We start from the raw sequence: 57,113 nt of genomic DNA, 5'->3' as shown, positions 1-57,113 counted from the left end.
TTCCTCACCGGGCTCGGCGGGGTCGACGACCGCGTGCGCGGGCTCGACATGGGCGGCGACGACTTCGTCACCAAGCCGTTCGAGCTGAAGGAGATCGCCGCGCGGGTACGGGCCCTGCTGCGCCGGGCGGGCGGCGGCCAGCCCCCGGCCGACCGCAACCGGCTGCGCGCGGGCGCGGTGCAACTGGACGCCGACGCGCACCAGGTGTGGGCGGCGGGCCAGCCGGTCGACCTCACCACGACGGAGTTCGCGCTGTTGCGCTATCTGATGGAGAACCCCGGCCGGGTGCTCTCCCGCGGCCAGATCCAGGAACGCGTCTGGAACCACCGCGACGAGGGGTCCGGGGTCGTCGACACCTACATCTACTATCTGCGCCGCAAACTGGGCGAATCCGGACAGTCCCTCATACGGACCGTGCGAGGAGTGGGCTACCAACTGTGCGCGGACTGAACGGAATCGGCCCGGTACCCGGGCCCGGCGGCTCGTTCGGGGCCAACAGCCTGGTCTCGGCGGTGAAGACCGCCGGGCTGCGGGCGGCCGGGCGGGGAGGGAAGCGACCGGCCGGGACGGCGGTGCCCGAAGCATGGACGGCTCAGGCGAACAGCAGAGCCGTGCCGACCCCGGACCGGGCGACGCGGCCCGGCCGCGAGGAGACCGTGTGGGCCGACAAGAGTGCCCAACGCACCCTTGCCTTCTGGCTGTTCGCCACGCTGACGACCTTCGGCACGCTCGCCGCGATCTCCGCGGGCGCCCTCGTCCACCACCTCGTCGCCCGCACCGACCGGGACATCACCCGGCTCAGCCAGACCGGTCTCGGCCCGCCCGTCTCCCGCCGCCCGCTCGTGCTGAACGACGAGTCACTCGTCCTCGTCCTCGACACCCGCGGCCGCGTGATCGAGCGGTACTCGGGTTCGGACCGCCTGCCGTCCTTCCCCGCGCTCTCCCTCGCCCGGCTGAAGAGCTACGCGGCCCACCCTCGCCCCGTGGAGCTCGGCGGCGGCTACCGCGCCCAGGTCGTCCGCACCCCCCGGGCCGGGCTGAGCCAGGACGGCAGCTACGTCGTCACCGCCCAGTCCACGGCGAGTATCCGCCCAACCGCGATCCACCTCCTCCAGGTGGAGGCCCTCGCCGCGCTGCCCCTGCTGATCGCGGTGCTGTCGGGCGCCCGATGGCTCGCCCGCCGCGAGGCCAGGGAACGCCATGAGACCGAGTGCCGGCTGCGCGAGTTCCTGGCCACCGCCGGACACGAACTGCGCAACCCGCTCACCACCATCTCCGGGTACGCCGAACTCGCCCGGGTCGGCGACCCGACGTACGAGTCCATGCGGCAGGAGGCGCTCGGCCGGGTGGCGATCGAGGTCGAGCGCATGAGCACGCTCATAGACGAGCTGTTCCTCCTCACCCGCCTGGACCTGGGCCAGCCCCTCCAGCTCCGCTGTGTCGACCTGGCCCGGCTGTGCCGCGACGCCGCCTCCGCCGCCCGCGACTGCCACCCCGACCACCCCGTACGGCTGCTGCTCGCCCCCGGCGACCACACCGTCACCGGCGACCCGCTGCGGCTCCACCAGCTCGTCGCCAACCTCCTGACCAACGCCCGGGTGCACACCCCCGACGGCACGACGACGACACTCGGGCTCGGCACGGAGGACGGCTACCGGGTCATCGAGGTCATGGACGACGGCCCCGGCATCCCGCGCGAGCTGCGCGCCCGTATCTTCGACCGCTTCGTGCGCGGCGAGGAGACGACCGCCGCGGGCAGCGGCCTCGGCCTGAGCATCGTCGCCGCAATAGCACAGGCCCACGGCGGCACGGTCGTCCTCGAACCGTCGCACGAGGGCACGTGGTTCAGGGTCAGGCTGCCGGCGCCGACGTGATCCCATCCGGGGTGTGACCTGCGGTAATAGCCTGATTGTGGCCGACTGTGTGACGACTTCGGGGAGGTATTGCACGAAGGGTCGAACGGCGTAGTGCTCTTTACCGAATACTGGTGAATCTCTGATCGGATTCTGATCTTGTTCCGATCAACCCCGGACCCTGGCCCGGTTCACTGTGCGGTGTGCGAAGTGCGGCGTACGAAGCGTGATCCCGCCTAGACCGCGTCCGCTTCGCACAACTCCCCCTCAAAAAATGAGGTCGGCCCCGCGCGCCCTCGATCGACGGCTCATCGATCGACGACGAGACGGACGACGGCTCATCGACCCCTCCTCGCCTAACCGGGGACGTGTTGGGCCGACCTCAACTCCGCGAGATGCTGCCGCACATGCTCCAGGGCCCCGGCCCGCCGCCCCGGCACGCGCTCCCTCAACTCGGCCAGTGGCAGCCCGAGTTCACCGGCCCGGCCACCGTCCGTGACCTGCCCCCACTGGTGATGCGCCCGGTCCACGGCGGCCTCGACGGCCGGATCGTCCGCCGCACACCCCGCCGCGAGCCGCGCCCGCGCGACAGCCAGCCAGATCTCGCAGCTCAACGCCGAGTCTCCCGCGAACATCGCCAGATCGGCCCGCACCTCCCGCCAGTGCCACACCTCCTCCGACCCCGCCCCGAACTCCCACAACGCCACATACTCCTGCCGAGCGGCAATCGAGTCGGCCTCGGCGTGCCGCCCGGCTTGCACGGCGGCGGTGATGAGGGCGTGGGGGTCGGCGCCCGTGCTTTCCGGGCCGGTCAGGCCTTCCAGCCCGTCCGGCGTTTGAGGACGAGGCCGTTCAGGGCGATGGCGGGGGTCCGGGGGCGCGGCCTCCGGGGGACGGGACCGGGTAGGGGCGGCGGGGGCGAACCCTCCTGCGGAACCACCCGCACCGGGCGCCATGGCATCCCACGCCAGCACCACATCCCCGTCCACGGACACCCGTGTCAGCACCTGTTCATGCAGCGCCGGAGGCGCCGGCCGCTGCCCGCTCCGCAGTATCGTCCCCAACGCCTTCATGTACGTCGGCACGGCCACCCCCCGCCGCACCCCCGCCGACCCCGCCGCGATCCGCCCGAACACACTCACCCCGGGCCCGGCCCCCAGCCCTCGCCCCGCCATCTGCCGCCAGACCTCCGCGTCCGCGTGCAGGTCGACGAAGAGCGTCGTGGACCCCGGCGCCCGCAGCCGCAGCTCCTCCACCAGCCAGTGCCAGGGAAACCCGGTGTACCGCACGGTCGCCGGCGTCGTACGCGCCAGCGCGAGATGCGGCAGCCGCTGCTTGCGGTCGAGCTGCAGCTGCCCGGTGAGATACACGGTGAGCGGCCCGGTCGCTGTCGCCGCCGCCCGCAGCCGCGTGAGCACGGCCTGCGGCTCCAACGGATCGGCCAGCTCGACCACGTTCGCCGTACCCGTGCCGGACAGCACCTCGGGCGAGACGGCGGCCAGTACGGGAAGCACGGACGCCGCGTCCACCAGACATCCCTTGCCCACGGGCGCGGCCGCGAGCAACAGCACGGTTCCGGGCATCGTTCCCCTCCCCATCGGTCCCCCATCGATCACGTACCCCAGCCAGCACCGTAACCGCTGCGCGTGCAAAGGGGGGAACGCAGGCTCAGCGGGCGGGCCGCGCGCGGCGTACGGCGAAGATCGTCGTGTCGTCGTCGAGATGGCCCCCGCTGTGCGCGAGCGTGCCGTCGCGGACGAGGCGTACAAGGGCCTCGGGCTCGGTCACACGCGGCGCGCCGGCGAGGCTCTCGCGGAGCGGGAAGAACGTCCCGTCCCCGTCCCTGGCCTCCGTCACCCCGTCCGTGACCAGCAGCAACGTCTCGTCGTCGGCGACCCTGACCAGGGCCGCGCGCGGCGCCCGGGGCACCAACTCGGCGAGTCCCAGCGGCAGCCCGCCGAGCGTCGGCAGCTCGTGCACACCCTCGGCGCCGACCAGCAGCGGCGGCTCGTGCCCGAAGTCGATGACCTCGACGAACCCCGAATCCGTCTCCGGCGGCGGGAACCCGACCAGCACGGCCGTCGCGAACCGCTCCCCGCCGTCCCGCCCGAGCGCCGCGTCGTAGGCGACGAGCCGCCGCATCCGCACCTCCAACCGCGTCGCCACGACGGCCAGTTCGGCCTCGTGGTACGCCGCCTCACGGAACGTGCCGATCAGCCCGGCCGCCGCCTCCACCGCGCCGAGCCCCTTGCCCTGGACGTCGCCGAGGAGGACGCGGGTGCCGTGCGGGCCGGGCTGGATGTCGTAGAAGTCGCCGCCGACGCGGGCCTCGCTGTCGGCGGCGAGGTAGATCTCCGCGTGGTCGAGGCCGCCCCAGCCCGGCGGCATCGGGCGCAGCAGCGTACGGCGGGTGGTCTCGACGACGTCCCGCATGTGCAGCATCCGCTCCTGCCCGCGCATCCGTACCGCGCAGGCCAGCACGGAGAGCACCGCGCCCACGGCGACGAGGATGAAGTCGGGCAGCCCGGCGCGGTACTGGTGCGGCCAGGCGCCGTCGCCCAGGACGTAGACGATCATCGCGAGCCCGCCGTAGACCGCGGTGGTGCCGATGGGGCAGACCGCGGCGGCGACACCCGGCACGAGCACCAGCCACGAGATGATCCGGAAGTCGCCGCCGGTCCAGTAGTCGATCACCGGTACGGCGACGAGCACGACCATCGGCGGCACCCAGGCGATGCTGCGGCCCCGCACGCGCAGCGGCTGCTGCCATTGGACGGGGTCCGGCTCCCGGCGCAGGCGCGGCATCCGCATGAGGCACAGCGAAACACGGCGGTACGGCCCGCGCATCCCGTACGGTCCGGCATCCGACTTGCCAGCCGGGCCCCCCAGGTGTGCCCTGGAAGGCGGGGCGGAGAGAAAGGAGCCCTCCCATGGCTCATGTGGTACCCGCGTCCGGCGCTCCGGCGCCCCGGCCCAAGGCGGCGGGGCCCGACACCTCGCCCGGCGTCTCACCCGGTTACTCACCCGGTCCACTGCCCGATGTCTTCGGCGCGCGCACCCACCTCGTCGCGCACCGGGCCGTGCCGGTGGTCCTCGGTCTGGTCTACGGCTACTGGGCGGCGGCCATGAACCGCTCCGCAGGCCCGATCACCGGCTGGAACATCCTCTTCGGCTTCGTGACCGCGTTCGTGTTCGCGGCGCTCTACGTCGGCGTACGGGCCCTCGCGCCCCGGCTGCCCCGCGAGCTGCACGCCACGCTGTGGGCCTCCTTCGCGGGCTGCGCCTTCGGCTTCCTCTACAGCCAGGACTCGTCGCACTCCGTGCTCCGCTCCGTCTTCATGTCCCTCGTCATCGCGGCGAGCGTGTTCGCGGTGGCGTTCTACCGGTACTACACGCGGGAGGACGCGGCGGGGCACCGGGTGAGGTAACCGGGGTTCGATGGGTCAGAACTCCCGGGTCCCTGGTCACCCGCGAGCCGAAAAATCCTCGTTCGGCTTGTCCTGTGCGCCCATTCGCAGTCACCGGGGGCCCCACCGCTCGCGCGCACGACCGCCGGGGCCTTGCCTGAAGAGGTGTTCCCACGTCTCCGCGGCCCCTTGTCGGCCGCGCTGATCGCGCTCGCCTGCCTGCTCGCGCCGGCGGGCGCGCTGGCCGCGTGGGCGACGTACGAGATCGCGGACCCGGTCCGGTACGAGGAGGTCACGGCGCCGCTCGCCGCCGACCCGGACGTACGGGACGCGCTCGCGGACGCGATGACCGTCGAGATCATGCGCGAGATCCAGGTACGGCCGTCGCTGCGGGACCCGGTGGAGGCCTTCACGCACGACGCGGCCCGGTCCTTCACACAGACGGAGGCGTTCCGCGCGGCCTGGCACACGGCGAACCGGGAGGCGCACGACGCGGTGCTGCGGGCGCTCCGCGCGCCCGGGAGCGACGTCGCGGACCGGCCGGTGCTGCTCGATCTCGCGCCGGTCGGGGAGCGGGTCAAACGGCGGCTGGCCCAGGACCGGGTGCCGTTCGCGCATCGCATCCCGGTCGCGCACAACAAGGTCACGGTCCTGTCGGCGGCGGACCTCGACCGGTTCCGGAAGGGGTACCGCGTGCTCGACGTAGCCGGTCTCTGGCTCCCGCTCGGCGCGCTCGCGCTGGCCGTGACGGGCGTCCTCGTGGCGGCCCGTCGCCGCCGGGCGCTCTGCGCGACGGGGCTCGGTACGGCACTGGGCGGCCTGCTGCTGGGCCTCGCCGTGGCGCTGGGCCGCCGACTGACGCTGTCCGACCTGCCGCCCGACGTCTCCCCGGCCGCCGCGGGCGCGGTCTACGACGCCCTGACGGGCACACTGCGCCGGGTGACGTGGGGGCTGGTGGGGCTGGGGGCGGTCGTGGCGGGGAGCGCGTGGCTCACGGGCCGCTACGCGCGACGTCGGCGAGCACCCGCAACGCCCACGCCAGCTCCTCCGGAGGAGCGGAGCCGAGTCCGAGCCTGACGCAGCGGGACGCGGGGCGGCATGTCGCTCGGCGCTGCTGCTGGGCGGGGGTCGGCGGTGCTTCCCGGTGCTGACCGGGTGCCGTTCTCTGTGGGACGGGTGCCGCCCCGGCGACGGCCGCCGGGACGCTGAACGCGGTCCCCGGCGTCACGGCAACCCCCCTCCGAGCCGCCTCCGCGACAAACGTGTCCGCCCGCCAAGGCTCCGGCAACTCCCACCACGCGTAGTACGCCCGCGCGTCCCCCCGCACCACGAACCCGCCCAACTCCTCCGCCACCACCCCCTGCCGCGCCGCCGCGTCCGCCCGCTTCGCCGCGACGAGCCGCCCCACCACCCCGTCCCCTATCCACCGCACCCCCGCCTCCAGAGCGAACCGCCCTGCGGTCCACCCCCCGGACCGCAGGGCCGCCTCCAGCCCATGGGAATCACGGCCCCGCCCCTCCGGCACCACGAGAAACCCGACCGTCAGTCCCGGCGCCACCCGCTTCGACAGCCCGTCCACGACGTACACCCGCTCCGGCGCGTACGCGGCGAGCGGCGCCACACCCCCGTCCTCCAGAAAGGACCAGATCCGGTCCTCGACGACGGGCAGGTCCAACTCCCGCAGCACCCGCGCCAGTTCGGCCCGCCGTCCGCTCCCCATCGTCACCGTCGTCGGATTGTGCAGCGTCGGCTGGACGTACACGGCCGACAGCGGCGCCGCCCGGTGCGCCACCGTCACCGCCTCCGGCAGCAGCCCCTCCCCGTCCATGGCGAGCGGCACCAGCGTCAGCCCCAGCCGCCCGGCGATCTCCTTGACCAGCGGATACGTCAACGCCTCGACCCCGACCCGGCCCCCCGGCCGGACGAGGGAGGCGAGGGCGCCCGCGATGGCCTGGCGGGCGTTCCCCGCGAACAGGAAGCGGTCCGGGGCCGGGCGCCACCCGGGCACGGCGAGCACCCCGGCCCCTGCCTCACGCGCGGCGGCCGTACCGTTCGCCGGCGCCGTACGCGTCGCCTCCGTCAGTACGTCCGGCCGCAGCAGCGGCGCGAGTCCGGCGGCCAGCAGCTCGGACTGGCCGGGCGCGCAGGGGTAGTTGAGCTCCAGGTTCACCGGCGCCGAGCCGGACGGTTCGGTGAGCGCCCGCCCCGAGGGCCCCTCGGGCGCCGCCCGTACGAACGTGCCCCGCCCGACCTCGCCCACCACCAGGCCGCGCCGCACCAGCTCCGCGTACACCCGCCCTGCGGTCGACCCCGCGATCCCGCGCCGGCGCGCGAACGCCCGCTGCGGCGGCAGCCGTTCGCCGGGCTTCAGCCGCCCGGCGGCGATGTCGTCCGCGATGCGATCGGCGATGCGCCGGTAGTCCGGATAGTCCGCCACCAGGGCCCCTCCCCTCTCACCCTCCCGGCATTGCACCGAGAGCAAAGATCTTATTGCACCGAGGAGTTGGGGCATCCTAAGGTCGCCCACATGTCACCCTTCCTCTCATACGAGGACAAAGGGAGCGCGTCCCCGACGACGCCCCCGCTGGTCCTCATCCACGGCCACCCCTTCGACCGCACGATGTGGCACCCCCAGATCGACGCGTTCGCCACCACCCACCGTGTGATCGCCCCCGACCTGCGCGGCTACGGCACCTCCCCGGTGGTCCCCGGCATCACTCCTCTGTCGACCTTCGCCGAGGACATCGCGACACTCCTGGACGACCTCGGCGTCACCGACTTCGTCCTCGCCGGACTCTCCATGGGCGGCCAGATCGCGATGGAGTGCTACCGCCTCTTCCCGCACCGCGTCCGAGGCCTGGTCCTGGCCGACACCTTCCCCGCCGCCGAGACGGAGGAGGGCAAGCGCACCCGGAACGCGATGGCCGACCGCCTCCTGCGCGAGGGCATGGGGACGTACGCGGACGAGGTGCTGTACAAGATGGTCGCGCCGTACGCGGACGCCGAGGTCGCGGCCCATGTGCGCCGCATGATGACGGCCACCGACCCCCGGGGCGCGGCGGCGGCCCTGCGCGGCCGCGCGGAACGCCCCGACTACCGCGAGCTGCTCACCCGCGTCACCGTCCCGGCCCTGGTCGTCGTGGGCGCCGACGACGAGTACACCCCGGTCACGGACGCCGAGGCCATGCACGCGGCCCTCTCCGACTCCACCCTCCACGTCATCGCGGACGCGGCCCACCTACCGAACCTGGAACGCCCGGCCGACTTCAACAAGGCGCTGGAGGACTTCCTGACGAAGGTCGGCTGACAGGGGAGGAGGTTCACCCGTTCGGCCCACCCCGAGTGCGCCCCTCCCCGCCCGGGACGAGCATGCGGATGAGCTGTTGTCTGTCTTATCCCCTCCCCCGAGGAGGCCCCCATGGCCCAGCACAGCACCTCTCCGCGCTCCGACCCCACGCAGCACCAGACCACCGTGGCACCGACACCCCACCGCGACACCGGCTCGTCCTGGGCCCTCGGCGGTCTGGTCTTCGCCGGTGTCCTGATGCTGGTCGGCGGCGTCGTGAGCATCATCAACGGCATCGCGGGCATCGCCTCGGACGACGTGTACGCCGGCGTCGGCGACTACACGTTCGAGTTCAGCCTCACCACCTGGGGCTGGATCCACCTCGCCATGGGCGTCGTCCTCGCCGCGACGGGCTGGGGCCTCCTCCAGGGCAAGGACTGGGCCCGGGGCGTGGGCATCGCGATCACATCGCTGTACGTCATCGAGTACTTCATGTTCCTCCCCTACGCCCCCGTCTGGTCGGTCATCTGCATCGCACTCGGCGTCTTCGTGATGTGGTCCCTGGCGACGTCCTCACCCGACCACGGCGCGACGCGGTAACAGCGACCTCGTGGCTGCGGGGCCGGTGTCTTCAGGGACGCGGGGAACCGCGCCCGCAACCACCCCGCAACCATCACCCCCACCCACCCCGTCCTCCCCCAGGGACACCGATCCCCGCGCACGAGCGGAGGCGGAACCTTGGAGAGTACGACCATCGAGCGGACGGACCCGGCCCCGGACCCGGACCCGGCTCGGCGGCGGCGGACCGCGCGCGGCCCGAAAGCCTGGCTCGCCGGGCTGCTGCTGCTCGGCGTCAGCGTCGTCGTCGGCTGCCGTGCCGCCGACACCGACGCCACCACCCCCGTCACCCAGCTCCTCGCCTTCCTGCCCTGGCTCCTCGCCCCCACCGGCCTCGCCCTCCTCCTCGCCGGCCTCGCCCGCTGGTGGACCGGCGTGACCTGGGGCGTCATCGTGCTCGGCGCGCTCGCGTGGTTCATCGAGCCGTACGGCAAGGCGAACGCCCCCGCCGGCGAGGCGGTGGCCCGGGTGCGTGTCATGACGTCCAACGTGCAGTTCGGCTGGGGAACCGCCGCGCTCATCGACGCCGTACGCCGCGACCGCCCCGACATCGTCTTCGTCGAGGAGTGCGAAAACACCTGCTCCGCCGCCCTCCTCGAAGCCTTCGGAGCCGAGTCGACGACACCCTCCTACCCCTACCGGCAGGCCGTCGAAGGGCAAGGCTCCGACGGGTCCCTCATCCTCAGCCGCCACCCCCTCAAGGGCACCGCCCCGATCCCCGGCTCCATGGGCATGCCCGGCGCCGTCGCCGACATCGACGGCCATCCCGTACGCCTCCAGCTCGCGCACCCCATGCCGCCCCTGCCCGGCCAAGTGGCCGTCTGGCGGCGGGAGCTGGGCGCCCTGCGCGCGTACGCCGCCGCCGACACCCGGACCCCGACCATCCTGGCCGGGGACTTCAACGCCTCCCAGGACCACGCCGCCTTCCGCCGCGTCCTCGACACCGGTCTGCGCGACGCCGCCCGCCTCGCCGGCGAGGACCGCGCCCCGACCTGGCCCGCCCGCACCACCCCCGCCTTCGGCACCCAGATCGACCACGTCCTCGTCTCGGCCGAGGACTTCTCCGCCCGCCGCGTCCGCTTCCACGAACTGACCGGCACCGACCACCGGGCAGTCACCGTCGACCTCACCCTCCACAAGAGGAAATAGCCCAGCACAAGGCCTGAAATCGCCGCACACCCGGCGTTCATAATGGCCTCATGCCCCGTCCGTCCCCCAGCCGTCTCGGTCTCGACCTCACCCCTCCCGACTGGCTGGTCCGGAACCTCAGACCCCTGCAGGCGCCCGTCAACCGGCCCGCCATGGCCCGGGCCGCGATCGCGCTGAGCCTGCCGCTCGCGCTCGGCCTCGCCACCGGGCGGCCCTCGTACGGGGCCCTCGCCTCCATGGGCGCCCTCTCCGGAGTCATCAGCGACACGGCGGACGCGTACCGCATGCGCGTGCTCAACATCGCGATCCCCCAGCTCTTCAGCGCGGTCGGCATCACACTCGGCTCACTCGTGTACGGGCAGGGCTGGCTCGCCGTCGGCACGGTCACCGCGATCGCACTGGTCTCCGGGATGATCTCGACGATCGGCGCCGTGGCATCCGTGTCGGGGCTGCTGCTGCTCCTCAACGGGGTGGTGGGCGCGGGGCTGCCCATGCCCGAGCCGTGGTGGATGCCCCCGCTGCTGATGAGCGGCGGCGGGCTCCTCGTCCTCGCCCTCGCCCTGCTCGCCTGGCCACTGCGGGCCGGCGTACCCGAACGGGCCGCCGTCGCCGCGACGTACCGCACCGTCGCCGAGCTGCTCGCGGCCACGACGGACGCGGCGGAGACGTACGACGACGCCCGGCGCGCCGTCACCCAGTCCCTCAACCAGTCCTACGACCTCGTCCTCGCCCGGCGCGCCCGCCATCACGGGCGCAGTCCCGAACTCGTCCGTCTCCTCGCCCAGCTGAACGCGCTCACCCCCCTGTTCGAGGCCGCCCCGGCCGTACGGCTGACCGGGCGGCCGCTGCCCGCCGAGATCCCGGCCGCCGTGCTGCGGCTCGCCGAGGCCGTCGAGAGCGGGTACTCGGGGGCGCTGGAGCTGCGGCTGCCCGAGCCGGGCAACGGGATCGCGCGGGCCGTCGACCAGGCGCTGCGGCACGCCGCCGATGTCGTCACCGACCGGTCCCCCGAGTTCACCAAGGCCGACGACCGGCTCGGGCGTCCGGCGCCGCTGCCCGCCCGAGCGGCCCGCGCCGGCCGCCACTTCGCCTTCTCCGCCGACTCCTGGCGCTACGGCCTGCGCCTCGCCCTGTGCATCGGCGTCGCGCAGGCACTGGTGTCGCTCATCGCCGTGCCCCGCTCGTACTGGGTCGCGCTGACCATCACCTTCGTGCTGAAACCCGACTTCGGCTCGGTCTTCTCCCGCGCGCTGCTGCGGGCCCTCGGCACGGTGGTGGGGCTGGTGGTGGCGGCCGCGGTGCTCGCGGAGGTGCCGCGCGGCTGGTGGGACGTACCCGTGATGCTGCTGCTCGCCCCGCTGATCCCGGCGCTCACACCGCGCGGCTACGGCTACCAGACGGCCGCGATCACCCCCGTGATCCTCCTCCTGTCCGACATCCTCAACCACGAGGGCACGGCCCTGCTCGTGCCCCGGCTCGTCGACTCCCTCATGGGCTGTGTGATCGCGCTCGTCGCGGGCTATCTGCTCTGGCCGGAGAGCTGGCACGCCCGCGTCGGCGACCGGCTCGCGGACGCCGTCGACGACACCGCCACGTATGTGGAACACGCCTTCGGCGACACCGCCGACCCCGCCCGCCGGGCCCGGATGCGCCGCCGGCTGTACCGGGACCTCTCCGGTATCCGTACGGAGTTCCAGCGCGCCCTGACCGAGCCGCCGCCCGTGGGCAGCCGGGCCGCCGCCTGGTGGCCGCTGGTGGTGGCGGTCGAGCGGATCGTGGACGCGACGACGGGCGCGCGGGTGCGGATCAAGCAGGGGGCAGCGACCCCGTCGGCCGCCGAGGTCGGCCAAGTCGCCCTACAACTAAGGGAGTTGGCGGCGGGGCTGCGGGAGACCGAGGTGCTCTACGCCGTCCGGTCGGACCTCGGCGGGCCGCAGGACAGCGTGCTGGAACCGTTGCGGCAGGAGGTGGCGGCGGCGCGGGCGATCACGTCACCGCGCTGACGTCACGACGGACCCGGTCAACCCGGCACCCGGCGCCGAATCGTTACGTCACGCCCGCACGGGTGACGGAGGGAGAGTTCACAGACGGAGAGCGGCAATGATCATTCCTGTTCAACCGCCCTACCTATAAGGGGATTTTTCATGCGTCGCACCGCGACCGTCCTGCTCGGAACCCTCGCCCTCGCCGGCACCATGGCCCCGGCCGCCAGTGCCATCCCGGACCCGGTCGGGACCGTCACCTGCGTCACCGAGGCCCCCGCCGACGTCACGGCGCTCGTCGACCCGGCCGCGGTGGTCGACCCGGCCGGTCTGCTGGACCCGACGGCGGCGCCGGGCGTGAGCTGCCTGGCCCCCTGAGCCCCCGCACGCGGACGGCCGAGGGCCGTCCTCCCCCGTCTCCGGGGGAGGACGGCCCTCAGTCATGTCCGACGGTCACGCGCCGATGTCGCAGCCGTCCGCGCGCCACACGGCGACGACCGCCGGGCGGACGATCTTGCCGGGGCCGTCGGGCCAGGTGCTCTTCGGGTTCTCCACGGAAGCGCCGTCGAGCTCGCCCGGGTGCTGGACCGCGACCAGGACACGCCGGTCCTGGATGATCGGGCCACAGGTCTCGGCGCCGCTCGGGACGGTCAGGAACTGCTTCAGCTCACCGCGCCGCTCACCGCGCGTGGCGACACCGAAGAGGCCGTCGTGCGAGCCGAGCTGGTTGCCGTCGGTGGAGATCCACAGGTTGCCGTGCGGGTCGAAGGCCACGTTGTCCGGGCAGGAGATCGGGCTGACGTCGTCCTTCGGGAAACCCGCGAAGTACGTCGCCGGGTCGTCCGGGTCGCCCGCGACGAGGAAGAGCAGCCAGGCGAACTCGGTGCTGTCGGGCCGGTTGTGGCGCTCGGTGAGCTCCAGGACCTGGCCGTGCTTGTTGGCGTTGCGCGGGTTGGCCTCGTCCGCCTTGGCGTTGGAGCCGACACCGCGGTTGGAGTTGTTGGTGAGGGCGACGTAGACCTTGCCGGTGACCGGGCTGGGCTCGATGTCCTCGGGGCGGTCCATCTTGGTGGCGCCCACCTTGTCGCCGGCCAGACGCGTGAAGACGAAGACCTCCTCGGCGGTCATCCCGTCCACGTGCGACACGGCGCCGTCGGCCTTGGCGGTGGCCAGCGGGATCCACGTACCGCTGCCGTCGAACTCTCCGTCGCCCGGGAGCTTGCCGGTGCCGTCGATCTCGATGGCGGGGGAGTCGCCGGTGAGCTTGGCGACGTAGAGGGTGCCCTCGTCGAGCAGGGAGAGGTTGTGCTCGCGCACGGCGCGGGAGGTGCCGTGCTTGACACGCTTGCTGCTGACGAACTTGTAGAAGTAGTCGAAACGCTCGTCGTCACCGGTGTAGACGACGGGACGCCCGTCGGCGGTCATCCGGATGTTGGCGGCCTCGTGCTTGAAGCGGCCGAGAGCGGTGTGCTTGCGGGGCTTGGAGGCCGGGTCGTACGGGTCGAACTCCACCACGTACCCGAAGCGGTGCACCTCGTTCGGCTCCTGGGCGACGTCGAACCGCTTGTCGAACCGCTCCCACTTGCGCTCGGTGGCGCCGGTGCCGATGCCGTACCGCTTGTCGGTGGCCCGGCTGCTGTTGGCGAAGTACTGGTTGAAGTTCTCCTCGCCGTGGAGCGTGGTGCCCCAGGGGGTGGTGCCGCCGGAGCAGTTGTTGAGGGTGCCGAGGACCTTGGTGCCGGTCGGGTCGGCGGAGGTCTTGAGAAGGTCGGACCCGGCGGCCGGACCGGTCACCTTGAACTCGGTGGTGGCGGTGACCCGCCGGTTGAGGTGATGCCGGGGAACGGCGGTGAGCTTGCCGGTACGCCGGTCCTCCGCCACGACCACGGCGGTCAGCCCGTGCGCGGCCCAGGCGACCTCGACCTGGTTGCGCGTCGGGTTGGCGGCGTCGTACCCCCGGAACATGAGCACTTCGTCCGTGTACTCGTGATTGGCCACGAGGAGTTTGCGGCCGCGCTCGCCCGGGAGCGGGAGGAGGGCGAGGAAGTCGTTGTTGTAGCCGAACTGGCCGGCCTGGGCGGCGGCCGTCTGGTTCTCCGGGTCGAAGGCCGGGGCACCGCGCAGGATGGGCTCGCCCCAGCGGATGACCACGTTCTGCTGGTAACCGGTTGGAACGGTTACCACGTCGTTCGTGTTCGGGGCGACGGGGGTGAAGCGGAGACCGCGGGCGCCCTTGGGCTTGGCCGGGGTCTTCGCGGTGGCGGCGGCCGCGTCCGGGGCGACGCCGAGAGTGGTGGCGGTACCGGCGGCCGTGGCCACGGTCACGACGGCGGCGGCTCTCATCACCGAGCGTCGGCTGAGCGCGCTCGCGATGACATCACCGACGTACTCGTTCGTCGTGGTGTTCGGCACCTCGTGGAAGCAGGCGTCACCACAGCGGAACCGACAGGTCATGGCGGAACGACCGCCGGGGTGCGAGCCGATCATGGGCAGCAGCTTGCGCACGGTGCGCTCCTCGTCCTCTTCTGTCCCTTGTTGCCTTGGGGTGTGACCGTGACGCTAGGGGCGCGTGCGTGCGAGAACGCGGCCGCGAGATGAACTGCGGGTGAACCTGCGGGAGTTGGGGCGGTGTTGACAGCGGCGGGTGGTGGAGTTAAGCGAACGTTGCCGCCCGCACCCAAGATCGCCGAGAGTGGCCGCTAACCTTACGTGTCCGTCCTGGCCACGGATTGACGGGCAACGGGCATACGGGCTTCAAATCATGCGAAGGGTTGCGCAATGGGCATTCTTTCTCTCCTGCGGAACGCGTTCGGCCGCTCACGCAAGGGGCGCGACGCGGTTCCTTCGCAAGAGGCGGAGGCGCAGGCAACGGTCACGGAGGCCGCGATTCCGGCTCCGTCGACCGAGCCGACGACCACCACCACCGAGCCGAAGCGGGAGCCCGCCACCGAGCCGGCCCCGTCCGTCGCCGACGAGCTGGTCTCGGCGGCGTTCGACAACGTGACGGTGCCGAAGCCTCGCGAGGAGGGGGCGGCGGAGCCGACGCCGTCCGTTGAGGCGGAGCCGGCCGTTGAGCCTGTGGCTGAGGTCGCGGCGGAGCCGGTCGTTGAGCCTGTGGCTGAGGTCGCGGCGGAGCCGGTCGTTGAGCCTGTGGCTGAGCCTGTGGCTGAGCCTGTGGCTGAGGTCGCGGCTGAGGCTGAGGTCGCGCCTGCTGCCGAGGCCGAGAAGGAGACCGAGCCGGTTGCCGAGGCCGAGCCCGTAGTGGAGCCGGTTGCCGAGGCCGAGCCCGTAGTGGAGCCGGTTGCCGAGGCCGAGCCCGTAGTGGAGCCGGTTGCCGAGGCCGAGCCCGTCGCCGAGGCCGAGGCTGTCGTCGAGGGTGCGCCCGAGTCCGTGGTCGAGGAGGCCCCCGAGCCGGCGGCTGCCGCCGAGCCGGAGCAGGAGGCTACGGCACCTGTGGCGGAGGCCGAGCCCGTAGCGGAGCCGGAGCCGGAAGCCGTGGCCGTGGAGGCGTCGGCACCCGTCGAGGAAGCCGTGACGGCGGAGCCGGAAGCCCCCCAGGAGCCGGAAGCGAAGGAAGAGGCCGAGGCCGAGGCGGCTCCGGTGGCCGAAGAGGCCCCGGAGCCCGCAGCCGAGGCCACCCCCGAACCCGCAGCCGCCGACGACGGTGAAGCCCCACTGGCAACACCCGCACCCGACGACGAAAGCAGCACGGGTGGTGCGGGTGGGAGAACGGAGACGGCCGAGGGCGAAGCCGAGGCCGAAAGCGGGGCCACCCCGGCGGAGCCAATCGCGGAGCCAAAGCTCACCGCCGCACGCCTCCGCTCCCGCGCCCCCGGCCTCTCCGCCGCCTACAAGGCCGCCGGTGCCGCCCTCAAGAAGCGGGACCTCACCGACGCCCGCGCCAAGGTGTACCTCGTCCTCGACCGGTCCGCCTCCATGCGCCCGTACTACAAGGACGGCTCCGCCCAGGCCCTCGGCGAGCAGACCCTCGCCCTCGCCGCGCACCTCGACCCCGAGGCCACCGTCCAGGTCGTCTTCTTCTCCACCGAGCTGGACGGCACCGGCGAGCTGACCCTCAGCGCGTACGAGGACAAGGTCGACGAGCTGCACGCCGGCCTCGGCCGCATGGGCCGTACCAGCTACCACGTGGCCGTCGAGGAGGTCCTCGCCCGGCACCAGAAGGCGGACCCCACCGCCCCCGCCCTCGTCGTCTTCCAGACCGACGGCGCCCCGGACGCCAAGACCCCGGCCACCCAGGCCCTCACGGACGCCGCGAAGAACCACCCGGCCGTCCACTTCTCCTTCGTCGCCTTCGGTGACCCGGAGAACAAGGCCTTCGACTACCTCCGCAAGCTCAAGACGGACAACGCCTCCCACTTCCTGGCCGGCGAGACCCCGCGCGAGCTGACGGACACCGAGGTCTACGAGGGCGTACTGGCGGACTGGCGCCCGTAGCCGCACGAACGGAGAACACCCCGGGCCGCCCCTTCCCACGCCGTAAAACGGGAAGCGGGCGGCCCACCCATGTCGGCTACGATTTCAAGTTCAAGGCTCATGCGCACAAAAACGACCGACTGGGAGCAGCCTCCTATGGCTCGACACCTCATCACCAGCGCCCTTCCGTACATCAACGGGATCAAGCACCTGGGCAACATGGTGGGGTCCATGCTCCCGGCGGACGTGTACTCCCGGTACCTCCGCCAGCGCGGCCACGACGTCCTCTACATCTGTGCGACGGACGAGCACGGCACCCCCGCCGAGCTGGCCGCCAAGGAGCAGGGCATCCCCGTGGCGGACTTCTGCGCGCAGGCCCACGACGCCCAGAAGGCCGTCTACGACGGCTTCGCGCTCGCCTTCGACTACTTCGGCCGCAGCTCCAGCCCGCAGAACGTCGAGATCACCCAGCACTTCGCCCGCAAGCTGAACGAGAACGGGTTCATCGAGGAGCGGGCGATCCGCCAGGTGTACTCGCCGGCCGACGGCCGGTTCCTCCCGGACCGGTACGTCGAGGGCACCTGCCCCCACTGCGGCTACGACAAGGCCCGCGGCGACCAGTGCGAGAACTGCACCCGTGTCCTCGACCCGACCGACCTGATCGACCCCCGCTCGGCGATCTCCGGCTCCACCGAGCTGGAGGTCCGCGAGACCAAGCACCTCTTCCTGCTCCAGTCGAAGCTGCAGCACGAGGTCGAGGCCTGGGTCGCGGCCCACGAGCACCAGTGGCCGCAGCTCGCCTCCTCCATCGCCCGCAAGTGGCTGACCGAGGGCCTGCACGACCGTGCGATCACCCGTGACCTGGACTGGGGCGTCCCGGTCCCGGCCGACACCTGGCCGGAGCTGGCCGCCGAGGGCAAGGTCTTCTACGTCTGGTTCGACGCCCCGATCGAGTACATCGGCGCGACGAAGGAGTGGTCCGACCAGGACCCGGAGAACCGCGACTGGAAGTCCTGGTGGTACGACGTCGACACCGACGTCCGCTACACGGAGTTCATGGCGAAGGACAACGTCCCCTTCCACACCGTGATGTTCCCGGCCACCGAGCTGGGCATCCGCGAGCCGTGGAAGAAGGTCGACGTCGTCAAGGCCTTCAACTGGCTGACGTACTACGGCGGGAAGTTCTCGACCTCGCAGAAGCGCGGCGTCTTCACCGACCAGGCGCTGGACATCCTCCCCGCCGACTACTGGCGGTACTTCCTCATCGCCAACGCGCCGGAGTCGGACGACTCGTCCTTCACCTGGGAGCACTTCACCGCCACGGTGAACAAGGACCTCGCCGACACTCTCGGCAACTTCGTCAACCGTGTCCTGTCCTTCTCCAAGAAGCGCTTCGGCGACGAGGTGCCCGCGGGCGCGGAGGCCGGCGAGCCGGAGGCGCGGCTCGGCGAGGAGATCGCCCGGCTGCTCGCCGAGTACGAGGAGCACATGGAGGCCCTCCAGTTCCGCAAGGCGTCGGCCGCGCTGCGCGCCCTGTGGTCGGCGGGCAACTCCTACCTGGAGGAGAAGGCCCCCTGGCTGGAGATCAAGACCGACCAGGACGGCGCCGCCCTCACCCTCCGTACGGCCATGAACCTGATCCACCTCTACTCGGTGGTCTCCGAGCCGTTCATCCCGACGTCCGCCGCCGCCATGCGCGCCGCCTTCGACCTCAAGGACGACACGGCCGCCTGGGTCACGGCGGAGGAGGCCAAGGCCCTCACCTCGGTCCCGGCCGGCACCCCCTTCACCGTCCCGCCGGTCCTCTTCGCCAAGCTCACGGACGAGGACCTGGAGACGTACAAGGAGCGCTTCGGCGGCGAACCGGCCGCGTGACGGAGCACCTGACGCAATCCCTGTGCGTGTAGGAACCGGCCGGCCTGCCCCCGTGGCAGGCCGGCCGATTCCGTCCCCCCGTTCCCCCGGCCAGGGCTACTCGGGCGCCACGAACGCCTCGTACGACCGCTGCCGTCGCTGTTCGAACCACTTGCGGCCCTCGGTGGCCATGGCGGTCAGGATGCGGAAGCCGGCCGTGATGCCGGACGTCTCCAGGGCGAGGCTGCGCAGCTGGCCGCGGTCCTCCTGGGTGGCGTCGTACAGCTGCTCGTAGTTCTCCAGCAGCGCGGTCATGCGCTGCCCGTTGTGCAGGACCAGCCGCAGCGCCTCGTGCAGCACCAGGTCGTCCTCGTCCGCGGCGTCGCGCAGTGCTCCGCTCTCCGAGACGGAGACGATCTCCCGCAGGGAGTCGCCGAAGCGGACCCCGACCGATTCCACCGTCACCGAGCTGATGGCGTCGTAGCGGAACACGGTGTCCTGCCTGCCGTCATGTGTGCCGGTGGTGGAGTCCACGTTCCACGAACTCACCCACACACCGCTCGACGTCAGGACGTAGAACGTCTGGCGGTACTGCGAGTAGCGCGGCGGACCGTCCTTGATCTTGGCCCGTACACACCCCGGTGCGCCCTCCACCAGGAAGAAGCTGAAGAGGATGTCGCGGTGCTCCATCCGGTGCTCGGCGAGGACCTCCCGACGCAGGTGGCGCTGGTCGAGGTCGTACCAGAGGGCCATCTGCCGGTCCTTCGGGCGGTTCCTCTTGAGCTCGTCCTGCCAAGCCCTGCGCTCCGCGTCGTCGGCCTGGTACTGCTCCAGGTCCCGGCGGTGCGCCCGCACCTTGGCGTGGTGGACGGCGGGTTTCAGCATGACCAGAAGGCTGATGATCAGCACGAGGCAGGACCAGAAGCCCTGTTCGGAGTCCTGGCTCGGGATGAGCCACAGCACTCCGAAGAACAGCAGGGTGACCCCCAAGGACAGGCATTTGATCTGGAAGCGGCGCGTCCGCTCCACGAAGGCCAGCTCCTTGTGATCCCGGGAGCGTTCTCCGATCTCGTTGACCCGCAGCTGGATCAGCCAGTCGAGCGCGCTGGGCGTGCCCGTGCGCCAGTGACGGTGGGTGAGTTCGTCGATGAGGTCCTGGCGCGGGCGCTCGGTGTGCCGCCGCCACTGCCTGGCCGGCTCGGAGCCCTTCGGTTCGTACTCCAGGAACCGGTCCTGCACGATCGCCTCGACCGTGCGGCGGAACGCGGCCTTCTTGGTCTTCTGCAGCTCCTTGGCCCGGCGCTCGCGGTCCTCACGCCACTGGTTGCGGTTCAGCAGCACCGCGCCGAGCCGTGCCCCTTGCCGCCGGAACGGGTTCCGCTGCTGCGCGGGCAGCTCCCGGCCGTCGGGGTCGCTCTTCCACTCGCGGCGCCGGGCGCGCTCGGTGGCGGTGCGCACCAGCTCCGGGACACCGATCGCCAGGGCGACGCAGCCCAGCGTGATCAGCACCGCGGCCAGTGTCAGCTCGCCGTCCGGGATGTCGTCCGATATCTGGGTGATCAGCCCCACGACCGCCACGATCACGCCCATGACACACCCGACGAGGACGATGCCCGGATCGAGCTTCGGCTCCGCGGGCGGGTGCGGTCTGTGCAGCACGGGGTCCGGGGTGAAGAAGAGCGGCGCTGTCTCCACCCGCTCGTCGTTCACCCGTTCGTCCAGCTTGCCCTCCTCCTCGGAGTCCAGGGCGTCCCGTTCGATGGCGCGGACGACGTAGCGCAGATGGTCCTTGAACTCGTTACCGATCTCTCCGACCGGCAGGCCGTCCAGCAGCGGCGCGACGTCCGGGCGGGCTCCCGGCGCCCCCGGGCGGGAGGGGCGGAGCGACATCCGCATCACGTCGTACAGGACCCGGCCCAGTGAGCCGTACTGGCCCGAGTCGTCGGTGAGCCGGTCGAGGGCGTGGCGCAGCTTGTGCCAGTCCTCGTCCGTGAGGTCCTCCGGGGAGCGGCGGCTCACCAGGGACAGGGCCCGGTAGTACAGCGCCTCCGGCGAGGCGGTGCCGCCGTTCGCGATCAGGCCGTCGATCGCGGCGTCGATCAGTTGCTCGGCCCTCTCCCGCATCCCCGCCCGCAGGTTCTCCCGGGCCGCCTCGATCTTCTGCTCGGGGGTGGCGTTCTCGCCGACCATGTACTGGGTGATGTTCCCGTGGTTGACCCCGACGCCGTGAATGCTCACATCGAGTGCCTGGATGCCTTGGTTCCCAGGTGTCATGCCTGGCCTCTCACTTGCTGGATGAGCTGGGTGACGGTCGCCACGAGTCCGGCGAGCGCCGCGGTGTCGGCCATGAGGGCCTTGAGTTTCGTCAGCGCGCGCAGCAGGCGGCCGCGGCCCTCTTCGTCCTCGGCCCGGGCGTGCCGCTCGGCCGTGTCGAGTTCCTCCTCGGAGGCCTCGAAGGTGACGTCGTCGATCTCCTCGCGCCGCAGCGCCTCCTTCAACTCGCCGCGCAACCGGGCGAGTTCGTGGTGGAGGTCGGCGGCCGTCGCGTCGGAGCCGGTGGCGACGGGGCCGGTCCAGGACTGGGTGACCGTGCCGTGGTTGACGCCTACGCCGGTGACGGTGACGTGTGTGGCGCTGATGCCGTAGTTGGCGGGGGCGGGCTCGGGGGCGGGCGGCTTCTGCGGCGGTGTGGGCCCGGCGGAGGAGGACGAGGTGGCCGGCGCCGGGTGGCCGGGGACCCGGATCCACACGGTCTCGTCCTTGATCTCCTTGCCCGACAGTACGACGGGGGCGAACTCGTGGGCCTCCAGGCCCGGGTGGTGGTGCCGGAGCACTCCCTGGTGGAGGACGTGGGACACCGCGAGGGACAGGACCGCGTCGGGCGCCCCGGCCAGGGCCCGCCGCAGGGGTTCCATGTCGGCCATGCGGAACGCGGTGTTGAGGTCGGTGCCGACCCAGCCCTCGCCGTGGCGGGCGACCTCGCCCGCGTGGACGGCGACGCGCAGCCGCATCGCGCGGTCGCCGGTGTGGTCCCGCGCGTGGTCGCGCAGTCCGGCGACGAGGGCGCGTACGAAACCGCCCAGCAGGTCGGTCTTCGGTACCGTGCCGGGAATGAGCAGGACGACCGCGTCGCCCCGGTCCTCGGAGGACAGCTCGTCGATGTGCGCGGCGTCGAGCGCCCGGGCCACGACCACCCGCAGCCGCTCGCGGAGCCAGGCCTGGTCCGGGTCGGTGCGTCGGCCGAAGCCCTCGATGTCGAGGACGGCGATCAGGGAATACTGAGCCGGGGAACACGGCTCCGTGGAACTCACCATGGCGGAAGAGATATCGCACAACTGTCGTACGTACAGTGTCAGTTGACACTCTGGGAGCCCGGTGGCCCCGCCGGTGGCGACTTGGCCCAGGTGTTACAGGACCTTCACTCCCCGCCCCACCGCAGCAGTGCCGCCGCGTCCGGTACGACGGCGCGGCCCCGGGTGACCGTGACGAGTCCGTCGCGTCGCAGCTCCCGTACGGTCCGGGCCACGGACTCGCGCGAGGTGCCGGCGGCCCCCGCCAGCTCCTCCTGGGTGATGCGGACGACGACGGCGCCGGGCGGGTCGGCCACCGGCACTCCGTGGCACAGCGCGAGGTCCGCGAGGACGCGGGCGACGCGCGCCCCGGCCGGATAGGCGCCGTGCTCGGCCCGCAGCCGGTCGGAGTGGCGCAGCCGCGCGGTGACACTGCGCAGCACGGCGAGGGCGAGCGGCCCCGGCTGGGTCAGCAGTTGCCGGAAGCGGTCGGCGGTGACGACCACGCCCCGGCCGGCGCGGATCGCGGTGACGGTCGCCGACCGCGGGCCGCCGTCGACGCAGGACAGCTCGCCCAGCAGCTCACCGGGGCCGCGGAGGGCCAGCACGCTGGTGTAGCCGTTCGCGGTCTCGGCGCTGATCTTCACGAGGCCGTCCTCGACGAGGACGATGTCGTCGGACGGGGAGCCCTCGCGCATCAGCGTCTCGCCGTGCTCCCAGTCCCGTCGGCGTCCCGCGTCGCGGACGATCCGTAACTCGTCCGCCGTGAACGGCGTAAACGCCGTGGAAGCCGTGGAAGCCGTGAACGCCGTGAAGAAGCTGTGATCCGTCACGTGCACCTCCGTACCCGTCGGTGGCTCCGGACCATAGCCACCCGGGCGCCCGCCGACCAGAAGGGCCCGGGACTTCGCGTCCCGGGCCCACGAAGCGTGCCGGTTACTTCAGGACGCCCGCGCCCGTCGTTGTCGCCAGGGACTTCGGCAGGTTCTTCGCCGACGACTCCAGGCCCGCGGTGAGGGCCGGCGTCCAGTTGACGGTCGTCTTCAGGTCCTTCGAGGACGCGGCGTTGAACAGGGCCACGATGTCGCATGCCGTGCCGTTGACGACGTTGCCGCTGTTCTTGATGGCGCCGGTGCCGTCGCCGCTGAGCAGCTTGGCGAGCTTCGCGCCGACCGGGACCTTCCAGTAGTTGTTCTCCGCGACGACCTGGGCCTTGGCGCGGGAGTTGATGCTGTACTGCGTCGCGTAGCCGTTGAGCGTCGTGACGTCGTAGTAGTTGTTGTAGATGTGGACCTGGCCGACTCGTGCCAGCGGGGCGCGCTGGACGATGCCCTTCCAGATGTTGTGGTGGATCGAGACGCGCAGCTTGCCGGCGGGCTCGCTGTCGCTGCTGCCGATCAGCATCGTCTTGTCGTGGTTGGTGAACTGGTTACGGGAGACGGTCACCAGGTCCGAGCTCTTGGTGATGTCGAGGGCGCCGTCGTGGATCTGGTACTCGCGGCCGAAGTACTTCGGGTTGGCGCTGTCCAGGTGGGGCGCGTCGGTGAACGTGTTGTGGTCGGCCCAGACGTGGGTGGCGCCGCGCAGGGTCATGGAGTCGTAGTTGGAGTTCCAGTTGCCGTCGTCGCCGTCGGTCGGGTCCCACTGCGGGAAGCAGTCCTCGGCGGCGGCGAAGTTCAGGTTGCGGACGATGACGTTGTCCACGTTCTGGATCTGGAGCATGCCGCCGGAGATACCGGCCTTGGTGCCGGGCACGCCCACGACGGTGGTGTTGGCGGGCACCTTGAAGACGATGTTCTTCGCCTGCTTGGTCTGAGCGGCGGCGCGGACCTTCTCCTGGGTGCCGGAGGGCAGCTTGGAGGTGCCGTACGAGGACGGGGCGTACGCCTTGAGGTAGGCGGCGAGCGAGTAGCCGGTGCCGGAGGCGTAGTCCGCGCAGGTCAGCTTCTTGCCGGAGTCGTCGGTGTTGGCGTCGATCGTGCCCTTGATCTTGATGATCCGGGGGGTGGTGTCGGTCGCCTTGCCCAGCGCCTTCACGAGCCCGGCGCGGGTGGAGACGGTGAAGGTGTGCGCGGCGTCGGCCTTGGTGCCGCCGGTCGTGCCCGTGCCGGAGGAGGCCCAGCCGTCCTTGGCGGCGAGCGTCTCGTGGTACACGTCGGCGGTCGGGGACGCGCCCGCGTTCATCACGAAGACACCGGCGCCGACTCCGGCGGCCACGGCGGCGGCGCCCGCGACGAGGGCGCGGCGCTTGCGGAGCGAACGGCGGTGCGTGGGGCGGGCGGCGGAGCCGGTCGTGGTGCCGGTGCTGGTGCCGGTGCTGGTGCCGGTGCCGGTGCTGTCGGTGCGGCGCGAGGAGCGGGATGCCACTGATGAGTCCTTACGTAACGTACGAGGTTCGGGGAAACCCGTGGTTCGTGTGGAGCTCCGGTGAAGGGAGCTTTCAACTCATCTGTGGTCGCCGGTTTTTGAAAGGTTGCCGGGTGATTTTGGAATCTGTGCGGCGGCCGCCCCGGGAGACGGCCGCCGCGCGGGTGCTACCCGTGCCACCCGTGCTACGCGGGTACTACGGCTGCGGTGTCGGTGTCGCCAACTGAACCCACTGCTCGTCCCAGACGAAGGTGCCGCCCATGGTGTCGCCGTGTGTCTCCCAGACGGTGCCGGTCGTGGTCAGCACCTTGACCCAGGCGTCGTTGCCCTGGGCCGAGATGGAGGCGGCGCAAGCGGTCGTGGGGAAGTTGCTGGGCCTGCCGTCGGGCAGGGTGTTCGTGAGGTCCGTCCACGCGTAGGCGCCCTGCGGCGGCATCGGGTTGATGTTGCGCCGCCCCGCGTACGCCCGCCCGCCGGTGAGCGCGGCGCTGAACTCCTCGGAGTTCGAGGGGGCGTAGGAGTCGATGTCGGAGCACGGCCCGGTGTCACCCTTGGGGCCAGGCGGACCGGTGTCGCCCTGGGGGCCCGTGTCACCCTTCGGCCCCGTGTCACCCTGCGGACCCGTGTCACCCTGCGGACCCGTGTCGCCCTTGGGCCCGGGCGGACCCGTGGGCCCGGCAGGGCCGACCTTGCACGGGTACTGCTGGCCGAAGACCTCCCCGCCGACTCTGTGATGCGGATTCGGCTTGGGCTTGGGCTTCGGCTTCGGCTTCGGTTTCCGGCAGGGATCCCCGACCGACGGCGTGCCCGCGAGCGGGACGAGGCCGGTCTTCGTGACGTCGGCGCGCGGGGCGGCGGCCGCCGGGTTCGCGGCGCCGGTGAGGAAGAAGGCGAGGGTGGTCAGGGCGAGGGTGCCGCCGGCCAGCCGGGCGCCGTGTGCCGGGAGCGGGCCCAGCACGGCCCGTTTCCTGGGTTCGGACGTCATGCACTGCTCCTTGATCGAATCGGATCGAATCGGACGGTGTCCGGAAGCAGTCGAGCTTCCCTCGACGAAATCGGATCGCGAAGGCAACGCCTTGAGGTCCCTGCGGCACGATTAACTGATCAGACGAACAGCGATGCGCCTATGGGTGCGTACGCAAGAGCGAATCACGGGCGGGGCTGCGGCGAGCCGTCGCCGTACGGGACGGGCGTGGCGCTTAGTGTCCCCCGGGCCCCGCCGCCCCGAGGGCCGGGTCGAGCCGGCCGGAAGTGGTGTTGCCGTGAAGCCGTCCATCTGCCTCTGCATGATCGTCAAGAACGAGTCGAAGGTCATCGAGCGCTGTCTGGCCTCCGTACGCGACCTGATCGACACCTGGGTGATCTCCGACACCGGCTCGACCGACGGCACCCAGGACCTGATCCGCGCCGCCCTCGACGGCCTCCCCGGCGAGCTGTACGAGGAGCCCTGGGTCGACTTCGGCCACAACCGCACCCTGAACGTCCGGCACGCGCGCGGCCGGGCCGACTACCTCCTGCTCCTCGACGCCGACCTCGTGCTCCGCCAGGACACCCCGCTGCCGCCGCTGACGGCCGACTCGTACATGCTGCGGCACGAGGGGAACCTGGAGTACCGGATCAAGCGGCTCGTACGCGGCGACCTGCCGTGGCGGTACGAGGGGGCCACGCACGAGTACCTGACGCTGGACGCCCCCGCCGCCGACGTACAGGAGAACCAGCAGAACCTCGACGCGCTCGTCGTCGAGGACTTCGCCGACGGGGGCTCGCGCCACGACAAGTTCGAGCGCGACGCCCGGCTGCTGCGGGCCGCGCTCGACCGCGACCCCGGCAACACCCGTACGGTCTTCTATCTCGCCCAGACCCTGCGCGACCTGGGCGAGACCGACGAGGCGATCACCCTCTACCAGCGCCGGGCCGCGATGGGCGGCTGGGCCGAGGAGGTGTACTACTCGCTCCTCCAGGTCGGAATGCTCCAGGCGGAGACGGGCGGCCCCGACGCCTGGCCTACCGCGATGGACACGTTGATCCGCGCCTGGGAACACCGGCCGGAGCGGCTGGAGGCCTGCTACGAGCTCGTCTCACGGCTACGGCTCCAGAAGCGGCACCACACGGCGTACGCACTCGCCCGCGCCGGGGTCGACGGCCCCCGCCCGGACGACCTGCTGTTCGTCCAGCCCTGGGTGTACCGCTGGGGGCTGCTCTTCGAGTTCTCGATCACCGCCTACTGGGCAGGCGACGCGGCCGCCTCGCTCACCGCCTGCGACCGCCTCCTGTCCCTGCCGGACCTGCCGGCCTCGTACCGTCGCCAGACCCTCGCGAACAGGGAGTTCGCCGAGCGCCGAGTGACGGCGACGACAGGCCTGGTCAGCTCATCTGCGCCTTCACGTGGTCGATGACCTCGCCGAACTTGTCCGTCGGCGAGAAGTCGATGAACTCGCTGTCCTCCAGCGCCTCCGGTGCGTGACCCGGCGCCCAGTAGAAGGCCTCGCCCGCCTTGTAGTCGTGGGACCCGTCCTTCCTGCGCATCCGCACGCGTCCCTTGAAGACATAGCCCCAGTGGGGGCTCTGGCACAGGTCGTCCTGCAGTCCCTTGAGGGCCGGGGCCATGTCGGTCCCCGCGGGGAACTTGATGAAGGCGACGCTCAGATCGCCGCCGATCTCCTGCATCCGCACCTCCACGCCGTCGCCTTCGAAGACGACGGGGGTGTCCGTCCGCTTGATGGCCGTCATGATTCCTCCATGACCGGATCGTTGCGGGGTATACGAATTCTCCGCTTCTGTCTCTCCCACCAGTCTGCTCCCAGCCGCCACGGAACGTCGACTGCGCCACAGGACACGTCAGTTCAAGCATCAACCGTGGTGGCTGCGTCCGGGTTGGCCGCATACGATTCAGGGACATGTCACAGAGCACGCACACCGTGTCCGGAGACTTCGACCTGACGATGGACGAGCTGCGCGTCGTGGCGCGTTACGTTGTTCGGCACGCGGAGGACGTCCTGCCGGTCTTCGAGCAGGCCGTTCCCGATGATCCGCGCCCCCGTGCGGCGATCGACGCGGCCTGGGCGTTCATCAACGGTGCCAACAGGACGAAGTTGCAGCGCGGCACCTCCCTCGACGCTCATCGAGCCGCCCGGTCCGCACCCTCCGAAGCCGCGCGGCTGGCCGCGCGATCCGCCGGTGACGCCGCGTCGGCCGCATACCTGCACCCCATCGCCCAGGCCGTCCAGGTCGGCCACATCCTGCGGGCCTCCGCGAGCGCCGCGCGCATCGGGGAGATGGAAGCGGGCGGTGACCCCGCGATCGGGGACGCCCTGCTGGAACGGTCGAGGCAGCGTGCGACACCGGTGCTCATCGACGTGCTCTGCCGCTACCCGCCCGCGACAGGCGGCAGCAATCGTGTCGCCCGGCTGATGAGCGCCCTGGATCATTCCCTGCGCCGGGCGGCTGACCGGCCACCAGGGCACGCCGCAGGCAGTGGTGCCGATGTGCGCGGGTGGGAGGGCACGCCATGATCCTTCCGAAGGTCCGGGACCCTCGCTTTGTGACGATCCGCCGCGGTGGGACTCTCACCGACGCGGATCACCGTCTCCTCGCTCTATGGGCTGCCTCGTGCGCGGAGCACGTCCTCGGCCTCTTCGAGTCGGCCCGGCCCGGGGACCCGCGACCGCGCCAGGCGATCGAGCATGCGCGGGCCTGGGTGCGTGGCGAGGTCAAGATGATGCGGGCTCGCGCGGCGGGCGGCCATGCGATGGGGGCGGCCAGAGACCTGCGTGGGGCAGCACGGCATGCCGCGTACGCCGCCGGCCAGGCCGGGGCCGTCGCCCACGTCGCCGCGCACGAGCTCGGCGCGGCCGCCTACGCGATCAAGGCCGCACGTGCGGCGGCGCCGGAGGGCGAGAGCGAGACCGCGGGACGACTCGAGTGCCAGTGGCAGCGCGATCAGCTCCCGGAGGCGATCCGCGAGCTCGTACTCGATGACCAGCGGCTGCGCAACGACATCTGCTGGTCGGTGTTCGACTGCTGAAGCCGAACCTCGCACAGCCGTTCTCACGGTCGTCCGAGGCTCACCGACAGGCCGGCACGCTCGCCTCGCGAGGTGGTGCGGCGAGATTCGACTCCGCCCACGTCGCCGAAGTCCACCGCGCCAGGGGGAAGTTCGCCCGGTGCGGGATGATCTCGGCGACGTGAAGCGGGCGCGCTCGCCCAGGGCGTGTTTCGAAAGTGGCGTCGTCCGCCCGGAGGGCGGGGCCCGCGGCGTCCGGTGCGGTGCGTCGCAAGGCGGAGGGTCGTCCGCGTACTGGGCGTACGCGGACGATCCCGACAACGTGGCGAGGTGCCGTGCCAGGCGTCGCGGGGCAGACGGGACTTTCGAAACACGCCCTAGCCTCGGCCCCCGCCCCCACCCGGGCCTCCGCCCCCGAAGCCCCCGCCCTCGGGGGCCTCGCCCGCCGTGACCGTGGCGATCTTCTTCGCCGAGCCGAGCTTTCCGGACTCGGCGAGGCCGCCCGTGCTCGAACCCGAGGCGCTGCCGCCGGAGTAGACCGTGTACTTCTCGCCGCTCTTGATCGACTCGCCCGAGTACACGACGTTCTGGATGGTCTTCGAGGTGGTGTACGACGCCACGACCTTGCCGTCCGCGTCGACGATGTGCAGGGTCGTGCCCGCGTCCACCGACGAATCCAGCGTCGCCGACAGCCAGCCCTGTTCCGATTCCTCGTCCGGGGCGACGACCATGCCCGCGCTGCCTGCGGCGAGGAGCGTGCCGCCGCTGACGGTGAAGCTGCCGTTGACGTCGAGCGCGCCGTTGCCGCCCATCTCGGGGCCGTTGACGACGATCAGGCCGCCGGTGATCTCGGCGGTGCCGTTGGAGTCGAAGCCGTCGCCCTGGGAGTTGAGGATCAGGGTGCCGCCGGTGACCTTCGCGGAGTAGTCGCCGACGTTCTCGCCGCCACCGCCGGGGCCGCCACCGCCGGGGCCTCCCCCGCCTCCGCCCTGATCCTCCGAGGTCGCCTCGCTGCCGGAGGCGTTCACGCCGTCGTCGTTGGAAGTGACGTTCGTCGTACCACCCCTGACCAGGATGTCCTTGCCCTCCAGGCCCTCGTTCGAGCCGGTGATCGTCAGCTTGCCCTTGCTGATGACGAGGTCGCCCTCGGCGTGCACACCGTCGTCGCCGGCCACGAGGGTGACCTCGGCGCCGTTGACGTGGACGGCCGCGTCGCCGTGGAGCGCGTCGGCGGATGCGTCGGCCTGGACCGTCCCGCCCTCCAGGACGGTGATCACGCCCGACTTCAGGCTGTGCGCGGAGGAGTCGGCCGTGTTGTCTGCGGTCTTCGCCTTGACGTTCAGCCTGCCGCCGGTGACGACGAGGTCGGTGGCCGCGTCCACGCCGTCGCCCTCGGAGGTGACGGTGACCGTGCCGCCGTCGACGGCGATGTAACCGGCGTCCTCGTCCTCGTCGTTGTCGGACTTCAGCCCGTCGCCCTTCGCCGTGACGGTGACCGTGCCGCCGTTCACGATCAGGTAGTCCTTGCCGCGGATGCCGTCGTCGGCGGCCTCGACGGTGATGTTGCCGCCCTCGATCACCAGCCCGTCCTTGCCGGCGATCGCGTCGTTGCCGTTGCCCTTCACGGTCAGCGCGCCGCTGCCGCCGATCGTCAGGTCGCCCGCGCTGTAGAGAGCGGCGTTCGCGTCGGCGTCCTCGGCGTACGAGTCGGTGTCGCTGAGGGTGTTCTCGCTGCCGTCCGCGAGCACGACCACGAGCCGCTCGGCCTCGGTGGCCGCGATCGCGGAGCCGGAGGAGCTGGCGATGTCGACCCCGTCGAGGATCAGCTTCACGGTCGCCTCGGGGGCGTCGACCACGATCTGCCCGTCGTCGAGGGACCCGCTGAGCCGGTAGGTGCCGCTGGCGGTGATGGTGACGGTCGTCCCGTCGACGTCCACGCCGCTGACGTCCGCCTCCGCGGAGTCGCCCTTCAGCTCGATGTCCTTGACCTCGGACTCGTCGTACTCGGTGTCGCCGTCCTCGGCGTGCGCGTCCTCGTTGTCGGCGAGTACGGCGGACGCGGTCTGGGTGCCGTCGACGGCCGAGGCAGCGCTCGAACTCTCCGATGCCGAGCTGGAGCCCGCCTCCGAGTCGCCGGAGGAGCATCCGGCGAGCGCGGCGGCGGCGAGGACGACGGAGGCCAGGGCGCCCGCCACCTTCGTACGAAGTCGTCGTGCGCTTCTCTTCCACGAGGTCGTACGAATGTTCATGCGGGACTCCCGTTCAGTGCGGGTGCGGTGGGAAAGTGGCGCCGCAGGACGGGCAGCCAGCGGTTGGCGGGCAGTTCGGGTCTGAGGGCCGCGAGGCCGGTGCCGTACTTGGAGACCGGGCACGGCCGGTGTTTCAGCGACCACAGCAGCCGGTCGGCGCTCGAACCGGCCCGCCCCGCCTTGGTCTCGACGATGCTCCGCTCGGGGGTGCGCAGCTCGGTCCCGTCGGGCAGGACCCAGGTCAGGTCGGTGTCGACGGTGACCCGGCTGCCGCTGTTCGGCAGGAACAGGGTGGTGCGCCGGTAGCGGGTGGTGAGCGTGGGCACGAAGCGGAAGCGGCGCGCGTCGATGCCGGCGGCGCCGAGCATCTCGTCGGCGTACGCCCGCGCCTCGTGCCCGAGCCGGCCCAGCTCGCCCTCGTACGGGATGCGCTGTTTGACGGTGGTGCCGCGCGGGCCCCGGGTCTTGACCTCGAAGAAGTGCTGACCGGAGTCCATGTACGTGCGGATGCGCAGCTTGAAGCGGCGGCGACGGCGGCGGGCGGCGCCGAGGTAGCCGTCCATGCCGGGGGTGTCGAAGTAGACGGACCGGTAGCCGAACTGCCGCTGTCCGGCCGTCTCCAGCACCTGGACGTCCTCGTCGAGCCCGCCGACCACGAAGGGCAGGTCGGTGACCGGGAGCATGTACTTGCGGTCGAGGCGGGTCAGCAGCTCGGCGCGTTCGACGAGTTCGTCGAGCGAGATCGGGCGCAGCGTCCCGACCACCGGGCCGACGACGTCCACGGCGGTCATGCGCGGACCTCGTGATCCGGCTTGGCGACGAGTGAGCCCGCCTCCCTGGGCGCCCGCGGCCCGTCGCCGACGACGTACCTGACGTCGACCAGCGTGAAGTCGTTCACGAGGTCGACGCTCTGCACGGACAGGTTCACGACCCGCCCGCCCAGCAGCACTTCGAGGTGGGCGCGCAGGGCGTCCTCGTCGGTGTACGCGGTGTCGAGGCGGAGGCTGCGCTGCCGGTAGCGGCCGAAGAGCCTCGGGTGGTCGCCGACGTACATCGTGGCGACCATCAGCGCGATCAGCGTGCCGGTGAGCGGGCTGACGTGCTCGGGGAGGCCGGCGAGAAGGCCGATGGCGAGCGCCGAGAAGTAGTACGCGATCTCGTGCTGGGCGATCTCGGAGGACCGCAGCCGAATGATCGACAGGACTCCGAAGAGGCCCATGCCCAGCCCGATCCCGACGGAGGCGGAGCTGAGCGTCATCGCCACCGCGACCACGCCGACGTTGACGCCGAGGAAGGCGGCGACGAGGTCGCGGCGGTGGTGACGCGGGAAGTAGACCGCGAAGGTCAGCACGGAGATGGCGGCCAGGTCGGCGCCCACAAGAAGGAACTGGTCCATGTCACGGGACTCTCGCGGGTCTCCCTTTGAACGCGCTTTGCCTTCCCTTAACGCAACTTGAGAAGTCCCGCGGGCCAACGGCCGGTGAACCGTCGGCGCTTCGACTGGTGTCCGCGCGGCGCGTTGTTGTGAAACGACTGTGCAGATCCGCTGACATTTGAGAATTCAAGATTTACTACTGGCGAGTCACCGGTGAGATGGGGCCAGGGGGATCGACACCACACCGTTTCGATCAACATGGACCACAGTTGACCCACCATCACATACGCCCGAGAGCGGGCTTCGCCCCTCTCGTGCCACTCCTCGCCGGAGTCCTGACGCTGACCGCCGTCATCGCTCCCGCCCTCGCCGCTGCCACCAACTCAACTGACGGGAAGGCGAGTTACGGCCGGTACACCTACGTGGTCGAACTCGCCGACCCGCCCGGCGACTACGACGTCTACACGGTCCTGACAGTCACGCCGTAGCCGCCCGCACACCCCCCACAGCACCGACCAGTGAACATGGACCACAGTTGACATCCATACCCACCCGCACCCGCATACGGCCGAGAGCGGCCGTCACCGCGCTCGTGCCGCTCCTCGCCGGAGCACTCACCCTGACCGCCGTCATCGCCCCCGCCCAGGCCGACCCCACCGACAGTGGCCAGAGTTACGGCGCCGACACCTACATCGTGAAGCTCTCCGAAGCGCCCGTCGCCGCGTACGAGGGCGGGCTGCCCCGGCTGAAGCGGACGGCGCCCGTGCAGGGCGGTCGGCTCGACGCCGACTCCAAGGCGGTCGACGCGTATCTGCGCCATCTGGACACGCGCCGGGACAAGGTCCTCGACGCCGTGCCGGGCGTGCGGCCGCTCTACGACTACGCGTACACGTTCAACGGTTTCGCGGCCGAACTGACCGCCAAGCAGGCGGCGAAGCTCGCGGTGACGCCCGGGGTGGTGTCACTGACGCGGAACACGGTCGCCCAGCTGACCTCGGACGCGGCGCCCGGGGAGGACCGGGCGGCGTCGAGGACGGGGGTGTCCTTTACCTCGACCTCGACCTCGACCTCGACCTCGTCGTCCTCGTCCTCGACCTCGACCTCGGTGGAGCCGGAGCCTGCGCCTGCGCCTGCGCCTGCGCCGGAGCCGAACCCGGCGCCGGGTCCCGAGCCGGTGCCCGACCACGGGCCCGGGGCGGCCCCGTCGGCGCGCACGGACCGGGCCCCGCAGGCCACGGAGATCCCGTCGGCCACGTCTTCCGACAAGAAGCTTGGCGAGAAGGCGGCCGACGAGAGCGCAGCCGGAGAGAAGGCCGGCAAGGCAGGCGGCTCCGCCGCGTTCCCCGACATCGCGGGCGTGCTCGGTCTCTCCGGCGACAAGGGCCTGTGGGCGAAGGCCGGCGGGCCCAAGCACGCCGGTGAGGGGATGATCGTCGGCATCGTCGACACCGGGGTATCCCCGTCCAACCCGATGCTCAAGGCGCTGCCCGAGCCCCTCCCGGACGCCGAGGTCATCGCCAAGAAGTGGCACGGCAAGTGCGACCCCGGCACCGACGCCAAGCACAAGATCACCTGCAACAACAAGGTGATCGGCGCCCAGTGGTTCGGCAAGGGCATGCCCCAGGGCAACCCCGAGGACGTCACCTCACCGATGGACACCGACAGCCACGGCACCCACACGGGCACCACGGCCGCCGGCAACCACGGCGTCAAGGCGTCCGTCCCGGGCAGCAACGCAAGCGGAAAGCTCAGCGGTCTCGCCCCGGCCGCCCGGCTGGCGTACTACAAGGCGTGCTGGAGCGAGGGCTGCCCGATGGTGGACACCACGGCCGCCATCGACCAGGCCGTGGCGGACGGCGTGGACGTCATCAACTACTCCATCGGCGGCGCGATCCCCGACCAGCCCGACATGGAGGCCATGTTCAACGCGGCCAAGGCGGGCGTCTTCATCGCCACCTCGGCCAACAACGACGGCCCGGACACGGTGGAGCACACCGAGCCGTGGGTCACGACGGTCGCCGCGGCCTCGCACGACACCAAGTACACCGCGTCGCTCGTCCTCGGCGACGGCCGTGGCCACACCAACCTCAGCCTGAACCCGGGCGTCGCCTCGGCGCCGCTGGTGCTTGCGGCCGACGTCCGCAAGGCGAAGGCCAAGGCCAAGCAGGCCACGCTGTGCGCGCCGGGCACGCTCGACCCCAAGAAGGCCAAGGGGAAGATCGTCGTCTGCGACCGGGGCGGTGACGGGATCTGGGTCGAGACCAAGACCGACGAGGTCAAGGCGGTCGGCGGCAAGGCCATGGTCCTCACCCACACTGCCACCAGCGCCCAGGACTTCTTCGCGGACGTCTTGGCCGTACCGATGATCCAGATCGGCCCCAAGGACGCCAAGGCGGTACGTAAGTACGCGGCGGGCGCCGGTGCGACGGCGAAGCTCACGCCCACCAAGAGCAGCCACCGCACGGACCGCGAGATCACCGACTTCTCCTCCAGCGGCCCCGACCACTACAGCGACGGCGACCTGCTCAAGCCCGACATCGCCTCCTTCGGCGAGAACATCCCGGCGGGCGTCGTGCCGGGCGGCACCGGCGGCTACACCGGCTCGTTCGGCTTCGCGGACGGTACGTCGATGTCGTCCCCGCACATCGCGGGCCTCGCCACCCTGCTGAAGCAGCTGCACCCCGACTGGTCGCCGATGGAGATCAAGTCGGCGCTGATGACGACGGCGACGACCACGGACGAGAAGGGCAGGCCCATCGGCCGCAAGCTCGCCGACTCCGCGTCCCCGCTCGACTACGGCGCGGGCCTGGCCCGGATGACCCACGCCGCCGACCCCGGTCTGGTCTACGACTCGACGTCCGCCGACTGGACGGCGTACGTCTGCTCCCTCGGCCTGACGCCACCGGCTTCGGCGGGCACCGACGCCTGCGCCTCGGCCGCGAAGCTCGACCCCAGCGACCTCAACTACCCGTCGATCTCGGTCGGCGACCTGCTCGGCCACCAGACGGTGAAGCGCACGGTCACCAACGTCTCCGCCAAGACGGCCACGTACGACGCGAAGCTCCAGACCCCGCCCGGCTTCCGGGCCAAGGTCACCCCGAAGCGCTTCACGGTCGCGGCGGGCGAGTCCGCCACGTACAAGGTCCGCTTCGAACGGACGAACGCGGCCTACGACAAGTGGTCCTTCGGCTCGCTGAAGTGGACCGACACGAACAGCCGCCACCAGGTCACCAGCCCGATCGCGCTGCGCCCGACGGTGTTCGCCGAGCCGAAGGAGGTCACGGTCACGGGCACCGACTCGGCGACCCTGACGCCGGGCGCGGGCTACGACGGCGAACTGACGGCCAGGGCCGAGCTGTACACCGGTGTGAAGGCGACCGGCACGCTCACCGGCACCGACCAGTCCGACTTCTGGGAGAGCCAGCACGAGAACGAGGCCGTGGTGAAGTCCCGCGTCCACGTCCCCAAGGGCTCCGGCTTCACCCGTCTGGCCGTCAGGGAGGCCGACCACCTCCCCGGCAGCGACATCGACCTGTACGTCTTCGACACCGCCGGCAACCACATCGGCGCCTGGCCGGGAGTCGGCTCCGACGAACACGTGGACCTGCCGCCGGGCGACTACGACGTCTACGTCCTCCAGTACGAGCTGCCGGCCGGCACCGCCGGCCAGCAGTACACCCTGTGGACCTGGAAGGTCGGCCAGGGAGACCCGACGGTGACCGCCACGGTCACCCCGGCCACGCAGAAGGTCACCGCAGGCGACCGTCCGAAGGTCACGGTGTCCTGGCCGACCGCGACGAAGGGCGAACGGTACGTGGGCTTCACGGAGTTCGGCGACGGGTCCCGGACCCTGGGCCGTACGACGCTGACGGTGACCCCGTAGCGAAGCCGTTCCCGAACACGGGGCTGCCCGTCAACTCCCTTGATTTGGTGGGCAGTTCGTCTTCTCGTAACCTTGATCGACATTCCCCCCACACGACCCGTACGGAGTCATCTGTGTCATCCATGCCATCCGCGTCATCTGTGAAGCACAGCCGCATGGCCCGCCGTCTGGCCACCGTGGCCGGCACGGCCCTCGTCGCCGGGGCCACCGTCCTGGCCACTTCGTCCGCCTCGTTCGCGGCGACCAACACCTGGCAGATCACGGGCGTCTCGCCGGGCAAGGCGAAGTCGGCGTACATCGTCTCCCCGACCGCCAAGGGTGTCTGCGTCCAGGCCAACAACCGCTGGACCGACGAGGTCGGCGCCAACATCACCACGATCATCTTCGAGAGCGACTACAACTGCACCGGCGGCGCGGGCACGAAGTGCACGACGACCGTCGCCTCATACACGGGCGCGCTCTTCGACGTGCGCAACTGCCGCTGGACGTAATACCGGCCGAGGACGTGCGCGCCCCCGGGCGTACGGGCCATGCCCCGAGATAATCAGGGCATGGCCCCACCCCCCGCCTCCGAGACCACCTCGGAGACCGCCCCCGACCCCCACGTCCCCCTCCTGACCGACGTCCTCGCCCTGGGCACCCCCTACGCCCTCGCCCTCACCGGCGACTACGCGGTGGTGGCCCACGGCCTGGCCGACTGGCAGGGCAGCCGGGACCGAACGCTGGAGACGGCGACGGAGCACCCGGCCCCCATGGAGGAGATCGCGACCGCGCTGGAGTCGGGCCTGCTGGAAAGAGGCTGGCAGGTGAGCCGGGTGGAGACGGACCCCCTCTCCACCCGCCTCCTGGTGGTCGACCCCGCCACGGCCGAGGAACACACGCTGGACATCGCCAAGCAGACGTTCTGGCACCCTCCGGTACGGACGCCACTCGGCCCCACGGCCTCCCTGGAGGACGTCATCGGCACGAAGGTCCGCGTCCTGGCGGACCGAGGCCTGCCCCGCGACCTGATCGACGTCCACGCGGCGGCCGACCGTTGGACCCACACCGAACTGGAGGAACTGGGCCGCCGCCACGCCCTCGACACCTTCGACCTCACCGACCTCCAGTCCCGCCTGGAGGGCACGGAGTGGCTCGACGACCGGGAGTTCACCCACCAGGGCCTCGACGAGGAAGCCATTCTGACGGTCCGCCAATGGGCCCAGACCTGGGCCGACGACATCGCCGAACGCCTCCTGGAGGAGGAGGCGATGAGCCCCCCGCCTGAGGCGGAGTGAGCGGAGGCACGCTCGTCAGGGCCGGTCGCCGACCCGGCATGTGGGCAGTTCCCCGACGCGAGAGGCGACCGTCGCCGTTCGAGGGCACACCCAAACGGCCGCCCCCTTCTCCACGGCCGCCGTCAGCGGGTGCGACCCCGGGTGCTCAGGACAGCGCGGCCACACCGTCGGTTCTCCCGCGGCCCAGAGCGCCTCGACGGCCCACGTCTGCACCTGCTCCGCCACATCCACAAGCAGCACCGCCGACCGCCCGTCCGGCTCGGCGTACACACCCTGCCCGGAGCCGTCGGGGGCCCAGAGCACGACACCGGGTCCGTCCTCGTCCGCGACGACATCGGGTTGCACGGCGCACTGCGCACGCAGGTCGCGGAGGACGGCGGCGAGGGCTTCGGCGAACTCGGGGAGCGGGACACTCATACGCTGCGGACGTGCCGTATGAGAGCGACCAAGGCGTCGGTGGTGACCGGGAGTATCCGGACGGGGTCGTCGCTTTCGCGGAGAAGCAACTCGTTCTTGTGATGGGCGAGTTCGACGCACTCGTTGCCGTCGGCACCGCCGGAGAAGGAGGACTTTTGCCACTGGATCACGGTTACAGCTCCTTCGACAAACGGTGGACGAAGTCCCGGGACTTCACGGGGTCGAGAGATACCGACTCCACCTTACGAAGGAGTGTTCGCATGGCCCGCAGCTGAGCGGAGTCGTCGAGGAACGCGGTGCCGTACGGGGTGTCCCGCTGCACCGTGTCCAACGCGGTCACCGGCCCGCCCACCTCTTCGAGGAGAGGTATTTGGAGGGTAAGGCGAAGGGCGAGGCCGAGGGCGAGGCCAAGGGCGTTCTGCGCGTGCTGGAGGTGCGTGGCGTCCCCGTCTCCGAGAGCGTCCGCGAACGCATCAGCACATGCACGACCTCGACCGCCTCAATGACTGGCTCGACCGGTCCGGCACGGTCACGCACGCGGAGGAACTGTTCACCGAGGGCTCCGAGCCTTCGGAGGCCGGGCCGGACCCCGCCTGACTCACTGGCTCACGTGATCGCCGTAACCACCACGGTCGCAGCCACCGTCGCGGCCATCAGCGCAGCCACCGTCGCGGCCGCCGTTTCGGACATGGAGCGGAGTGCGGGGTCCGCCCAGTGGTGTTCCGCGATCTCCTGCATGCGCTGGTCGGTCGTCCGGCGGGCGGTCTTGTCCGACTCTGCGTCCGGGAAGGCCAGGCTCTGAAGGCCATTGTGGTGCAGGAGGGTGATCAGGGCCGCCGTGCGGTGGTCCGGGGTCGCGCCGTTCAGGACCACGTCCGTCAGACGGCTGCGCACGCTCGACTCCTCCGTGCCGTCCGCCTCCGGATAGCGCGTGGTGCGGAAGAAGAGCAGAACCCGGTGTTCCTCCTTGCGGATCAGCCCCTTGGCGAGGAGGCCTTGGAGGGCGGTCTCGTACTCCTCCGTGCGGTGCCGGTGGATCCACTGCCCGGCGTCATCCGGCAGGGCCGTGTCCTCGGCGAGCGCCCGTTCCAGCAGCGCCGCCGCCCCGATCGCGAAGCTCGTCTGGAGGGGGAGCCGGGACTGGCCCGTCGTGTCGTCCAGGGAGAGGAGCAGGAGCTGTTCACCCAGCGTCGTACCGGTCATGGTCATGATCAGTAGGACGCGTGCGGGGGGCAGTGGGGTTCCAGTACCGGAATCCGGTTGCGGACGCCGCCGTCCCGCTTCCAGAATCCCCCACATGGACGACACTCCCGGCACCGGCCAACTGCCCGCATCTCTCCCGGAGTTGAGGGCCGCCGCGCTCGATGCCGGGTTCACCATGTCCTGCGACTCCCGTACCGGCGGTCTGCTCGCCACCCTCGCCGCCATGCGGCCCGGCGGGCGGATCCTGGAGCTGGGGACCGGCGTGGGTGAGGGCACCGCCTGGCTGCTGAGTGGCATGAACCCCACCGCCACGCTGGTCACCGTCGAGCTCGACGACATCGTGCAGGGTGTCGCGCGCGATCACTTCCGCGACGACGGCCGGGTCACCTTCGTCGGCGGCGACGGCGGGCGCTGGCTGGAGGAGTACGACGGCGCCGCCTTCGATCTCGTGTTCGCCGACACCTGGCCCGGGAAGTTCACCCACCTCGAGCGCGCTCTGGAGCTGGTCGCACCCGGCGGGACGTATCTCGTCGACGACTTGACTCCGCAGCCCGGCTGGCCCGCGGGTCACGAGACGGCCGTCGCCGATCTGCTGGCCGTGCTGGAGGCGCGCCCCGACTTCCGCACCACCCGGCTGACCTGGTCGAGCGGCCTGCTCGTCGCCGTACGGTCCGCCGACTGAACCGCCGACCCGGCCGCCGACCCGGCCGCCGGCTCCAGGCCCAGCGCCGTCCGGGCCGTGCCCACATGGCGCAGGCCCTCCGTCGCCGTACTCGTCACCAGCGCGTACTGCTCGGGCGTGCGCGCGGCGGCCAGCTGGGCGCGGGCGGTGTGCAGGCGCTCGGTCGCGTGCGTCAGCGCCTCGGACGCCTCGCCGTGGGCGGCGGCCTGGGCCCGTACGTCGATCGCGGACAGGCCCACGCCCAGCCCTACGACCCAGCGGTTGGCGTCGGCCTCCGCGTCCAGGTCGGACAGGTCGGACGTGGGGCCGGAGCCGCAGCCCCCTCCCGACGAGCGGCGCTGTGCGACGACCGCCCCCACCGCTCCGACGATCAGCGACAGTGCCACCAGCACGGCGATGTTCATGGCCTCCTCCAGCGATTCAGGCGTGTGTCCCGTTTCCGGTACCCATCACACGCCCCGCCACTGTGACCGTCCGACGAGAAACCTGTGCGCCGCCTGATGACTTCCCAAGCGGCCCGCCGTACACGGACATACGGCCCCACCGGCATACGACAAGGGCCCGGAACCCAGGGGAGAGGTTCCGGACCCTTGTCGAACCGGACCGGGCCGTCAGTACGTCAGCCGGTCGGGCCGCCAGTACGTGAGCCAGTCGGGCCGCCAGTACGTCAGTCGGCCGAAGCCGAGGCGCCCGGCTGTGCCGAGTCCTCCGTGCCTGTGTGCGTCGCGTCCGGGTCCACACCCACCGTGATCGTGGCGGTGACGCCCTTGGCGATGTCGTTCTTCTTGTACTTCAGCTTGAGCAGACCGCCCTGGACACCGCTCTGGTCGTAGATCGTGTCCTCGTCGAGGGTCGTGCGTTCCGTCGTCGACGTCGAGTACGGCTCGACCTCGGCGGAGGCGAGGACGGACTCCTCGTCGAAGAAGAACTGGCCGGTGTGGCAGGTGTTGCCACCCTCGTAGCCCGCGTCCGTCCACTCGCCGCTGACGTGCACCTTGGTGTGGATGTGGACACAGCGGCCCTGGTACCAGCCGGGGAAGACCGTCTTGAAGGTGACGATGCCGTTCTTGTCCGTCTTCCATGTGCCGCGCAGATAGCGCGTGTCGCTGGTCGGCTCCTGGTGGCCGCCACCGCCACCGCCTCCACCCGTGCCGTCGGTGGGCGCGCCTGACGGGGGCTCACCCGTGGGCGTACCGGACGGGGCGTCGGTCGGCGCCGAGCCGCCGCCGCCCTGGGAGAAGCTCTCGTACCCGGAGTACAGGCCCAGCGCGTCGCAGTGCCAGACGTCGACGGCCGCGTTGCGGATCGGCTTGCAGTTCTCGGAGTCGATCACCTTGAGGCGGAGGGTCAGGGGGATGCCCTCCTTGTCCTCGGTGATGTCCTGGCGGAGCTTGTCCGCGTCGATGTAGTACGGCCCCTCGGTGGTCTCCGAGGTGAGCTTGTAGCACTCCTCGGCGGTGGAGGAGGAACTGGTGGGGGTCGCGGCGCCCTTCTTCTTCTCGCCCGCGCTCGCGGTCGCGACGACCGCGCCGCCCACGCCCACCGCGGCCACCGCTCCGGCGCCCGCGACGACGACCTTGCGGCGCGTCAGATCCTTCTTGTGTTTCGGCTGGTTTCCCGTCATGGGCAGGGAACCTAGGGAGCGCGCCTGTCAAACCCGTAGGGAAGGACTGTGGTTTCCCCAGTATTCCCATACGACGGAAAAGCGGGCCCGAAATCGCCGTCCATTTCGAGCCCGCTTTCGGCAAAAATCCTCGAAAAGGCTTGCCCTACTGCCCGGTGTTGTCCGCCTCCGGGTCCACGCCGACCGTGAGCGAGGCCCGTACGCCCTTGGCGATGTCGTTCTTGTCGTAGCGCAGTTTCAGCAGACCGCCCTGGACGCCGCTGCCGTCGTAGATCGTGTCCTCGTCGAGCGTCGTGCGCTCCGCCGTGTTCGACGCGTACGGCTCCACGACGGCCGAGGCCAGCACGGACTCCTCGTCGAAGAAGAACTGGCCGGTGTGGCAGGTGCTGCCGCCCTCGTACCCGGCGTCCGTCCACTCGCCGTTGACGTGCACCTTCGTGTGGATGTGCACCGTACGGCCCCGGTACCAGCCGGGGAAGACGGTCTTGAAGGTGACGAAGCCCTTGCGGTCCGTGCGCCAGGTGCCGCGCAGATAGCGGGTGTCGTCCGTGGGCTCCTGGTGGCCGCCGCCGGGGGGCGGGCCCGAGGGGCCGGGGGTCGGGGGCTCACCGGTCGGGGCGGGGCCGCCACCGCCGTTGCCCATGTCCTCGTAGCCGGAGTAGACGCCCGCCGCGTCGCAGTGCCAGATGTCGACGGCCGCGTTGCGGATCGGCCGGCACGTCTCGGCGTCGACGACCTTCAGGTGGAGCAGGAGCGGGATGCCCTCCCGGTCCTCGGTGACATCCCGGCGGACCTTGTCCGCGTCGATGTAGTACGGGCCCTCGACGGTCTCCGAGGTGAGCTTGTAGCACTCCTCCGCGAGGCTCTCGGCCGACTTCCCGGCGGCCTCCCCTCTCTGCTCACCGGCGACGGCGTTCGCCGCCAGAGCGCCGCCGAGGCCCACCGCGGCGACCGCGCTCGCACCCACGACAACGACTTTCCGGCGCGTCAGATCCCGCGTGTCCGACACGTCCTCCATTCCGGTCGATTCCTGGGAAAGATTGGATTGCTGAGGCTGTTGGTTAGCTGTCATGCGCCGGAAAGTTAGATATGAAGCCTGTCAATCAGCTGAGAAAACAGCGCCTTTTCCCCGCGCACGAAAAAGGGTCCTGAAATCGACCGGCGACTTCAGGACCCTTTTCGATTCAAGCCCGAGAAAGGCTTGCCTTACCCAATTCTCTACTTCGGCTGCGGCTTCCGCACCGAAAGGTGCAGTTCCTTCAGCCGCGCCTCCTCCAGCTCCGTCGGCGCGCCCATCATCAGGTCCTGGGCGTTGCCGTTGAGCGGGAAGGCGATCGTCTCGCGGATGCTGGGCTCGTCCGCGAGGAGCATGACGATGCGGTCGACGCCGGGGGCGATACCGCCGTGCGGCGGGGCGCCGAAGCGGAAGGCGCGCAGCATGCCGGCGAACTTCTCCTCGACGGTCTCGCGGTCGTAGCCCGCGATCTCGAACGCCTTGAGCATGATCTCCGGCTCGTGGTTCCGGATCGCGCCGGAGGACAGCTCGGTCCCGTTGCAGACGATGTCGTACTGCCAGCCGAGGATGTCCAGCGGGTCCTGGGTCTCCAGGGCCTCCAGGCCGCCCTGCGGCATGGAGAACGGGTTGTGCGAGAAGTCGATCGCGCCGGTGTCCTCGTCCTTCTCGTACATCGGGAAGTCGACGATCCAGCAGAAGCGGAAGACGCCCTCCTCGAAGTGCCCGGCGCGCTTGGCGGCCTCGACCCGCACCGCGCCCATGATCTTCGAGACCTCGTCGAACTCGCCAGCGCCGAAGAAGACGGCGTGACCGGCGGCCAGCGACAGGCGCTTGGTCAGCTCGGCGACGTTCTCCTCGGTCAGGAACTTGGCGATCGGGCCGGTCAGCGAGCCGTCCTCGGCCACCCGCACCCAGGCCAGGCCCTTGGCGCCCAGCGTCACCGCGAAGTCGCCGAGCTGGTCGAAGAACTTCCGGGGCTGGTCCTGCACGGAAGGCACGGCCAGCGCACGCACGTGCTTGCCGGCGAACGCCTTGAACTCCGAGCCCTCGAAGACATCGGTGATGTCCACCAGCTCCAGCTGGGCGCGCAGGTCCGGCTTGTCGGAGCCGTACTTGAGCATCGCCTCGCGGAACGGGATGCGCGGGAAGGGGGAGGTGACGTGCCGACCGCCGCCGAACTCCTCGAACAGCTCGGTCATGAGCTTCTCGATGGGCTGGAAGACGTCCTCCTGCTCGACGAAGCTCATCTCGACGTCGAGCTGGTAGAACTCGCCCGGCGAACGGTCCGCGCGCGCGTCCTCGTCACGGAAACAGGGCGCGATCTGGAAGTAGCGGTCGAAGCCCGAGATCATCAGCAGCTGCTTGAACTGCTGCGGGGCCTGCGGCAGCGCGTAGAACTTGCCCGGGTTGAGGCGCGACGGCACGACGAAGTCGCGGGCGCCCTCGGGGGAGGTGGCGGACAGGATCGGGGTCGCCATCTCGTTGAAGCCCAGCGCCGTCATCTTGTGACGGATCGCGGAGATCACCGCCGTACGCAGCATGATGTTGCGGTGCATGCGCTCGCGGCGCAGGTCCAGGAAGCGGTACTCCAGGCGCCGCTCCTCGTTGACCCCGTCCTCGGCGTTGATCGTGAAGGGCAGCGGGGCGGCCGCGCCGAGCAGCTCGACCTCGCCGACCTCGACCTCGATCTCACCGGTGGGCAGCTCCGGGTTGACGTTCTCGGCGCCGCGGGAGACGACCTTGCCGTCGATACGGACGGTCGACTCCTTGGAGATCTTGTCGAGCGCCTCGTACGCGGGGGTGCCGGGGCGGGCCACGAGCTGCGTGATGCCGTAGTGGTCGCGCAGATCGATGAAGAGGATGCCGCCCAGGTCGCGCCGATTGTGCAGCCAGCCGCTCAGCCGGACGTCGGAGCCGACGTCAGAGGCGCGGAGCTCGCCGCAGGTGTGGGACCTGTACCGATGCATCGTCGTTCATCCAGTCTTCGCTGATCGGGGATCGGGGTCCGTGTCGCACGGCTCTCACTGTCCGTGTTTCACGTGAAACAAGAAACAAGGGTACCGGGCACCCCAAGATCGCCTCCCCTCCATTACGGCTGCGCGCCTCAAGGGGACTGCAAGCGTTTTCCACCGCTAGCCTCAGCTGTCGTTACCCCCGGTACCGCTCGATGCTCTGTACAGCTTCGGTGGCACTGTCCGATCAGCTGTTCTTAGAGTGGGTCAATGCGCACTGGAGAGCCCCTGCCCACCGTGGGGGACGTCCTCGCTGCCCTCGCGACCGGACTGTGGCACTGGGACAGTGCCGCCGGGACCGTCACGGTGGACGCGGAGGCCGCCCGGCTCCTGGGGCTGCCCCCGGAGCCGACAACGTTGACGCAGGCCGGGGCGAGGTCCCGGCTGCACCCCGTCGACTGGAACGAGATCGTCTCGGTGGTGCAGCTCGCCGTCACCGAGGACACCCTCGCCGAGGTCCGGATCCGGGTCATGGACGAGCGGGGCCGCGTGCTGCGCACGGTCCGCAGCCGCTCCAAGCCGACCATCGACCCCGAGCGCAGGTCGTACGAGCTGATCGGCACGCTCCAGGAGGTCACCGAGCCCTCGCCGCAGACAGCCGCCCGCAACCCCACCGTCACCGGCGACTGGCGGCGCTCGCGCGAGGCGTTCCTGCTGGACGCGGGCCGCGCGCTGGCCGAGGCACGGTCCACGGAGGAGGTGCTGCGGGTCGCGGCGGGCCTGGCGATGCCTGGCTTCTCCCCGGACGGGCTCGCGGTGTTCGGCGTGGACGGCGACCGGCTCACCGTCATCGGGCACCACGGGCACCGGGACGGCGACGAGCGCCCTTTCACCCATATGCCGCTGAACACCGACTATCCGGCCGCCGAGGTGGTCCGCACCGGCCGGGCCGTCTATCTCTCCTCCCCCGAGGAGTACAAGGACCGCTACCCCACCGCCTGGCCGCTCGCCGAGCAGTTCGCCCGCCAGTCGTGGGCCTTCCTGCCGCTGACCGTGGCCGGCCGGACCATGGGCGCGTGGATGGCGGGCTTCACGTACCCCGTCTCGTTCACACCCGACGAGCGCTCGGTGCTGACGACCGTGGCCCGCATGCTCGCCCAGGCCCTCTCGCGCGCGGGCGCCGCCGAGACCGAGCGGGAGCTGACGGACGGCTTACAGCGCACGATGCTGCCCACCCTGGGCCCCGAGATACCCGGCATGACCGTCGCCGCGCGGTACGTCCCCACCGGCGGCGGACTCCAGGTGGGCGGCGACTGGTACGACATGATCGCGCTGCCCAACGGCCGTTTCGCCCTCGTCATCGGCGACGTCCAGGGCCATGACGTACGGGCGGCCGGCCTGATGGGCCAGCTCCGCATCGCACTGCGCGCCTACGCCTCCGAGGGCCACCGCCCCGACGCGGTCCTCTCCCGCGCCTCGCGCTTCCTGCACGGGGTCACCTTCGACTCCGACAACGATTTCTCGGACCTGCGCTTCGCGACGTGCCTGTACGTCGAGGTCGACCCGGTCTCCGGGGTGCTGGACATCGCCCGCGCCGGACACCCCGACCCGGCGGTCCGCATGGCCGACGGCACGGTCCTGGTCCGGCCGACGGCGGGCGGCCTGCCACTGGGCGTCGACCCGGACGCCGACTACCCGACGACCCGTCTGGTCCTCGAACCCGGCGAGACGATGCTCCTGTGCACCGACGGCCTGATCGAGACGGGCGGCCACGACCTCGACACGGGCTGGCGGCGCATCCGCTCGATCCTGGAGTCGTACGAGGACGCGGACGAGTCCGCCGACGGCACCGCGCCGAGCGCCGACGGCCTGGCACCCGAGGGCCTCGAAGCCCTGGCCGACGCCCTCGTGCGGGGCGTGCACGGCCCGTCCTCCCACCACACCCCCGGCCCGCTCGCCGACCGGCGCGAGGACGACATCGCGATACTGCTGCTGTGCCGCGCGGGCGAGGGCCGCGGCTGCGACGACACCACCGCCGTACGGCCTCCCGTGCGCCGCACGGCCCTGACGGTCGCCCAGGCCGAGCCGGAGCGGATAGCCGGGGCCCGTCAGCAGGTGCGCGAACTGCTGCACGACTGGGCCTGCGACGACCAGGCCCACTCGGCGGTGCTGCTCGTCTCCGAGACGCTCACCAACGTCCTCGTCCACACCGACGCGGACGCGCTGCTGGTCGCCGAGATGACCGGCGAGAACGGCAAGCGCCGGTTGCGGATCGAGGTGATGGACACCAGCGACGACCTCCCGCACAAGCGCCGCCCCGGCGAACTGGCCTCCTCCGGACGTGGACTCGTCCTCATGGAACTGCTCGCGGACGCGTGGGGCGTCGATCCGCGCGGCGACGGCAAGAGCATCTGGTTCGAGCTCTACGAGACGGCTCCGCCGGACGGGTCGTCGGTGGTGCGGCCCGGATCGCCGGTGGTGTAGCCGGGCGGGTCCTCGCTCCCGTACCGGGCCTGGAGTTCGTGGAAGACCCCGAGGACGGCCGCGGTCAGCGGTACGGCGAGGAGCATGCCGAGGACCCCGGCGACGGACGCCCCCGCGGTGATCGCCACCATCACCGCCGCCGGATGCATCTGCACCGTCCGGCTCTGGATCATCGGGTTCAGTACGTGCCCCTCCAACAGTTGCACGGCCAGCACGATCCCGAACACCCACAACGCGATCACGGCCCCCCGGTCGGCGAGGGCGACCAGCACGGCGACGGCCCCCGACACGATCGCCCCGAGATACGGGATGTACGCCCCGACGAAGACCAGCGCGCCGAGCCCGACGGCCCCCGGAACGTCCAGGATCAGCAGCCCGACGGTGATGCAGACGGCGTCGATGAGCGCGACGAGCGTGGTCCCCCGCATGAACCCCTCGACGCCCTCGTACGCCCGCCGGGCGATCGCCTCGACGACATCGGCACAGGAGCGCGGGGACAGCCCCCGCAGGGCGGCCGCGGCCCGGTGGGAGTCGCGGAGGAAGAAGAAGACGAGCAGCAGCGCGAGCACGGCCATGGCGAGCGCCTCACCGACCACGCTCACCCCGCTGATGACGTTGGAGGCCGCGGTCCCGCCGAACTTGGCGAGCAGTTCCTTGGCGTTGGCGGCGAGGTCGTCGAGGGAGGTGCCCGCGGCCCCGAAGTTCTTGCCGAGGTCCTCGGCCGCGTCCCTGAGGGAGGAGATGATCTGGTCCCCGGTCTCGATGAGCGCGGCGACCACGATGTACACGGCCCCGCCGACGACCGCCACGACCGCGACACAGGTGAGCCCGGCGGCGAGCGACCGATGCACATGCACCTTGACCAGCCACCGGTGCAGGGGCCCGAGCAGGGCCGTCCCCAGCAACGCGAGCAGCACGGGCGTGACCGCCGTACGGAACTCCACGCACAGCCGGACCCCGACATAGCCGACCCCCGCGACCAGCAGGATCACGGCACACCAGGCGGCCAGCCTGCGCATGGGGACGGGGAGCAGCTGCACGGTTCCAGCGGATCATGAACTGGCCGGGGGTGCCGTGCGAGGGCGGACCGGGTGGGTGACGGGACCATCGGGTGGACGTCCTGGCCGGCGATGTCGCACGAACCGTCGACAGCCGTGCCCGCGCAGGACGGGCCCGAAGCCGCGGAACGAGTTGCGGCTTCGGGCCTCGCCGTGCCCTATCGGATCCGGCCACTCACCGTCGGGCTGTCAGAGGCCGCCCTCGGTCATCCCGTGCACCGCCGGGATCGTGCCCAGACGGCCCTTCTGGAAGTCCTCGACCGCCTGCTGGAGCTCGTCGCGGGTGTTCATCACGAACGGGCCGTAGTGGGCCATGGGCTCACGGATCGGCTGCCCGCCCAGGAGGAGGATCTCCAGATCGGGCGCGTTCGAGTCCTGCTGCTCGTCCGCGCGGACCGTGATCGACGAACCCCCGCCGAAGACGGCCGTCTGGCCGAGGTGGACCGGACGCCGGTCCGCACCGACGCTGCCGCGCCCGGCGAGGACGTAGGCGAGGGCGTTGAAGTCCTCGCGCCACGGGAGCGTGATCTCCGCGCCCGGCGCCACGGTCGCGTGGAGCAGGGTGATCGGGGTGTGGGTGATGCCCGGGCCCTGGTGGCCGTCCAGCTCACCGGCGATGACGCGGAGCAGCGCGCCGCCGTCGGCGGTGGTGAGCAGCTGGACCTGACCGCCGCGGATGTCCTGGTATCTCGGGGCCATCATCTTGTCCCTGGCCGGGAGGTTCACCCACAGCTGGATGCCGTGGAAGAGACCGCCGGACATGACGAGCGACTCCGGCGGCGCCTCGATGTGGAGGAGGCCCGATCCGGCCGTCATCCACTGGGTGTCGCCGTTGGTGATGGTGCCGCCACCGCCCTGGCTGTCCTGGTGGTCGAAGATCCCGTCGATGATGTACGTGACGGTCTCGAAGCCGCGGTGGGGGTGCCACGGGGTCCCCTTGGGTGAAACCAGTTAGGGGGCTAAAAAATCAGCTAGAGTCCCCTCATGATCAGACCAGGGGTGGTGACCGGCATGGACATCCATGCAGGGGTCTATGGGCGTCAGTCCGTGGGGCGGGCCAACAAGTCCGAGGTCAGCACGGTCACGCAGCGCGCTGCGGGTGTGGCCGAGGCGAAGCGGCGCGGGGCCGTCAGCATCACCGAGTACGAGGACCTCGGGATATCCGCGTTCACGGGCGACGGCCGCCCGGACTTCGAACGGCTACTCAAGGACTGCCACGAGGGCCGGATCAACCTGATCATCGTCTACTACATCAGCCGCCTGTCACGGATGGATCCGCTGGACGCCATCCCCATCGTCACGGAGCTGCTCAACCTCGGCGTGACGATCGTCAGCCTCACCGAGGGCGAGTTCCGCAAGGGCAACCTGATGGACCTGATCCATCTGATCCTGCGGCTCGACGCGGCTCACAGCGAGAGCAAGAACAAGAGCGACGCGGTGCGGGGCGCGAAGAAGACGGCCCGCGAACTCGGCGGCTATGTGGGCGGCAAGCCGCCGTACGGCTTCCGCATGGTCCCCGCGACGCGAACGACGGCCGACGGCAGGCCCGTCGTGATCCATGTCCTAGAGCACGATCCCGACGAGGTGCCGGTGATTCGGGACATGTGGGCGCGGATCAAGGAGCACAAGGACATGCCGTACCAGCCGGGAGGTGGGCGCCGGCACCCGGGCTCTCTCACCGGCATCTGCGCCCAGATGACCGCCGACGGAGTCCCGACGAAGGGGCAGCGGGTCGGCAAGAAGACGAAGGACAGCGTCTGGGATCCGAAGACCGCCATGCGCATCCTCCGGGACCCACGCATCGCGGGCTACGCGGCGACCCCGGTGTACAAGCGCCGGGAAGACGACGGGAAGCTGACCAGCAAAATCGAGAGCTACCGCATCGAGCGCGACCCCGAGACCATGAAGCCGGTCCAGGCGTACCCGCCGATCATCCCGCCGGACGACTGGCACGAACTGCAGAAGTGGCTCGACGGCAGGGGCCAGGGCAAGGGCCTGTCGCGCGGACACGCCGTCCTCTCCGCCATGGACGTCCTCTTCTGCGACTGCGGTGCGGTGATGACGTCGCACCGTGCGACCACTCCCTACAAGGCCGCGTACCGCTGCCGCCGTCGGAAAGCGCTGCCGGGCCAGCACGAGGGCGAGTGCACGATCAGCATGCAGACCCTGGACCTGTACGTCGCCCGGCGGATCTTCGCCCTCATCCAGACGGCCGAGGACGACCCCGAGACGGCAGTCATCCTCGCCGAGGCCGCCCGTCGGTACGCGGCGCAGACAGAACAGCCGGAGATCGTGGGCGAACGCCGCAGTCTCGTCACCGAACGCGCCGATGCCAAGCACGCGCTGGAGGAGCTGTACGACAGGGAAGAGGCCGGCGACTACGACGACCCCGTCGGACGACGCCGGTTCCGGGAGCGCAGGGAACGGCTCCTCGGCCGTATGGAGCGGGCGGAGGCCCGTCTCACCGAGTTGGAAGAGGCGGCGACGCCGACGCTCCCGATCCACCTGTGGCTGCCCTTGGGTGCGGGGGACGTCGATCCTGTGGGCGAGGGCTCATGGTGGGAGGCTGCGACGACGCAGGAGCGCCGGGAGTTCGTCAAGTTGTTCGTGCGCCGGGTCACGGTCACCAAGGCGTTCGGTGCGGGAAGGTCGACGCCCGTCGAGAAGCGGGCGACGGTCGAGTTCGTACGACCGGAACAGGCCGAGGGCGATGACGCAGAGACTGGCGAATCGAGGCAGCAGGAGGTGCTAGCAGAAGCGGTCTGACCTGCCGCTGAACCGAGACGAGCGAGGGAGAGTACACCCACATCGCCGGTTAGAGAAACCGGCGATTCTCCGGAGCATTGACGGTGTCCTCGGGGGCTCCGGGCAGCCGCGTCGCTGCTCTGGCGCCCCTGCGTCTCCCAACCGTCAGGAGCCGTCTCTTGCACAACCCCGCGCCCAGCCCGGCCACCGCTTCGCCGACCGACGGTGAATGTTCTGGCCATCGCCGACGGCATCGCACCGCCGCGACGCATGGCTGCACCCGACCGTGCACCACTCACCGTCAGCGACTCGGCACCCCTCACACGTGCTCGCTGTCCAGGGCATCCGAACCAGTCGCTGGTGACTGCGACTTCGGCCGCGTCGTCGACGGCAAGCTGCTCACCCGCCCGGTCTGGCGCCTGCTCACGGTGTCGCCCCATGTGGCGGAGAGCATCGCGAGCGCGCTCGGAGCCGAGCCGCAGCGGCGATTGGCCAACGGCTCGGAGCTGTTCGAAGTCGTAGCCGAGAAGGCCAGTCTCCGAGTCGTCGTCGAGAATCCTGGCAGGCTGACGGGGCAGATGAAGCTGTGGGACTCCCGTGGCCTGGCGCACCACTGCGACGGGCGTGCGTTCCTGTCCCGGGAAGCTGATGCAGGTCACCCTTGCGGGTGCCCGAACACCATGGCCGAGCGCAGGGCGCGGGCCAGGGCCGGCCAAGGGCCGCAGCCGATCACGACACTTCTGTTCCGCCTGGCTGAATGCCCTGACATCGACTCGTTCCGCTTCAGGTCCTCCTCCTGGCGCTTCGCCGAGGGGGTGCAACGGACACGCACTCAACTGGCCGCGGTGGGGGACGCTGCGCTTTGCGAACTCGCGATCCAAACGGTCGAGTTCCCGACCCAAAATGGCCGCCGGGTCTGCTACCACAAGCCCGTTGTGAAAGTGCTCAGCCCCTGGGTGTCCAGCGCTGCGCTGAGCCTCGCCGCCTGAGTGGCGTTTCCGCACGAATCCACCCCGCGTAGCGGGCCCCTGCCTGCGCGCACCCCAGGAGCACTATGGAAGACACCTTCCCCAACCCGCAGAACACAACGAAGGCCATCTGGCCGCCGGTCGCCATTCCCGGCCAGACGATGCTGTCGCTCGGATCGAATCCCGACGGAGACCCCGCACGTCCCCAGGGCGGGGACCGCATTGCTGAGCCAGTCGGTCCCCACGGCTCCGGCCCCGGGGAGCGGGCCACCGCAGTTGATCCGCTGCCTGGCTCAGCGAGTAACGGTGATCCCCTATCGGGCCTGGGGACCACGCATGGCATCAAAGCAATGGACGGCGGGGACCGGTCCCCGGAACAGATAGGGACCGCACGCTCGACGATCCCCCCTGCCCTGGCAGAGGATCCGCAGGTCAACGCCCTGCGGACCGGACCCGGCAGTGCAGGCCATGCTGGCACAGACGGACCGGAAGCCGGGGACCTGGTGGGGACTTCCGGTCAGCCGACCCCCGGATCCGGTCCCCGAGTTCTGGTCGCTCAGACCACGAAAGGGGATCGCCGTGGGGACGGCCCCCAGGGCACTTCGGGGACCACGGTCCCCGACGACGGGTCGGGGACCGGTGACCGTGCTGATGCAGGCGGCCAGGTGGCCGTCGAGGGAGCCGTGCTGCTGGACGAGCTACGAACGGCGATCGGCCGGTACGTGGTGCTGCCCAGCGAGGGGGCGCTGACCGCGGTCACCCTGTGGGTGGCGGCCACGCACATCCAGACGGCTTTGCAGCATGCGCCGCGTCTGGCGGTGGTGAGCCCGACGAAGGGCTGCGGCAAGTCCCGGGTTCTGGACGTGCTCCACGAGACCGTGCACCAGCCGATGATGACGGTGAACACCTCCCCGGCGGTCATCTTCCGGGTCATCGGCAAGAACCCGCCCACCCTGCTGGTGGACGAGGCGGACACCATCTTCGGCCCCAAGGCGAGCGGTGACAGTGAGATCCTGCGCGGCCTGCTGAATGCCGGGCACCAGCGCAACCGGCCCGCCTGGCGGATCTCCGGTCCGGATCACAAACCGACCCCGTTCCCCACCTTCGCCATGGCCGCCATCGCGGGGATCGGCGACCTGCCGGACACAGTCATGGACCGGGCGGTCGTTCTGCGGATGCAGAAGCGCAAGCCGGGCGAAAGGGTCACCCCTTTCCGCTCCCGGTATTCGGTGCCAGAACTCAACGCGCTACGTGACCGGCTGACCGCATGGCTTGGTCCGCTGCGCGGGCAGGCTGCCCGCATGGTGCCGCAGATGCCGGTGGAGGACCGAGCGGCGGACACCTGGGAGCCGCTGGTCATCATCGCCGACCTGGCCGGCGGCCACTGGCCCGCCCAGGCTCGTGCCGCCTGCCTGGCCATGACCCGCCACGAGGCGGTCCAGGACGAGCAGAGCAGCTTGAAGACACGGCTGCTGCGCGACATCCACCGCATCTTCGCGCAGGCGGACCACCCCGAGGCCCTGTCCACCCAGGATCTGGTCGCCGCGCTGCTCCAGGATGCCGAGGCCCCGTGGGCGGAGCACGGCACCAAAGGGCTGAACGCCTACCACCTGAGCAATCTGCTGCGGGACTTCAACATCAGCCCGGCCAACTACCGGTTCGACAAGGGCAGGCAGGCCAAGGCGTACATGCGCAACCGCTTCCTGGACGCCTGGGCCCGCAACTGCCCAGACCTCGTCGAGGCGGCACCCGAGTCCGAACACGGCGCTTCTCCTGCTCGCCTAGCGCAGGGCAGGCTGCCCGCCGCCCCGGCGGGGACGTTGCCTGTCGGCCCGCCCGGTGGACTCGCCGGACCGAAGCGCGCTCTCTGATCCCACCGGGGTCCGTATCACTTCGTCGCATCCGTCCCCGCGCAGGTCAGCGCGGGGACGGACTCTGTCGCCGGGACGGAGTTCTCCGTACCTGCCCGCGCGTCCGTACCTGTGCTGACCAGGCGTGCGACGGATGCGACGGACGTGACACAGCCCCATCCCTCGCTGCACCGGAGCACCAACATGGACACTGCGAACGACACGAACCCCTCTTCTCCCCGCCGCTGGGGTTGGTTCAACCGGGACCGACGAACAGCAGCAAGCTGGAGCGAACGAGCCCCTAAAGGGGCTTCGTCCGCGCTTGCCTCCGCCCCTGGGGTGGCGGCGGGAGAGGGGGTCGGGCGCCAGCGGGCGCCCGAGCCTGAGGAGGGGGTGAACGAACCCCGCACCGCGTCTACCGCCGACAGCACAGAGCAGCCCGTCGCCGACTCCGTCACCCCACACGCCGCACCGACCGCCCGTCAACCGCCCGCCGCCATTGAGCAGCCCTCGTGGCGTGAGCCTGACGCTCCCGCGCTGCCCGCGCGGATGAACCGCAAGCGCACCACCGAGAAGCGTGACCAGGAGAAGAAGATCCGCTTCACCCCGACCGCGGCCCGCCTCATCGATGCCGAGGCCACGCGGCGCCACCAGAAGTTCGCCAGCTTCGTCGGCGACGCCGCCCTCGCCGTCGCGCTCGGCAAGGCGGGCATGGTCGGCAGCCCGGAGGACGACCCCATCCGCCCGCTGGTGGAAGCCATCGAAGCGCACACCAAGGCGCTGAACCGGATCGGCACCAACCTCAACCAGGTCACGGTAGCTATCCACTCCGGCGCGATACCAGAGCGTGCCAAGGCCATCCTCGACCGCATCGAGCAGGCCGCCCAAACCAGTTACGTACTGATGGACCAGCTCCTGGCGGGAGGAGCCAGTCATGGTGCCTGACGTCTCCACCGGCTCCAGCACGCTCGGCCTGATCAACTACCTCTTCGGCAAGGGGCGGCGCGACGAGCACACGGACCCTCACATCGTGGCTGCCTGGGACATGGCCGGCGCCCCCGACCCCGGCCGCGACCCCACCGCCACCTACACCCAGCTCGCCCGGCGCCTGGACCACCACGTCGACCTCCGCACCCGGGAACTCGGCGGAAAGCAGCCACCGCAGCATGTGTGGCACTGCCCGGTGCGCACCGCGCCCGGCGACCGCTACCTCACCGACGCTGAGTGGGCCGAGGTTGCCCGCCGCGTCGTAGCCGCCACGGGCATCGCCCCCGAGGGAGACGACAAGGCGTGCCGCTGGATCGCGGTCCGGCACGCCGACGACCACATCCACATCATGGCCACCAGCGTCCGAGCCGACGGCCGCCGCCCTCGTACGAACCGGGACGGCTGGCGGGCACAGCGCGAATGCCGACAGATCGAGGCCGAGTTCGGGCTGCGCCGCCTGAAGTCCGGCGACCTCACCGCCCCGCGTACCCCGACCGGCGCCGAGCGGGCGAAGGCGGAATGCCAGGGCCGGGATGAGACCGCGCGGGAGTGGCTGCGCGAGCAGGCGTACGCGGTCGCCGCCGCCGTACGCAGCATCGACGAGTACTTCACCGTGCTGCGCTCCCTCGGCATCCAGGTCAGGCCGCGCATCGGCCCCGAGACCGGCGAGGTGACCGGCTACAGCCTGGCCGCGCCCGGCGACACCGCCCAAGGTGAGCCGGTCTGGTACGGCGGCTCACGGCTCGCTCCCGACCTGTCCTACAACCGCCTCTGCGAACGCCTTCCCACCCAGGACCTGGCCGACCGCCCCGAGCAGGCGGCGGACCCAGCCGAACCGTGGCGCCGCGCCGAGACCGCCATCCGCGACGCCCACGCCGTCCTCGACTTGGGCGACGACGCCATGGCCCTGGGACATCTGGATGCTTTCGGCGACACCCTCCACAACCTGGCCCTCGCCACCAAGGGCGGACACCGGGCCGAACTGCAAGCCGCGGCAAGGGCGTTCAACCGGGCCCGCCGCTCGGCGATCCGAGCCGATCACCAGGCAGCCACCGCCCTACGGGAAGCCGCCAAGGAACTCGCCTACGCCACGCACGATCCGGGCGGACTCGCCATCGCCCTGATCTTCGCCGCGCTCCACGTGGCGCGCGCGGCCGCCAAGTGGCATGAGCAGCGCGGCCACGAGCAGCAGGCCGCAGCGGCCGAAGAAGCCTTCCGCCACCTGCAGGCCGGTTACCAGCAGGCCGCCCAGCCGGTCTTGGCGGATCTCGCCCTTCGCGCACCGCGCGCCACAACCGCCAGCCGCTTCGAGCAGGACCTGCGCGCAGTCCTCCCCGACCACGCCGACCGCGTCCTCGCCGATCCCACCTGGCCAGCCCTGACTACGACCCTCGCCCGTGCCGAGACCGCCGGCCACAACCCCCGACACCTCTTGGCCGAAGTAGCCGCACGGCGAGAACTCGACACCGCCGATCGCCCCGCCGAGGTCCTCAACTGGCGCATCGCCGTGCAGCCGAACAGGCGTGCTCAGGCAGCTCGCAGCCTGAGCACCCGCCTCACCGCACCCGTGACGCCCACACCACAGCCCACGCCCACGCCCACGCCCACGCCCACGCCCACGCCCACGCCCACGCCCACGCCCACGCCCACGCCCACGCCCACGCCCACGAGCGAACGGCTTACGGAACGCGGCCGACGGCGATAGCCAAGTCGGCTGTCAGCGACAGCAGACGAGGATGCCGCCCAGGCACGTGACCTCGAAGGCCCCATGCCGGGCAATGTGATCGATGAGTATCGCGCGGGCCCGCTCGATCGTGGCCTCGAAAGGCACGTCGTGCTGGTCCGCCCAAGCCCGGTAAGAGACCATGTGCGCGATGACCGGCTCGGGGTCCTGGACCGTGATGGTGCCGGGCAGTTCGATCGTCTCCACGCGGCCGAACTCCTCGCCCAGGAAGGCCGGGGCCTTCTCCAGAGAGAAGCGGGCGCTGAGCGAGATGCGGGCCGGGCCACGTCCGGTACCGAGGACGTCGCCCGCCGCCCGCTGCCACAGTTCGTCGAGTTCGGCCTTGTCCCGGTCGCTGTTGGTGGAGACGATCACCGCCCCGTCACGAGCCACGACGCGGGACAACTCCCTGACCGCCTGCGGGATGCCCGGGACGTGGTACAGCATGTGCAGCGCCAGGGCCGCGTCGACGCTCGCCGTGGCCAACGGCAGGCGGGTGGCATCCGCCACGGCGACCGGGCCGGGCACGCTGGCGAGGATGCCGGGGGCGATGTCCAGTCCGAGCAGGGTCAGCTCGGGCCGATCGTCGCGAAGCCGCTGGATGAATTTACCGTTGCCGCAGCCGATATCGACCACACGCCCGCGTACGCCGCTCAGCTGTTCGGCGACGATGCCAGGCAGGTCGTATCGGGGTGTCTGCCACTGGTAGAGCGACTGGCGGGCAGCCAGGTCCCGGTCGCCGTTGTAGGCGCTTCCGGCAAGGCGGCTCCGGTCGGTGACAGCGGCGTCGTGTGCGGCAGACAGTTCGGTCACGTCGGCAGCTCCGGTGGGTGGGCGGCGGGTGAGGCCGCGAGGACGGCCGTGTGCTGGAGTCGTTCGCGTAGGTGTGCGGCCTGCGCGGCTCCACCGTACTGCGGCCCTCCTAGCTCCCGGCCCAGAGCGGTGAGCCGACGCACGATGCTGGCCGACATGCGGTCGGGCGGTGAGGCGAGGACGAATCCGAGCATCGCCTCGGTGCCGTCCAGGTCGCCCAGGAGCAGGTGGCCGCGGGCGAGATCGACATGGGCGGCGAGCAGGTCGCCGACCGACTGATCATCGTCCTCGGCACTGCGGTAGAGCCTGATCGCACTGTCCGCGCTGACGATGGCCTGCTGGACATGCTCCCTCCCGCCCACGGCCAAGTGGCTCGTGCCCGCGTACGCGAACTGCTTGGCGGCCGGGAAGGCGAAGATGCCCGGCACCTCGTCATGGCCGGGCATTGCCTCGCGGGAGCGCTCGGCATCCGCAAGGGCGGCCACCGCGCCCACCCGGTCTCCGGCTATGGCCAGCGCACGCGCCTCCAGGCTCGCCAACCGGGCTCCGATGCTGCCGGGAGCCC

Annotated in this window: 49 protein-coding genes and 2 pseudogenes (2 of these 51 only partly in view); 25 read left to right on the top strand and 26 right to left on the bottom strand. The window is 70.9% G+C overall.

Features of this window, described 5'->3' with window-relative positions:
- Both SGFS_RS30015 and SGFS_RS30010 read left to right on the top strand, forming a co-directional pair.
- Positions 1-450, top strand: partial view of a response regulator transcription factor gene (locus SGFS_RS30015; protein ID WP_434028091.1) — the 3' portion only. It extends 312 nt beyond the left edge of the window; the window shows 450 of its 762 coding nt (coding positions 313-762); its start codon lies off the left edge, out of view; its stop codon occupies positions 448-450.
- The gene (locus tag SGFS_RS30010; RefSeq protein ID WP_286254898.1) at positions 438-1,874 is read left to right on the top strand and encodes a sensor histidine kinase; all 1,437 of its coding nucleotides are present in this window, start codon (positions 438-440) and stop codon (positions 1,872-1,874) included. The genes SGFS_RS30015 and SGFS_RS30010 overlap by 13 nt, the downstream gene beginning before the upstream one ends.
- Before the next feature lie 335 nt (positions 1,875-2,209).
- Here the strand turns inward: SGFS_RS30010 and SGFS_RS30005 are convergent, their stop codons facing one another.
- Both SGFS_RS30005 and SGFS_RS30000 read right to left on the bottom strand, forming a co-directional pair.
- Positions 2,210-3,436 carry a hypothetical protein gene (locus SGFS_RS30005; RefSeq protein ID WP_286254897.1) on the bottom strand — a complete coding sequence of 409 codons (1,227 nt, stop codon included), beginning with the start codon at positions 3,434-3,436 and terminating at the stop codon, positions 2,210-2,212.
- A gap of 85 nt (positions 3,437-3,521) precedes the next feature.
- The gene (locus tag SGFS_RS30000; protein WP_286254896.1) at positions 3,522-4,664 is read right to left on the bottom strand and encodes a PP2C family protein-serine/threonine phosphatase; all 1,143 of its coding nucleotides are present in this window, start codon (positions 4,662-4,664) and stop codon (positions 3,522-3,524) included.
- A gap of 119 nt (positions 4,665-4,783) precedes the next feature.
- Here SGFS_RS30000 and SGFS_RS29995 point away from each other — a divergent pair, with 119 nt between their 5' ends.
- Entirely contained in the window at positions 4,784-5,281 is a 498-nt protein-coding gene (locus tag SGFS_RS29995; RefSeq protein WP_286254895.1) for a hypothetical protein, read from the top strand.
- 144 nt (positions 5,282-5,425) lie between these two features.
- Positions 5,426-6,337, top strand: coding sequence for a hypothetical protein (locus tag SGFS_RS29990; protein WP_286254893.1), 912 nt, complete (start codon positions 5,426-5,428; stop codon positions 6,335-6,337).
- On the opposite strand, the gene SGFS_RS29985 is transcribed toward SGFS_RS29990, so the two are convergent.
- The gene (locus SGFS_RS29985; RefSeq protein WP_286254892.1) at positions 6,252-7,697 is read right to left on the bottom strand and encodes an aminotransferase-like domain-containing protein; all 1,446 of its coding nucleotides are present in this window, start codon (positions 7,695-7,697) and stop codon (positions 6,252-6,254) included. The genes SGFS_RS29990 and SGFS_RS29985 overlap by 86 nt on opposite strands.
- Positions 7,698-7,787: 90 nt before the next feature.
- On the opposite strand from SGFS_RS29985, the gene SGFS_RS29980 reads away from it, so the two are divergent.
- From SGFS_RS29980 to SGFS_RS29960, 5 genes are all read left to right on the top strand, one after another.
- Positions 7,788-8,567 (top strand): alpha/beta fold hydrolase, encoded by a 780-nt coding sequence (locus SGFS_RS29980; RefSeq protein ID WP_286254890.1) that lies wholly within the window; start codon positions 7,788-7,790, stop codon positions 8,565-8,567.
- 111 nt (positions 8,568-8,678) lie between these two features.
- Positions 8,679-9,146 (top strand): DUF7144 family membrane protein, encoded by a 468-nt coding sequence (locus SGFS_RS29975; protein WP_286254889.1) that lies wholly within the window; start codon positions 8,679-8,681, stop codon positions 9,144-9,146.
- 138 nt (positions 9,147-9,284) lie between these two features.
- Entirely contained in the window at positions 9,285-10,313 is a 1,029-nt protein-coding gene (locus SGFS_RS29970; protein WP_286254888.1) for an endonuclease/exonuclease/phosphatase family protein, read from the top strand.
- 50 nt (positions 10,314-10,363) lie between these two features.
- On the top strand, positions 10,364-12,316 hold the full coding sequence (locus tag SGFS_RS29965) for an FUSC family protein (protein ID WP_286254887.1): 1,953 nt from the start codon (positions 10,364-10,366) through the stop codon (positions 12,314-12,316).
- Between the two features lie 141 nt (positions 12,317-12,457).
- Positions 12,458-12,673: a hypothetical protein gene (locus SGFS_RS29960; RefSeq protein ID WP_286254886.1), complete on the top strand. Its 216-nt coding sequence runs from the start codon at positions 12,458-12,460 to the stop codon at positions 12,671-12,673.
- 75 nt (positions 12,674-12,748) lie between these two features.
- Here the strand turns inward: SGFS_RS29960 and SGFS_RS29955 are convergent, their stop codons facing one another.
- Complete coding sequence (locus tag SGFS_RS29955; RefSeq protein WP_286254885.1) at positions 12,749-14,800, bottom strand: PhoX family protein; 2,052 nt, start codon at positions 14,798-14,800, stop codon at positions 12,749-12,751.
- Positions 14,801-15,073: 273 nt separating this feature from the next.
- On the opposite strand from SGFS_RS29955, the gene SGFS_RS29950 reads away from it, so the two are divergent.
- Both SGFS_RS29950 and metG read left to right on the top strand, forming a co-directional pair.
- The gene (locus SGFS_RS29950) at positions 15,074-16,750 is read left to right on the top strand and encodes a VWA domain-containing protein (protein ID WP_286254884.1); all 1,677 of its coding nucleotides are present in this window, start codon (positions 15,074-15,076) and stop codon (positions 16,748-16,750) included.
- A 135-nt stretch (positions 16,751-16,885) separates the two neighbouring features.
- Positions 16,886-18,604 (top strand): methionine--tRNA ligase, encoded by a 1,719-nt coding sequence (gene metG / locus SGFS_RS29945; protein ID WP_286254882.1) that lies wholly within the window; start codon positions 16,886-16,888, stop codon positions 18,602-18,604.
- A gap of 96 nt (positions 18,605-18,700) precedes the next feature.
- Here the strand turns inward: metG and SGFS_RS29940 are convergent, their stop codons facing one another.
- From SGFS_RS29940 to SGFS_RS29920, 5 genes are all read right to left on the bottom strand, one after another.
- Positions 18,701-20,857: a hypothetical protein gene (locus tag SGFS_RS29940; RefSeq protein ID WP_286254881.1), complete on the bottom strand. Its 2,157-nt coding sequence runs from the start codon at positions 20,855-20,857 to the stop codon at positions 18,701-18,703.
- Positions 20,854-21,897 carry a hypothetical protein gene (locus SGFS_RS29935; RefSeq protein WP_286254880.1) on the bottom strand — a complete coding sequence of 348 codons (1,044 nt, stop codon included), beginning with the start codon at positions 21,895-21,897 and terminating at the stop codon, positions 20,854-20,856. The genes SGFS_RS29940 and SGFS_RS29935 overlap by 4 nt, the downstream gene beginning before the upstream one ends.
- A 104-nt stretch (positions 21,898-22,001) precedes the next feature.
- Positions 22,002-22,706 (bottom strand): Crp/Fnr family transcriptional regulator, encoded by a 705-nt coding sequence (locus SGFS_RS29930; RefSeq protein ID WP_286254878.1) that lies wholly within the window; start codon positions 22,704-22,706, stop codon positions 22,002-22,004.
- Positions 22,707-22,809: 103 nt separating this feature from the next.
- Positions 22,810-24,240, bottom strand: a complete 1,431-nt coding sequence (locus SGFS_RS29925; RefSeq protein WP_434028090.1) for a pectate lyase family protein — start codon at positions 24,238-24,240, stop codon at positions 22,810-22,812.
- 196 nt (positions 24,241-24,436) lie between these two features.
- Positions 24,437-25,225, bottom strand: coding sequence for a hypothetical protein (locus tag SGFS_RS29920; protein ID WP_286254876.1), 789 nt, complete (start codon positions 25,223-25,225; stop codon positions 24,437-24,439).
- Between the two features lie 277 nt (positions 25,226-25,502).
- Here SGFS_RS29920 and SGFS_RS29915 point away from each other — a divergent pair, with 277 nt between their 5' ends.
- A complete protein-coding gene (locus SGFS_RS29915; RefSeq protein WP_286254875.1) occupies positions 25,503-26,636 on the top strand; it encodes a glycosyltransferase in 1,134 nt (377 codons plus the stop codon).
- Here the strand turns inward: SGFS_RS29915 and SGFS_RS29910 are convergent.
- Positions 26,605-26,970 (bottom strand): cupin domain-containing protein, encoded by a 366-nt coding sequence (locus tag SGFS_RS29910; protein ID WP_286254873.1) that lies wholly within the window; start codon positions 26,968-26,970, stop codon positions 26,605-26,607. The two genes, SGFS_RS29915 and SGFS_RS29910, sit on opposite strands and share 32 nt — an antisense overlap.
- 167 nt (positions 26,971-27,137) lie before the next feature.
- Between SGFS_RS29910 and SGFS_RS29905 the strand changes: the two genes are divergently transcribed.
- Together SGFS_RS29905 and SGFS_RS29900 are read left to right on the top strand one after the other, a co-directional pair.
- Entirely contained in the window at positions 27,138-27,752 is a 615-nt protein-coding gene (locus tag SGFS_RS29905) for a putative immunity protein (protein ID WP_286254870.1), read from the top strand.
- The gene (locus SGFS_RS29900) at positions 27,749-28,264 is read left to right on the top strand and encodes a putative immunity protein (RefSeq protein ID WP_350284023.1); all 516 of its coding nucleotides are present in this window, start codon (positions 27,749-27,751) and stop codon (positions 28,262-28,264) included. Before SGFS_RS29905 ends, SGFS_RS29900 begins: the two co-directional genes overlap by 4 nt.
- 356 nt (positions 28,265-28,620) lie before the next feature.
- On the opposite strand, the gene SGFS_RS29895 is transcribed toward SGFS_RS29900, so the two are convergent.
- Genes SGFS_RS29895 through SGFS_RS29885 form a run of 3 tightly spaced genes read right to left on the bottom strand, consistent with a single transcriptional unit; the run spans position 28,621 to position 31,888 of the window.
- Positions 28,621-30,492, bottom strand: coding sequence for a carbohydrate-binding domain-containing protein (locus tag SGFS_RS29895; RefSeq protein WP_286254866.1), 1,872 nt, complete (start codon positions 30,490-30,492; stop codon positions 28,621-28,623).
- Positions 30,489-31,283 carry a VTC domain-containing protein gene (locus tag SGFS_RS29890; RefSeq protein WP_286254864.1) on the bottom strand — a complete coding sequence of 265 codons (795 nt, stop codon included), beginning with the start codon at positions 31,281-31,283 and terminating at the stop codon, positions 30,489-30,491. The genes SGFS_RS29895 and SGFS_RS29890 overlap by 4 nt, the downstream gene beginning before the upstream one ends.
- Entirely contained in the window at positions 31,280-31,888 is a 609-nt protein-coding gene (locus tag SGFS_RS29885; protein WP_286254863.1) for a DUF4956 domain-containing protein, read from the bottom strand. Before SGFS_RS29885 ends, SGFS_RS29890 begins: the two co-directional genes overlap by 4 nt.
- A 248-nt stretch (positions 31,889-32,136) precedes the next feature.
- Between SGFS_RS29885 and SGFS_RS29880 the strand changes: the two genes are divergently transcribed.
- From SGFS_RS29880 to SGFS_RS29865, 4 genes are all read left to right on the top strand, one after another.
- Positions 32,137-32,355, top strand: coding sequence for a hypothetical protein (locus SGFS_RS29880; protein ID WP_286254862.1), 219 nt, complete (start codon positions 32,137-32,139; stop codon positions 32,353-32,355).
- A gap of 47 nt (positions 32,356-32,402) precedes the next feature.
- Positions 32,403-35,750, top strand: a complete 3,348-nt coding sequence (locus tag SGFS_RS29875) for a S8 family serine peptidase (RefSeq protein ID WP_286254861.1) — start codon at positions 32,403-32,405, stop codon at positions 35,748-35,750.
- 155 nt (positions 35,751-35,905) lie between these two features.
- Positions 35,906-36,241 carry a hypothetical protein gene (locus tag SGFS_RS29870; RefSeq protein ID WP_286254860.1) on the top strand — a complete coding sequence of 112 codons (336 nt, stop codon included), beginning with the start codon at positions 35,906-35,908 and terminating at the stop codon, positions 36,239-36,241.
- A 60-nt stretch (positions 36,242-36,301) separates the two neighbouring features.
- Entirely contained in the window at positions 36,302-37,027 is a 726-nt protein-coding gene (locus SGFS_RS29865) for a nucleotidyl transferase AbiEii/AbiGii toxin family protein (RefSeq protein WP_286254859.1), read from the top strand.
- Positions 37,028-37,042: 15 nt separating this feature from the next.
- On the opposite strand, the gene SGFS_RS29860 is transcribed toward SGFS_RS29865, so the two are convergent.
- The 4 genes and pseudogenes from SGFS_RS29860 to SGFS_RS29845 all read right to left on the bottom strand — a co-directional run bounded on the left by SGFS_RS29860 (position 37,043) and on the right by SGFS_RS29845 (position 38,653).
- Positions 37,043-37,444: a hypothetical protein gene (locus tag SGFS_RS29860; RefSeq protein WP_286254858.1), complete on the bottom strand. Its 402-nt coding sequence runs from the start codon at positions 37,442-37,444 to the stop codon at positions 37,043-37,045.
- Positions 37,441-37,614, bottom strand: coding sequence for a DUF397 domain-containing protein (locus SGFS_RS29855; RefSeq protein WP_286254856.1), 174 nt, complete (start codon positions 37,612-37,614; stop codon positions 37,441-37,443). The genes SGFS_RS29860 and SGFS_RS29855 overlap by 4 nt, the downstream gene beginning before the upstream one ends.
- A gap of 2 nt (positions 37,615-37,616) precedes the next feature.
- Positions 37,617-37,793: pseudogene (locus tag SGFS_RS29850) on the bottom strand (Scr1 family TA system antitoxin-like transcriptional regulator); the annotation flags it as partial.
- A 257-nt stretch (positions 37,794-38,050) separates the two neighbouring features.
- Complete coding sequence (locus SGFS_RS29845; protein ID WP_286254855.1) at positions 38,051-38,653, bottom strand: GOLPH3/VPS74 family protein; 603 nt, start codon at positions 38,651-38,653, stop codon at positions 38,051-38,053.
- A gap of 88 nt (positions 38,654-38,741) precedes the next feature.
- On the opposite strand from SGFS_RS29845, the gene SGFS_RS29840 reads away from it, so the two are divergent.
- Entirely contained in the window at positions 38,742-39,329 is a 588-nt protein-coding gene (locus tag SGFS_RS29840) for an O-methyltransferase (RefSeq protein ID WP_286254853.1), read from the top strand.
- Here the strand turns inward: SGFS_RS29840 and SGFS_RS29835 are convergent.
- From SGFS_RS29835 to aspS, 4 genes are all read right to left on the bottom strand, one after another.
- Entirely contained in the window at positions 39,215-39,733 is a 519-nt protein-coding gene (locus SGFS_RS29835; protein ID WP_286254852.1) for a hypothetical protein, read from the bottom strand. The two genes, SGFS_RS29840 and SGFS_RS29835, sit on opposite strands and share 115 nt — an antisense overlap.
- A 263-nt stretch (positions 39,734-39,996) precedes the next feature.
- Positions 39,997-40,953 (bottom strand): intradiol ring-cleavage dioxygenase, encoded by a 957-nt coding sequence (locus SGFS_RS29830; RefSeq protein WP_286254851.1) that lies wholly within the window; start codon positions 40,951-40,953, stop codon positions 39,997-39,999.
- Positions 40,954-41,098: 145 nt separating this feature from the next.
- Complete coding sequence (locus SGFS_RS29825) at positions 41,099-41,971, bottom strand: intradiol ring-cleavage dioxygenase (protein ID WP_286254850.1); 873 nt, start codon at positions 41,969-41,971, stop codon at positions 41,099-41,101.
- A 200-nt stretch (positions 41,972-42,171) separates the two neighbouring features.
- On the bottom strand, positions 42,172-43,935 hold the full coding sequence (gene aspS / locus SGFS_RS29820) for an aspartate--tRNA ligase (protein WP_286254849.1): 1,764 nt from the start codon (positions 43,933-43,935) through the stop codon (positions 42,172-42,174).
- 255 nt (positions 43,936-44,190) lie between these two features.
- Here aspS and SGFS_RS29815 point away from each other — a divergent pair, with 255 nt between their 5' ends.
- Entirely contained in the window at positions 44,191-46,404 is a 2,214-nt protein-coding gene (locus SGFS_RS29815; RefSeq protein ID WP_286254848.1) for a SpoIIE family protein phosphatase, read from the top strand.
- Here SGFS_RS29815 and SGFS_RS29810 read toward each other — a convergent pair.
- Positions 46,344-47,444 carry an AI-2E family transporter gene (locus tag SGFS_RS29810; RefSeq protein WP_286254847.1) on the bottom strand — a complete coding sequence of 367 codons (1,101 nt, stop codon included), beginning with the start codon at positions 47,442-47,444 and terminating at the stop codon, positions 46,344-46,346. The two genes, SGFS_RS29815 and SGFS_RS29810, sit on opposite strands and share 61 nt — an antisense overlap.
- 207 nt (positions 47,445-47,651) lie before the next feature.
- Positions 47,652-48,404 (bottom strand): annotated as a pseudogene (locus SGFS_RS29805) (pirin family protein); the annotation flags it as partial.
- 42 nt (positions 48,405-48,446) lie between these two features.
- Between SGFS_RS29805 and SGFS_RS29800 the strand changes: the two are divergent.
- Positions 48,447-50,228: a recombinase family protein gene (locus SGFS_RS29800; protein WP_286254846.1), complete on the top strand. Its 1,782-nt coding sequence runs from the start codon at positions 48,447-48,449 to the stop codon at positions 50,226-50,228.
- Positions 50,229-50,386: 158 nt separating this feature from the next.
- A complete protein-coding gene (locus SGFS_RS29795; RefSeq protein WP_286254845.1) occupies positions 50,387-51,196 on the top strand; it encodes a recombination directionality factor in 810 nt (269 codons plus the stop codon).
- A 1,057-nt stretch (positions 51,197-52,253) separates the two neighbouring features.
- On the opposite strand, the gene SGFS_RS51495 is transcribed toward SGFS_RS29795, so the two are convergent.
- On the bottom strand, positions 52,254-52,658 hold the full coding sequence (locus tag SGFS_RS51495) for a DUF2378 family protein (RefSeq protein ID WP_350284022.1): 405 nt from the start codon (positions 52,656-52,658) through the stop codon (positions 52,254-52,256).
- On the opposite strand from SGFS_RS51495, the gene SGFS_RS51490 reads away from it, so the two are divergent.
- The 3 genes from SGFS_RS51490 to SGFS_RS29780 all read left to right on the top strand — a co-directional run bounded on the left by SGFS_RS51490 (position 52,633) and on the right by SGFS_RS29780 (position 55,717).
- On the top strand, positions 52,633-53,046 hold the full coding sequence (locus SGFS_RS51490; protein ID WP_350284021.1) for a DUF3631 domain-containing protein: 414 nt from the start codon (positions 52,633-52,635) through the stop codon (positions 53,044-53,046). The two genes, SGFS_RS51495 and SGFS_RS51490, sit on opposite strands and share 26 nt — an antisense overlap.
- A 372-nt stretch (positions 53,047-53,418) precedes the next feature.
- The gene (locus SGFS_RS29785; protein ID WP_286254842.1) at positions 53,419-53,970 is read left to right on the top strand and encodes a MobC domain-containing protein; all 552 of its coding nucleotides are present in this window, start codon (positions 53,419-53,421) and stop codon (positions 53,968-53,970) included.
- The gene (locus tag SGFS_RS29780) at positions 53,960-55,717 is read left to right on the top strand and encodes a relaxase/mobilization nuclease domain-containing protein (protein ID WP_286254840.1); all 1,758 of its coding nucleotides are present in this window, start codon (positions 53,960-53,962) and stop codon (positions 55,715-55,717) included. Before SGFS_RS29785 ends, SGFS_RS29780 begins: the two co-directional genes overlap by 11 nt.
- A gap of 12 nt (positions 55,718-55,729) precedes the next feature.
- On the opposite strand, the gene SGFS_RS29775 is transcribed toward SGFS_RS29780, so the two are convergent.
- Positions 55,730-56,548, bottom strand: a complete 819-nt coding sequence (locus SGFS_RS29775; RefSeq protein ID WP_286254838.1) for a class I SAM-dependent methyltransferase — start codon at positions 56,546-56,548, stop codon at positions 55,730-55,732.
- A protein-coding gene (locus SGFS_RS29770) for a hypothetical protein (protein WP_286254836.1) crosses the window boundary here: on the bottom strand, positions 56,545-57,113 show its 3' portion. 313 nt of this gene lie beyond the right edge of the window; the window shows 569 of its 882 coding nt (coding positions 314-882); its start codon lies off the right edge, out of view — the gene reads right to left on this strand; the stop codon is at positions 56,545-56,547. Before SGFS_RS29770 ends, SGFS_RS29775 begins: the two co-directional genes overlap by 4 nt.

This window comes from Streptomyces graminofaciens (assembly GCF_030294945.1).
GTDB lineage: Bacteria > Actinomycetota > Actinomycetes > Streptomycetales > Streptomycetaceae > Streptomyces > Streptomyces graminofaciens.
This window is presented reverse-complemented; position numbering and strand designations above follow the sequence as displayed.

What these genes read in the sequence shown, in the direction of transcription:
- SGFS_RS29910 (WP_286254873.1), bottom strand. Translation starts at nt 26,970, where the DNA reads ATGACGGCCATCAAGCGGACGGACACCCCCGTCGTCTTCGAAGGCGAC.
- SGFS_RS29830 (WP_286254851.1), bottom strand. Translation starts at nt 40,953, where the DNA reads ATGACGGGAAACCAGCCGAAACACAAGAAGGATCTGACGCGCCGCAAG.
- SGFS_RS29890 (WP_286254864.1), bottom strand. Translation starts at nt 31,283, where the DNA reads ATGACCGCCGTGGACGTCGTCGGCCCGGTGGTCGGGACGCTGCGCCCG.
- SGFS_RS29835 (WP_286254852.1), bottom strand. Translation starts at nt 39,733, where the DNA reads ATGAACATCGCCGTGCTGGTGGCACTGTCGCTGATCGTCGGAGCGGTG.
- SGFS_RS30000 (WP_286254896.1), bottom strand. Translation starts at nt 4,664, where the DNA reads ATGCGGATGCCGCGCCTGCGCCGGGAGCCGGACCCCGTCCAATGGCAG.
- SGFS_RS29840 (WP_286254853.1), top strand. Translation starts at nt 38,742, where the DNA reads ATGGACGACACTCCCGGCACCGGCCAACTGCCCGCATCTCTCCCGGAG.
- SGFS_RS29935 (WP_286254880.1), bottom strand. Translation starts at nt 21,897, where the DNA reads ATGGTGAGTTCCACGGAGCCGTGTTCCCCGGCTCAGTATTCCCTGATC.
- SGFS_RS30005 (WP_286254897.1), bottom strand. Translation starts at nt 3,436, where the DNA reads ATGCCCGGAACCGTGCTGTTGCTCGCGGCCGCGCCCGTGGGCAAGGGA.
- SGFS_RS29995 (WP_286254895.1), top strand. Translation starts at nt 4,784, where the DNA reads ATGGCTCATGTGGTACCCGCGTCCGGCGCTCCGGCGCCCCGGCCCAAG.
- SGFS_RS29960 (WP_286254886.1), top strand. Translation starts at nt 12,458, where the DNA reads ATGCGTCGCACCGCGACCGTCCTGCTCGGAACCCTCGCCCTCGCCGGC.
- SGFS_RS29905 (WP_286254870.1), top strand. Translation starts at nt 27,138, where the DNA reads ATGTCACAGAGCACGCACACCGTGTCCGGAGACTTCGACCTGACGATG.
- SGFS_RS29860 (WP_286254858.1), bottom strand. Translation starts at nt 37,444, where the DNA reads ATGAGTGTCCCGCTCCCCGAGTTCGCCGAAGCCCTCGCCGCCGTCCTC.
- SGFS_RS29800 (WP_286254846.1), top strand. Translation starts at nt 48,447, where the DNA reads ATGATCAGACCAGGGGTGGTGACCGGCATGGACATCCATGCAGGGGTC.
- SGFS_RS29940 (WP_286254881.1), bottom strand. Translation starts at nt 20,857, where the DNA reads ATGACACCTGGGAACCAAGGCATCCAGGCACTCGATGTGAGCATTCAC.
- SGFS_RS29900 (WP_350284023.1), top strand. Translation starts at nt 27,749, where the DNA reads ATGATCCTTCCGAAGGTCCGGGACCCTCGCTTTGTGACGATCCGCCGC.
- SGFS_RS29965 (WP_286254887.1), top strand. Translation starts at nt 10,364, where the DNA reads ATGCCCCGTCCGTCCCCCAGCCGTCTCGGTCTCGACCTCACCCCTCCC.
- SGFS_RS51495 (WP_350284022.1), bottom strand. Translation starts at nt 52,658, where the DNA reads ATGTCGCGCAGCAGCCGTGTCTTCAAGCTGCTCTGCTCGTCCTGGACC.
- SGFS_RS29845 (WP_286254855.1), bottom strand. Translation starts at nt 38,653, where the DNA reads ATGACCATGACCGGTACGACGCTGGGTGAACAGCTCCTGCTCCTCTCC.
- SGFS_RS29780 (WP_286254840.1), top strand. Translation starts at nt 53,960, where the DNA reads ATGGTGCCTGACGTCTCCACCGGCTCCAGCACGCTCGGCCTGATCAAC.
- SGFS_RS29980 (WP_286254890.1), top strand. Translation starts at nt 7,788, where the DNA reads ATGTCACCCTTCCTCTCATACGAGGACAAAGGGAGCGCGTCCCCGACG.
- SGFS_RS29865 (WP_286254859.1), top strand. Translation starts at nt 36,302, where the DNA reads ATGGCCCCACCCCCCGCCTCCGAGACCACCTCGGAGACCGCCCCCGAC.
- SGFS_RS29870 (WP_286254860.1), top strand. Translation starts at nt 35,906, where the DNA reads ATGGCCCGCCGTCTGGCCACCGTGGCCGGCACGGCCCTCGTCGCCGGG.
- SGFS_RS29920 (WP_286254876.1), bottom strand. Translation starts at nt 25,225, where the DNA reads ATGACGTCCGAACCCAGGAAACGGGCCGTGCTGGGCCCGCTCCCGGCA.
- SGFS_RS29895 (WP_286254866.1), bottom strand. Translation starts at nt 30,492, where the DNA reads ATGAACATTCGTACGACCTCGTGGAAGAGAAGCGCACGACGACTTCGT.
- aspS (WP_286254849.1), bottom strand. Translation starts at nt 43,935, where the DNA reads ATGCATCGGTACAGGTCCCACACCTGCGGCGAGCTCCGCGCCTCTGAC.
- SGFS_RS29975 (WP_286254889.1), top strand. Translation starts at nt 8,679, where the DNA reads ATGGCCCAGCACAGCACCTCTCCGCGCTCCGACCCCACGCAGCACCAG.
- SGFS_RS29815 (WP_286254848.1), top strand. Translation starts at nt 44,191, where the DNA reads ATGCGCACTGGAGAGCCCCTGCCCACCGTGGGGGACGTCCTCGCTGCC.
- SGFS_RS29950 (WP_286254884.1), top strand. Translation starts at nt 15,074, where the DNA reads ATGGGCATTCTTTCTCTCCTGCGGAACGCGTTCGGCCGCTCACGCAAG.
- metG (WP_286254882.1), top strand. Translation starts at nt 16,886, where the DNA reads ATGGCTCGACACCTCATCACCAGCGCCCTTCCGTACATCAACGGGATC.
- SGFS_RS29885 (WP_286254863.1), bottom strand. Translation starts at nt 31,888, where the DNA reads ATGGACCAGTTCCTTCTTGTGGGCGCCGACCTGGCCGCCATCTCCGTG.
- SGFS_RS29825 (WP_286254850.1), bottom strand. Translation starts at nt 41,971, where the DNA reads ATGGAGGACGTGTCGGACACGCGGGATCTGACGCGCCGGAAAGTCGTT.